The sequence below is a fragment of the Bradyrhizobium sp. P3_C3 genome, from assembly GCF_056402655.1.
This window is the reverse complement of the sequence record NZ_JBFUGY010000018.1, coordinates 1-55713: the sequence shown is the minus strand read 5'-3', so window position 1 is coordinate 55713 and position 55713 is coordinate 1. Positions and strand designations below refer to the sequence as shown.

Below are 55713 nucleotides of genomic sequence, written 5' to 3'. Positions count from 1 at the left end.
GAGCCGCGTCACGAAATCCTTCTCGGCGAGCCGGTCCTGGGTGGTCTCGAGGATCTTGCGGTTGGGCAGCACCGGGCGGCGCGCGTCCAGCACCATCGCGGCGGCAGACGGCACGTTCTCGAATTCGTAGGTGATGACGTCGACGTCGTTGGCGAACAACTCGAGCGCTTCGACGTCGGCATATTCGGCGCAGGTCGCGTTCAGCACGACGTCGAAGGCGGGCGAGTCCGGATCGGGCGAGAATACCTGGCAGCGCAGGCCGAGCCGCGCCGCAGCCATGGCGAGCATCCGCCCCAATTGTCCGCCGCCGAGGATTCCGATGGTGTCGCCGGGCTTCAGCTTCACCTGCTTTGCGTCAGTCACGCCTTGTCCTCCGGGCGCTCCGCAACCGCCTCGGTCTGTGCCTTGCGCCAGGCGGCGAGACGGTCGGCCAGGGCCGGGTCGGACAATGCGAGCACTGAAGCCGCAAGCAGCGCCGCGTTGATCGCGCCGGCCTTGCCGATGGCGAGGGTGCCGACCGGGATGCCCGCCGGCATCTGCACGATCGAATAGAGCGAATCGATGCCCTTGAGCGTCCTGGACTCGACGGGAACGCCGAACACGGGCAGTTCCGTCAGCGCCGCCGCCATGCCGGGCAGATGCGCAGCGCCGCCCGCGCCGGCGATGATGACCTTGTAGCCCGCCGCCTTGGCGCCCTTGGCGAATGCAAACAGCCGGTCGGGGGTGCGGTGTGCCGAAACGATGCGGGTATCGGCGGCAACGCCGAGCGCTGCGAGCGTGTCGGCGGCATGCCGCATCGTCTCCCAGTCCGACTGGCTTCCCATGATGATGGCGATCGGCGCGGTCATGACGTCAATTGTGCTCGGAAAACAGAAAGATAGGCCAGATTAACGGTTCCGGCCGGTGGCTCGCAAGGCGGTGGCAAGGAGAAGGGAATGCACTATCCTGTCTTGGTGAATCCCCGCAAGCCTTCATTGAGCAGGATGCCCATGAAGAAACCAAAAAGGGCGAGCGCTGCGAAGGCCAAAAAGGGCCGAAAGACCAGCGCCAGCCGCTCCAAAGCCGCCCCCAGGCGGCTGGCGAAGCGCTCGGCCAAGCCGGCGCGGCGCGGAGCGTCGGCCGCCGACGACACCAGGGCGACCATCCGCGGCTTGCGGAGCAAGCTCAAGGAGGCGGAGCGGCGGGTCGCGGAACTGGAAGCTGCGGCCGACACCGATTTCCTGCTCGAGATTCCGAACCGGCGCGGCTTCGAGCGCGAGCTCGCGCGCGCCATCGCCTACATGAAGCGCTACCGCGCCAGCGGCGCGCTGATCGTGCTCGACGTCGATCGCCTGAAGCCGATCAATGATTCCTTCGGCCATGCCGCCGGAGACGAGGTGCTCAAGGCGATTGCGGCCACCCTGACGCGGCAGGTCCGCGCCTCGGACGTGGTCGGCCGGCTTGGCGGCGACGAGTTCGCGCTGCTGCTCTGGAATCTCAGCGAGACCGACGCCAAGGCGAAGGCAGCGGCCTTCGAGCAGGCGATCGACGAATTGTCGTTTGCCTTTCGCGGTCAGCGCGTGACCGCGGGCGCCTCCGCAGGTGTCGCGCTGCTGGGGGCGCAGTCCGATGCAGGCCGCGCGCTGGAGGAGGCTGATGCCGCCATGTATGTGCGCAAGGCGCACCGGCGGCACGAGCCGCTGATCAGGCTGGTCAGCAACTAGGGCACGATCTTCGCGACAAATGCGGACCGCGTTGCGCGGAGATCATGCTCAAGCAACAACCCTTACAGCGTGGCCAGATCTTCCGGCACGTTGCCGAATTTACGCAGCAGCGTGGCGTCGCCGAATTCGCCGGTCATGGGATCGCCRCTGCGGCTGAACGCAACCGCGCCGATATGGCCGGCACCGTGCGCCAGGATCTCGGCGCGCCGCAACGCGGCCGCCGAGCTCTGGCATTCCTCCGCGGCGCCCGCGACAGGCGATCCGTCGGCATCGATCAGGAAGGGCATTGCAACGTAGTAGGTCACATCCGACATGGCGTTGCTCCGATGTTGAACTCAGGCGGCGCTGCTGTTGCTCCGCACCTTGCTGCGTGCGGTCTCGGGAATGCAGCCGGCTGAAATCGCCGCCTGTAATTCTTCCAGCTCTGCTTCCAGATATTCGTTGGCCATGATCAGCGCCTTGATGGTGCTACGCAGATTGCCGTCGCACATCGCGATCGCCTGGTCGCAGGCCTGTTCATAATGGCTGTTGTCGAGAAGGGCGGTTGCCGACATCTGCGTTGTCCTCGGGGGTTTCCTGGGCGTTTCCTGGGGCGTTGGGATGTCCAAATGTTCCTATTTTGTTCTTTTCGAGTCAAGCGGATTCGGATGCGGCGTGCTGCCACGAAAAGGGCCTCGCGGTTCAGGCGATGATGTCCGGCGTGATCTGGTCTTCGATGAACGCGATACGGTCGCGCAACAACAGCTTGCGCTTCTTCAACCGTTGTAACCGCAACAGGTCGGGGGCAGGCGATTGATGCATCGCATCGATCGCGGCGTCGAGATCTCGGTGTTCTTGCTGCAACCGGGTGAGCTCGGCTTCGAGCTCACGCTCGTCTTCATTGGTCATGTTCGCGGTGGCCGAAAACCCGATGGGCGTGAGATTCAAGGCTGTGGATGCCCTGTGGAAATTATCGTCCTTGCGCGCCGTGATCGCAAGCGATCTCGGGCCGCCGCTCACCGAACTCTCGCAAGATATTTCGACGATTCGTTGCGGCGTTGCGCAAGCACGTTGATATCATGGATTTTTCCAGCGTGGTTCCTTACTCACGATTCGTTACATATGAATTTTCAAAAATGACGCTGCGACGACGGATACATATCGACAGAACGAATCGGTGATGTACACTTGTTTGTCCGGATCGAATCCAAGGTTTCCCCCTACCGAGGAGGTTTCGAATGACAATTCAGGCACATCTGGTTGAATTGGAACGGAAGCACAAAACGCTCGAAAACGAATTGCACGAAGCTCTCGTGCACCTTTCAACAGACGACCTGCAAATTGTTGAGTTGAAGCGACGGAAGTTGATGGTCAAGGACCAGATCGAGCGTTTGAAGCACACCGGCGACACGCTCCACTAGTAACCCCTGTAACAGTGTAGAGTTGAACTTACCCTTTCATGCAGGGGTGAGAGCTGTTGCGCTCATCCCTGCATGAAGGTGCGCAGCGTGCAAAGTTATTTGCGCGGCGCTTGGAGCCTTTCCGCTCCGATGGAAAATCCCCTAGATGCCTGCGAGCTCAGCGACGTGATCCGCGATCGCGAGCGACGACGTCAGTCCCGGCGATTCGATGCCGAACAGGTTGATCAGGCCTTCGACGCCGTGATCGCGCGGGCCCTGCATCAGAAAATCCTGCGTGGCCACCGCCGGCGGCACGATCTTCGGGCGAATGCCTGAATAGCTCGGCATCAGCGCGCCGTCGGGCAGCGTCGGCCAGTATCTCCGGATCGCCGGATAGAAGCGTTCGGCGCGTGACGGATCGACCTCGTAATTGATCGTCTCGATCCACTCCACGTCGGGGCCGAAGCGTGCCTGCCCGGCCATGTCCAGTGTCAGATGCACGCCGAGCCCGCCTGGCTCGGGCACCGGATAGATCAGGTGCGAGAACGGTGCCCTGGCGTTGCAGCTGAAATAGTTTCCCTTGGCGAGATAGGCGGGTGGAATCCGGTCGATCGGCATGCCGTCGATGTGGCGTGCGACCGTTGTCGCCGAGAGCCCGGCGGCGTTGACGAGCAGGCCGCATTGCAGCGTCATCGGCGCTTCGCCGCCGGCCTCGATCTCGATCGCATCGCCGGCTGCCTTGGCGCGGATCAGCGGGGTGTGAAACGCGAAGGCCGCGCCGGCTGCCTCGGCCTCGCCGCGCAGCGAGAGCATGTAGGCGTGGCTGTCGATGATGCCGGTCGATGGCGAGAGCAGCGCGGCATCGCAGGCGAGCGCCGGCTCCAGCGCGCGCGCGGCCTCGCCGGTGAGCAGCTGCATGTCGAGCACGCCATTGGCCTCGGCATGCGCCTTGATCGATTGCAGCTTCTCGGTCTCCTTGGCGCTGGTCGCGACGATCAGCTTGCCGCAGTTCTTGTGCGGGATGCCGCGCTCGCCGCAGTAGCGGTACAGCTCATGCTTGCCGCTGACGCACATGCGCGCCATCCAGCTGCCGGCGCGGTAATAGATCCCGGCATGGATCACCTCGCTGTTGCGCGAGGAGGTGATGGTGCCGATGGCCTCGGCTTCCTCGAGCACGATCACCTCGCGCCCGGCCTGGGCAAGCTTTCGAGCCACCGCGAGCCCGACCACGCCCGCTCCGATGACGACGCAGTCGACCCTATCCATGGTTGTGCAGTGTGTCCATTGAAAGCATCGGTGGCATCAGGCCTGAGAACCACGGCACCGGGCCGTTTTCCATTAAGGAAGCATTTATCATGTCAGGGCAATTGCCGTATTTGGCGTCACATTTTTCTGTTGCGCGTACAGGCGTTTACCCGATCCAAACCCGTGAAGCCAGACAATCCGACGTTGAAAGCGCGGGTGGCTGATGGCTGAGAAGAACTGGCACGTGGGCAGCACGCTTCCGATTGCTGTGCAGGCCGTCGTGTGCCTGGGCAGCGCGGTCGCGCCTGCGCGCGCCTTTGCGCTCTCGGACAGCTTCGCGCCACCAGGCAAGCTCGATCCCAATTTGGTCTGGGAAGCGCTGATCGGCGGCATCGTCGTCTGTGCGTTCCTGGCCGCCATCGCGCTCTGGATCCATTCCTCGCTGCGCCGCACCAAGCGCTTGCAGCTGCGGCGCAACGCCTTCGTCTCCTCCGCCATGAACAATCTCAACCAGGGCGTGGTGATGACGGATGCGCAACGACGCATCATGTTCTGCAACGACCGCTATCTCGAGATCTACGGCCTGGCGCGCTCGGATCTGTGGACCGGGATGACCGGCTACGACATCCTCGAACTCAGGCGCAAGCGCGACGTCCTCGGCGGTGTCTCCGACGATGAGTTCTACGAGAAGGCGGCGAGCCCCAACGGCCTGATCACCGAACTGCCTGATGGCCGCGCCATCCTGGTGAAATATTTCGTGTTGCCGAACGGCGGCTCGGTCGCGACGCATCTGGACGTCAGCGATCAGCGCAAGCTGTCACGGCAGCTCGCCTCCACCAAGCAATTCCTGGAAACCGTGCTGGACCACGTGCCGGCCTGCGTCGCCGCGAAGAACATCGAGGACGGGCGTTACATCTTCGCCAACAGCGCCTATGAACGGTTCTGGGGGTTCTCGCGCGACCACGCCGTCGGCAAGAATGCGCGTGAGCTGTTCGCGCCCATCTCGGCGGCCAGCATCGAGGCGGCCGACAAGGCGGCACTGAATTCGCAGGACGGCCAGTTCCGCAATGAATTCGAGGTCGATCGCGCCGGTGAACGGCGCATGGTTGCCTCGATCCGGATCGTGGTCCGCGACGAGAGCAACAAGCCCGAATTCCTGATGCTCGTGTTCGAGGATATCACCGACCGCCGCTCGCTGTCGCAGGAGCTGGAGAGCACGAAGAAGTTCCTGGAGCTTGTGGTCGACAACATTCCGGTGGCGCTGATCGTGGAGCAGGTCAAGGACGGCCGCTACCTGCTCGCCAATCGCAGCGCGGAGACGATCCTCAACCGCCGGCGCGAGGAGGCCACGGGCCTGACGGCCTCCGACATCTTCAATCCCAAGGAAGCCAAGCTGATCATCGCGCGCGACGAGGCCGCGATCAAGAAGCGCGGGATGATTACCGAGGAGCACCCGATCTCCACCAAGGACGGCCTGCGGCTGTTCCTGACCCGGCGGGCGACCGTGCTCAGCGATGCCGGCGAGCCGCAATATCTGATCAAGACCCACGAAGACGTCACCGACCGCCGGCAGACAGAGTCGCGCATGGCGCACATGGCCTATCACGACGGCCTGACCGATCTGCCGAACCGCGCCGCCTTCCTCCAGGCGCTGACCCAGATGATCGAGGCCTGCGAAGGCACCAGTGAGGAGTTCGCCGTGCTCTGCCTCGACCTCGACGGCCTCAAGGAGGTCAACGACGTCTTCGGTCATGCGCTCGGCGACAAGCTGTTGATCGAGGTAGCCCAGCGGCTTCAGGATTCCGCGCGCGGCGGCGTGGTGGCGCGCCTGTCCGGCGACGAGTTCGGCCTGATCATCGACGGCAAGCAGCCGGAGGCGGGCCTTGCGCTGGCGCAGCAGCTCGGCGAGGCCGTTGCCCAGGAATTTCAGATCGACGGCCGGGCGGTCCGCGCCGGCGTCACCACCGGCATGTCGATCTTCCCGCATAATGGTGCCGACGGCGCATCGCTGCTGGCCAATGCCGGCGCGGCGCTGTTCCGCGCCAAGCAGAAGTCGCGCGGCACGATCGGCCTTTACCAGCCGGAGATGGACCAGCAGATCCGCGACCGCCGCGTGCTGCACCAGGACCTGTCGAAAGCGATCAAGAACGGCGAATTGTCGCTCGCGTTCCAGCCGCAGGGCATCGCGCGCCACAGCGTCGCCGAGAGCGAGATTATCGGCTTCGAAGCGCTGGCGCGCTGGCAGCATCCGGTGCGCGGCCAGGTCTCGCCGGCCGAGTTCATCCCGATCGCGGAGGAGAGCGGCCTGATCGTCGAGATGGGCGAGTGGATCCTGCGCGAGGCCTGCCGCGAGGCGGCGTCCTGGCCGAAGCCGCTCCAGGTCGCGGTCAATTTGTCGCCGGCGCAGTTCATGCACGGCGACGTGGTCGGGCTGGTCCATTCGATCCTGATCGAGACGGGCCTGGCACCCGGCCGGCTCGAGCTGGAAATCACCGAGGGCGTGCTGATCGAGGACTTTGACCGGGGTCTTGCATTGCTGCGCCGGCTGAAGGCGCTCGGCGTGCGCATCTCCATGGATGATTTCGGCAGCGGTTATTCTTCGCTGAGCTATCTCCAGGCGTTCCCGTTCGACAAGATCAAGATCGACCGCGCCTTCATCATGAATCTCGGTCGCAACCCGCAATCGGCGGCTATCGTCCGCGCCGTGATCGATCTCGGCCACGGCCTCGAAATGTCGATCATCGCCGAGGGCGTCGAGACCCTCGATCAGCTCGTCTTTCTTGCCAAGGAGGGCTGCGACGGCGTGCAGGGCTACCTGCTCGGCAAGCCGCTGCCGATCGGGAAATATGCCGGCCTCGTCGGCCGCGCCGAGACCATGGAGCTTGCGCTCAAGACCGGCTAGAGCGTTATCGAGCCAAGCGGATACCGGTTCGCGCAAAGAAAACGCGTCAAAACAAGAATCCAAAGCCTCGTTCCGATTTCATCGGAATGGAAATGGCTCTAGTGATGGCGGGCGCTAGCTCCCATTCGACGGCTTCATGGCGGATTACGACCTTGCGATCATCGGCGGCGGCCTGAACGGTGTCAGCCTCGCCCGCGATGCGGCCGGCCGCGGCCTGCGGGTCATTCTGCTGGAGCAGGGCGATCTCGGCGGCGCGGCGTCATCCGCGACGCCGCGGCTGATCCATGGCGATCTGTCGGTGCTGGAACGCCGCGGTTTTTGGCGGGTGCGCCGGGCTTTGGCCGAGCGCCGGACCTGGCTTGCCATCGCGCCGCATCTGGTCCGGCCGATGCGCTTCGTGATCCCGGCCCATTCCGAGGAGCGTCCACCCTGGCTGCTGCGCGCCGGCTTGTACCTCTATGACGGCCTCACCGGTCGGAGCGGCCTGCCTGCCGCGACCACCCTCGACATCACGCATCATCCGGTCGGCAACGCGCTGAAGCGCCCGTTCGGAACGGCTTTCGAATATTCGGACTGCGTCGTCGATGATTCCCGCCTGGTGGTGCTGACGGCGCTGGACGCCGCCGAACGCGGCGCTGCGATCCGGACCGGGGCGCGCTGTGTCCGCGCCGATCGAACCGACACATGGCGCCTCGCGGTGGTCGATCGTGGCCATCGCCGCGTGGTCACGGCCCGGGCGCTGGCCAATGCCACCGGCGGCTGGACGTCGATCGTCGCAGAGACCGTGCTGCGCCAGCCGCAGCCTGCCATGGCGGCCATGCAGATGAGCCAGATCATCGTGCCGCGGCTGTTCGAGTCCGATAACGTCTACGTCTTCCAGAACAGCGATGGGCGGCTGATCTTTGCGAGCCCCTTTGAGCGCAATTTCACGCTGATCGGCACGGTCACTCGTGATTTCACCGGTGATCCCGCGATCGTGGCGATGCCTGGGGCCGACGTCAGCTATCTCTGCGAGGCGGCCAGCCGCTATTTCCGCGAGCGCGTCGCGCCCACCGACGTGGTGCGCGCGGTCTCCGGCGTCAACCTGACGCTGGCGTCCGTGCGGCGGCGCGACGGGACGACGCTGTTCCACGCGCGCCGGCGCAAGGCGCCGCTGATCACGATGTTCGGCGGCGACGTCACCACCTCGCGCCTGCGCGCCGAGCGGGCCGTGACGAAGCTGACGCCGTTCTATCCGATGTCGCCGCCCTGGACCGCCAGCGCAGCGTTGCCCGGCGGAGACTTTGCCTGGGACCGTTTCGACACCGAAGTCGACCTCGCCCGCGACCGCTGGCGCTTCCTGTCGGAGCCGCAGGCCCAGCGTCTGGTCGCGGCCTACGGCTCACGCTTGCCGGCCGTGCTCGGCGAGGCGAAGACCCGCGACGAGCTCGGCCCCGCCTTCGGCCCCGAGCTGACCGGCGCCGAAGTGCGCTATCTGATGACCCGCGAATGGGCGCGTTTTCCCGAGGATATTCTGTGGCGCCGTTCCAAGCTCKGCCTGACGATGCCCGCGGCGGATCGCGACGCGCTGGCCATGTTCATGGCGAATGTGAGCTAGTGGCGTAGCCCGGATGGAGCGAAGCGCAATCCGGGAAAGTCTCACCACCGATGGACCGTCCCGGATTACGCTTGCGCTCCATCCGGGCTACGGGACTGCAGTGGAAGTTACCCCCCGAACCGGTTGAGCTGGGGACGATCGGCCGCTAGCGTGCGGCGGAATCGGGGTTGGCAGGGACCATGACGGACGAATTGCCCAAGATAGACGCCGGCGCGGATGCGCTTCCCGCGGCGGGGCAGCCGCTGCTGCGCATCGAGGGCGTCGCCAAGACGTTCGGGACGTTCCGGGCCGTGGACGGCGTGTCGCTCGACATCAAGGCCGGCGAGTTCTTTGCGCTGCTCGGGCCCAGCGGCTGCGGCAAGACCACGCTGCTGCGCATGCTCGCCGGGTTCGAGGCGCCGGACGAGGGACGCATCCTGCTCGGCGGCCGGGACATCGCGCAGGCGCTGCCGCATGAACGCCCGATCAACATGATGTTCCAGAACTACGCGCTGTTTCCGCATCTCTCCGTGCGTGACAACATCGCCTTCGGCCTGAAGCGGGCCGGCATGGCGCGTGCCGACATCGCCACGCGCGCGGCGGAAATGATTGCGCTGGTGAAGCTCGAGGGGCTGGAGAAACGCAGGCCCGACCAGCTCTCCGGCGGTCAGCGTCAGCGCGTGGCGCTGGCGCGTGCATTGGCGCGCCGGCCGCAGCTTCTGCTGCTCGACGAGCCGCTGGCCGCGCTGGACAAGAAGCTGCGCGAGAGCACGCAGGGCGAGCTGATGGAGCTGCAGCGCCGGCTCGGCATGACCTTCATCATCGTCACCCACGATCAGGAGGAAGCCATGACCATGGCGAGCCGGATCGGCGTGATGAAGGCCGGGAGGCTCGCCCAGGTCGCGAGCCCCCGTGAACTCTACGAAGCGCCGCGCTCGCGCTGGATCGCGGAGTTCGTCGGCGACATCAATCTGTTCGACGGCGAGTCCAAATTGCGCGACGGCCATCGTCTGATCATCGGCACGCGTGATGCGGGTGCGCTGGTGGTGGCCGAGCCGCGCGAAGGCGTCGGCGCGGGAAAATTGTCGGTCGCGATCCGCCCCGAGAAGGTCAAGCTGTCGCGTCGCGGCCCGGTGAGCGAGGCCGGTCGCGAGACGGCGATCAACAGCCTGGACGGCGTGGTCGCCGACATCTGTTATCTCGGCGGCACCACCACCTACAAGGTGAAGCTCGATACAGGCGGAATCGTGCAGGCGTCGGTCCCCAACAGCGCGCGCCTCGACGTCGACGCCTACAGCCTGAACCAGCGTGTCGTCGCCTGGTTCACGCCCGACGACTGCGTGGTGCTGCAATCATGAGCTCGCGCCGCATCTTCGCAAGGCCGGCGCGCTTTGCCGCGATCGCGCCCTACGTCTGGATGCTGCTGTTCTTCCTGGTGCCGTTCGGCTTCGTGCTCAAGATCAGCCTGTCGCAGACGGCGATCGCGCAGCCGCCCTACGAGCCGGTGTTCGACCTGATGGCGGGATGGGAGACGCTCAAGGCATCGTTCGCCGCGCTGTCGATCGACAATTTCAAGCTGCTCGCCTCAGACGACATCTACGTGTTCGCCTATGTGCGCAGCCTTACCGTCGCCGTCACCGCGACTGCACTGTTGCTCGTGATCGGCTATCCCATCGCCTACGGCATGGCGCGGTTGCCGAAGCGCCGGCAGGCGGTGGCGATGGTGCTGGTGATCGTGCCGTTCTGGACCTCGTTCCTGATCCGCATCTATGCCTGGATCAACATCCTCCAGCACGACGGCCTGCTGAACCAGATCCTGCTCGCGCTGCATCTGGTCAGCCAGCCGGTGGTGTGGCTCTCGACCGACACCGCGATGTATATCGGCATCGTCTATTCCTATCTGCCGTTCATGATCCTGCCGCTCTACGCCACGCTCGCGAAAATGGAGCCGGTGCTGGAGGAGGCGGCCTCTGATCTCGGCGCGCCGCCTTGGCAGGTGTTCTGGCTCGTGACCTTTCCGCTCTCGCTGCCCGGCGTCGGCGCGGGCGTGCTGCTGTGCTTCATCCCCATCGTGGGCGAGTTCGTGATCCCGGATCTTCTGGCCGGCTCCAATTCGCTGATGATCGGCCAGACCCTGTGGCTCGAATTCTTCACCAACAAGGACTGGCCGGTGGCTTCCGCTGCGGCGATCGTGCTGCTGGTGGTGCTGCTGGTGCCGCTGCTGCTGTACGAGCGGCTGCAGAAGCGGCAGCTGGAACAGGGGCGCTGAAGCGATGCGCAAGGTCTCCCGCCTGTCCCGCTTCAACATCGCCTCGCTCGCGCTGGGGCTGGCGTTCCTCTATCTGCCGATCCTCATCCTCGTCATCTACTCCTTCAATGCCTCGCGGCTGGTCACGGTGTGGGGCGGCTGGTCGCTGCGCTGGTACCACGAGTTCTTCAATGACCGCGCCATGATCGAGGCGGCCTGGATGAGCCTGCGGGTCGCGGTCTCCTCAGCGACCATCGCCACGCTGCTCGGCACGCTCGCAGCCGTTGCGCTGTCGCGCGGCGAGCGCTTTCGCGGCCGCACGCTGTTCTCGGGCATGCTCTACGCGCCGCTGGTGATGCCGGAGGTGATCACCGGATTGTCGCTGCTGCTGCTGTTCGTCGCGCTCAACGCCGAGCGCGGCTTCTGGACGGTGACGATCGCCCACACCACGCTGACGATGTGCTTCGTCGCGGTGGTCGTGCAGTCCCGCCTCGGCTCGCTCGACCGTTCGCTGGAGGAGGCGGCGATGGATCTCGGCTGCAACCCGGTTCGCGCCTTCGTCGCCGTGACGCTGCCGCTGATCGCTCCCGCGATCGTGGCGGGCTGGATGCTGGCCTTCACGCTGTCGCTCGATGATCTCGTGATCGCGAGCTTCACCACCGGCCCCGGCTCGGCGACGCTGCCGATCCGGATCTACTCGGAGGTGCGGCTTGGCGTGAAGCCCGAGATCAACGCGATCTGCACGCTGGTGATCGCCCTGATCGCGGTGGTCATCGTCATCGCCTCGCTTGCCTCGAAACTCTCGAGCTCGCAAGGCAAGAGCGCGGCGCCGCTGTAGGCGAGGAGCAATCATGACATTCGCCTACCAGGTCCTGATCCATACGCCGGTCTGGGTCTGGATGCTGCTCGCTTTTCTGGTGTGGCAGGGCGTTCAGGCGATGCAGCCGCGCACGACGCCGATCTGGCGCGCGCTGATCGTGCCGGTCGTGTTCATCGTCTGGGGGATTTCGCGGCTCGGCTTCGGCCACCAAGACAGCGTTTGGCCGCTGGTCGCATGGATCGCGGCCGCGCTGGTGCTGCTGCCGCTTGGCGTGCTGACGCCGCGCCCGTTCGACGTCGATCACATGACCGGGCAGATCATCCGTCCGGGCAGCCCATTTGGTCTGGTCCGCAACCTGATTGTCTTCGCCTCGCAATATGCGGTCGGCGTGATCTCGGCGATCGATGCGGGCGATCGCGCGCTGGCGATCGTCGCCGGCCGCGCCATCTCGGGCGCGACCGCCGGCTACTTCATCGGCTCGACGATCGCCCTGCTGGTCACGTATCGACGCAAGAGCGCGGAGAGATGATCAGCGTGACCGGGTTGCGCGTTTCGCGGCCTTGGTGCCCGTAGAACGCGACCGCGTCGCGGAGGCCGAGATGGGCCCCACGTATCGCGCGCGCACCGCGCCCTGCATCGCGGCACCGAGCTGCCGCAGCGCGAGGCTGTCGAGCGGAAACTCGAGCAGGATGTGGATCAGGCTCAGCGCCAGCAGGAAGGTGAAGCCGAAAGCGTAGTCGTAGAAGTACAGCGCGGTGGAGGCGGCGCTTGCGGCGGCCATCGCCGCCAGCCGCCGTTTGGGCACCTCAGTCCAGCGGATGACGTCGGCTTTGATGAACCAGTTGAGGTAGTGGTAGGTATAGACGAAAGCGAGCAGGCTCGTCAGCCGGGTGTCGAGGACGAGGCCGGGGACTCCGAACAGCCGGCCCAGCGCCGGACCGACATTGCCGAAATAGTCCTGTCCGACCCGGGCAAAGCTCGAGATCCTGATTTCGGCCGTTGGCGGCAGCAACAGGATCGTGGCGACCGCAAGCAGATAGACGATCACCAGCGCAGCCTGCACGCGGCTGCCCGACCGGTGCGCGCCGAGCACCATGAAGATCAGCGTGAACAGCGAGACGTGGATCAGGGTCGGAATCAGGATACCGATGACCGCAAGCGACGATCCGCTCGAATACATGATCGCGGACAGGGCGATCGCCACCATGAACAGCAGCATGCTCTCGATCGCGGAGGTGGTGGCTGCCAGCATGGCGCAGACGACCAGCGCGCCCCACATCGCAAAGCCGAACCACGAGGCGTTGTCGATCAGCACCGCGACCACAGCGATGATCGCGAGCATCGCCGCGATCCCGCGATGGGGTAGATAATAGCTGCGATCGTGCAGCCACGAGATCTCGGTRAAGTAGTGCGCCGGGCCGAGCACGACATAGGCCAGCAGCAGCAGCTCGAACGGCACCAGATAGGACGCCGCGAACGCCAGTAGCATCAGGCCGAGATGGATCGCGTCGTTGCCGCGCATGGTGACGTGCCCCGTGACAGGGCTGCGAGGTTAGAGCAGGCGTGGACAACCCGCAATTGTCCACGTCGTCGCTCGAACGCCCTGCTTGCGGCGACGCGATGCGTCCGGGAGCGATTTCGAGCGAAGTGGATACCGGTTCGCGTAAGGAAAACGCGTCAAAACAAGAATCGAGAGCCCCGTTCCGATTCCATCGGAACGAGGCTCTCGATTGTCAGGACTTCACCGCGCCTGCCGTGAGCCCGCCCACCATGTAGCGGCGGAAGGCGTAGTAGACCGCGGCCGGCGGCAGCGCGTAAATGAAGCCGGTGGTCATCAACAGCTCCCAAGGCGAATCGTCGGCAGCGAGGAAGTTGCCGAGCGCGACGGGGAGGGTGATCTCGCGGTCGTTGGACAGAAGCAGGAACGCGTAGAGATATTCGTTCCAGGCGAGCAGCACCGCATAGGTGCCGATCGCGACCAGCGAGGGCATCATCAGCGGCAGGTAGACCAGGCGGAAGATCTGGAGCGTCGTGGCGCCGTCCATCACCGCGGCTTCATCCAGCTCGACCGGCAGCTTGTCGGAGGCCTGCTTGAGCACCCAGATCGCGTAGGGGCTGGCGATCGTCACCATGGCCAGGATCAGCGACCAGTGATTGTTGAGCAGGCCGTAATTGCCCATGGTGCGGTACATCGGCACGGCGAGGAACGCCGCGGGGATGAAATAGGTGAAGAGCGCGAGGTTCAACACGGTGCGGCCGCCCGGCACCTTCAATCGCGAGATCGCGAACGCCGCGGCGGTGGCGATGAACAGCGTCAGCACGCCGACAGAGACTGCGATCACCGTCGAGTTCCAGAACTGGATGTAGAAGTCGCGCAGGAAGTAGTGCTGCTGCTTGAACACGATCTCGAAGTTGTGGAGCGTCGGGTGATCCGGCCACAGCTTGCCCGAGAACGCGTCCTCCTTCGGGGAGATCGCGAACAGGAACATGTGGTAGATCGGAATCATCGTCCACAGGAAGACGGGAATACCGATCAGCAGCAGCCGCGCTTCGACCGCGACGTCGCGCCAGGAAAATTCGCTTACGCCGGGAAGCTTCATCGCGACAACCGTTTCATCATAAAGTACACGAGCGGCAGGACGAACGGCATCGCGCAGACGATGGAGGCCATCGCGAGCGAGAGCTGGTCGAGCCGGAGATAGCGGATACCGAGCGTCGCCAGCACGTGCGTGAGGTCAGCCGGGCCACCGCCGGTGAGCAGATAGACGCTGTTGAAATCGCCGAGCGTCCAGATCATCGAGAGCAGCGTGCAGGTGATGTAGAGCGTCTGCATCGACGGCCAGGTGATGTAGCGGAATTTCTGCCACCAGCTCGCGCCATCGACCTCGGCGGCCTCGAACAGATCGTGCGCGATCGCAAGGCGTCCGGTGATCAGGATCAGCGTCCAGAACGGCAGTGATTTCCAGATGTGCACGCCGATGGCCATGCTCAGCGCCACGGCGGGGTCGTTCAGCCAGTTCGGGCCGTCATCGCCGGTGAGGGAGAAGATGAGGTGGTTGACCACGCCCCATTCGGGATTGAACATGAAGCGCACCGACAGGATGGTCGGGATCGACGGCACCGCCCAGGGCAGGATGAAGATCACCGAGAGCCATTTGATCCAGGTGCGCTGCTGCGCGAAGAAGCCGGACAGGAACAACGCGATCAGCATCTTGATGTTGATGCCGATGACCAGGAAGATCAGCGTGTTGACCGCGGCGCGCGCGAAGATCGGATCGTGAAACAGCGCGACATAATTCGACGGGGCCCGCGCCAGCCACAGCCCGTAGCAGACGGGATAGACGACGAAGGCGAGGAAGACGAGCAGATAGGGCGCGAGCAGCACGATGCCCCAGACCTGCGCCGGGGTCAGCCGCGACGACAAGGGCGGAGCGGGCATCGACTGATCGCCAGAGAGCGTAATCGCCATTCTTCAGGACTCTTTGAAAGGACTTCCGGCCGCACGAGGCGGCCGGTATTAGCGTTTCGCCTCTCCCCGCGCCAGCGGGGAGAGGAAGAAAGAAGATTTAGCCTGCAACCTGCTTGATGCGGACGATCAGCTCGTCGACGGCCTTGTCGACCGGGACCTTTTCGCTGACGACCCGGTTCATCGCCTTGGCCCAGACGTTCTCGTTGTTGAGGATCGTGAACTTCCAGTTCTTGGTGAAGTCGAACGCGGCGGTGCCGCCGGTGAACTGGGCGTAGACCGCCTTGCGGTGCTTGTCGGCCTGCCAGAACGGGCTGGCCTGGCTTTCCTTCGTCACCGGGAACCAGCGGCCGAGCGCGCCCTCGATATAGGGACGAACATTCTCTTCCTGGAGCAGGAAGCTGATGAACTGCTTGGCCTCGGCCTTGTTCTTGGCCGCGGTGAACACCAGCCCGGTCTTGACGTCGGAGCGGTAGCGGATGGTCGAACCGTCGGGCGCCTTCGGGAAGGACGCCGTGACGATGTCCTGCTCATAGGCCTTCTTGCCGGCGTCGCGTTGCTCCTGCGTGAGCGCCTGGTTCTGCGAGTCCTCGAACCACTTCGCCGCGATCGAGATCGTGAAGTTGTGGGTCATCACGATGGTCTTGTTGTGGAAGGCGACGTTGTTGTCGGGGTCCTTCCAGGTTGTGGAGGAGGGCGGCGTGCAGCCCTTGATATAGGTGTCGGTGTAATCCTTCAGCGCGCTGATCAGATTCTCACGCACCTTGGGATCGTCGACCAGGAGCTTGCCGTCGTCGTCGACCAGCTTGACGTGATAGGCGTCCATGAAGGTGTAGAACGACTGGAAGGCGTCGGTGGATTCAACGCCCATCGGCTGGCCGACGCCGTAGATGCGCTGGCCGGTGGCTTTACGGATACCCGGCTGCACCTTGTCGCACCAGAACGTCCAGTAGCCCGCCCAGTCGGTCGGGATGTCGGCGAGCTTGAAGCCGGCCTTCTCCAGCATGTCGTTCCAGATCTCGACATGCATGCTCTGCTGCTTCAGCGGGAAGCCGTAATAGGCCTTCTTCTTGGTGACGTCGTTATAGAGGATCGACGCGTCCAGCGTGTTCTGCACGAACCGGCCCTTGATCGGCTCCATGACGTCCGTGAGGTCCTCGAGCTTGCCCTCATAGGCCCACTTGCCCTGCGCCTGCACGTCGTAGGAATCGGAATAGGCGACATCGGGCACAGTGCCGGCATCGAGCGCGGCCACCGTCTTCGGAATCATGTCCTGGATCGCGTACTGCGACAATTCGACCTTGATGCCGGTCTTGGCTTCGAACTTCTTGATCGTCTCGATCAGTGCGTCGTCTTCGGACCGATAGAAGCCCTTGCCCCACCAGACCGTGATCGTCTTCTGCTGCGCAAAGGCGGGTGCAGTGGCCGCAAAAAGCCCAACCGCAGCGACCGCCAATGAAACTGCGCCAATAACCTTGGATCTCACGTTTTTCTCCCTCAAACGGCCGGTGTTTTTAACCGGTCGTATAAAACACTAGCGCATGGCCGTCAGCCGATCTAGCGGCATCTTGTCAGACCTAGGTCGTGGGGTGTCGGGCCAGCGGAGATGCTTAATCCGCGCATCGATCCAATCGCCGCATCAATTCGGCCGGATCAATTCGCGATGGTCCGGCAGCGCCGGACGATCGCCGTCCTCAGTTGGACTTCGCGTTTTCCTTGGCGTTCTCGGCCGTCGGCGAATCTGGCGGCGCAGGGTGCTTCTCGCCGGTGATGCGCCGCTTCAGGAGGTCCAGGAAGGGGGACGCCGCAGGTGACTGGCGGATCAGGCTTTCGGGGTCGGGGAAGATCAGCGGATCGTCCCAGGGACCCTGCACCATGAAGGGCAATTGAAAGCCGGACGTCGTGTTGAGGCTCGCCACGCCCTTCATGTCGTATTCGCGCGTCGGCACCGAGGCAGTGCCCGTCAGCGTGATCTTCGCAGCCGGCCCCTCGATGCGGATGTCCTCGGCAGTGGCGATCCCATCGGAGAACTTCACCGCGACGGTGAGGGTGTCATAAGGGGTCGAGCCGTTGCGGAAATTGCCGCCACCCGACAGCGGCCGCCGCTCCAGCCGCTTCAGGAGCTGCTCGGCGTTGAAGCCCGAGATCGCACCGTCGTGCCCGGTCACGGTGGCAGTGCCGTCGAGCGACTGCACGAGGCCGAACGGGCTGGAGCCGGAGGCCAGCAGCGAGACGTTGATGTTGCCGCGGCCGGACAGCTTGTTGAGGCCGAACAATTCGGAGGCGCAGGCCTGAAGATCGACATCGGTGAACTGGAATTGCGCCTTGACGTCGGCGACGGTGTCGGAGCGCGCGATCCCGAACGAGCCCTTGGCGATGCCGCCATAGACCTGGGCTTCGCCGACCGATAGCGCCAGCGTGCCGTTGCGCAGATTGGCGCCGATCGCGGTGCGGCCGAGTTTCGACGTCCCGACTGTCAGCCTTGCTGCCGACAGGCGCATGTCGAGGTCGGTGGTCGAAAGCCCGTTGAGATCGAACAGCTGCCTGTTCCAGTCGCGGGCGCCGCTGGCGAGCAGGCGGAAGGTCGAGATATAAGGTGTGAAGTCGAGCGCGTCGGCGGCAAGCGTCGCTTGCAGCGTCTGCCGGCCGTTATTGGCGTAGGTCATCACGCCCTCGGCAGTGTTGCCGTCGAGCTCGACATTGACGTTGGTGAGCGCGATCGAGGCGCCGACGACATTGGCGCGCGCCTTCAGCGCGAAGCGGCCGAAGCCGCCGCTGCCGGGCTGCGGCTGACCGGTCCAGCGCAGCGCGTTGCGCAAGGACGGGCTGTCGATGGTGAGCGTGCCTTCCATCATCGGGCTGGTGCGGTTGGCGACGCTGCCGTCGAAGGCAAGCTTGAGCGGGGCGCTGGCGATCCGCGCCTTCAGCCCGGAGCGGTCGCCGGAGAGGGCGGCGACGAAATCGGCGAAGCTGATCGAGCCGTCGACGCGCTCGCCGCGCCAGTCGAATTGTCCGGTCGCGGCGAAGGACCGCGAGATCGAGGGCCAGGCCAGCGACAGGTCGATGTCCTCGAACTTCTCGGCGGCGTGGGTGGTGGCGTCCTCGTAATTGAGCACACCGTCCTGGATCCTGATCTCGGAGAACGACACCTGGTTCTCGGCGCCCGGCTTCATGGTGCGCGCAATGGTCTGGATGAAGGGCGTCCAGTTGCTTTCGCCATCCTGCTTCAGGCTGACATGGATGCGCGGCCGCAGCAGGGTCAGGTCGGCGATCTCGAACCGCTGCAGCAGCAGCGGCAGCAGCCGGAGATTGGCGGTGAGCACGTCGACATGGAGCGCGGGATCGCTGGTGCCGCCGCCCTTCAGGCCGACGTCATGGAAGGAAATGTAGCTCGCCGGCAGCAGCGAAATGTCGATGCTGCCTGCCACGCTGAGCTCGAGCCCGGTGACGTCGCGGATCTGCGTTTCCACCGCCTTGCGCAGCGCGTCGCGGTTGATGAGCCAGGAGGTCGCGATCAGGGCGATCAGCGCGAGGCCGAGCAGCGCCGCGATCGGCGTCCCGAGGCGCTTCATTCCTTGGGCCATGGTCAATGGCATGTCCTGATCGGGTTGGTCGCGGGAGCCAGAAGGGCGGACCGGAAACCTGCGTGCCCACGCCCAACCCCCGCAACTTGATGGGTTTTCTTGTCGCTTTCAAGGCCGCGGACGGGTCTGCCCACGGCGTGGGCAGCTTCTATCACCGGAGGACGGAACGGAGAACCCCGTATCATTGACGGCTTTGGACGATTTCGCCTAATAATCGCCGCCAATGAGGCGCGACGCCTGCCAGCCGAAGGTTCACCCGAAGGTTATTTGCATGAACAAGGTCTATCCCGACGCCAAGTCGGCTCTCGAAGGCGTTCTGAAAGACAACATGATGATCATGTCGGGCGGCTTCGGCCTCTGCGGCATCGCCGAGGAGCTGTCGGACGCAATCCGCGAGTCCGGCGTCAAGGGCCTGACGGTCGTCTCCAACAATGCCGGCGTCGACGGTATCGGCCTCAGCCGCCTGCTCGAAACCCGCCAGATCAAGAAGATGATCTCGTCCTATGTCGGCGAGAACAAGCTGTTCGCCCAGCAATTCCTGGCTGGCGAGCTGGAACTCGAATTCAATCCGCAGGGCACGCTGGCCGAGCGCATCCGCGCCGGCGGCGCCGGTATCCCGGCCTTCTACACCAAGACCGGTGTCGGCACGCTGATCGCCGAAGGCAAGGAAGTGAAGGAGTTCGACGGCGAGAAGTACCTGATGGAGCGCGGCCTGTTCGCCGACCTCGCCATCGTCCACGCCTGGAAGGGCGACACCGCCGGCAACCTCATCTACCGCAAGACCGCGCGCAACTTTAATCCGATGATGGCGACCGCCGCCAAGATCACGGTGGCCGAGGTCGAGCATCTGGTTCCGGCCGGTGAACTCAATCCCGACCATATCCACACGCCCGGCATCTTCGTGAAGCGCATCGTCGAGGTCGGCACGGCCAAGAAGCGCATCGAATTCCGCAACACCCGCCCGCGCACCGCCGCTTAAGCGTCAGGAGACTCACATGGCCTGGACCCGTGAACAGATGGCTGCGCGCGCCGCCAAGGAACTACGTGACGGCTACTACGTCAATCTCGGCATCGGCATCCCGACGCTGGTCTCGAACTTCATCCCCGATGGGGTCGATGTCAGCCTCCAGAGCGAGAACGGCATGCTCGGCATGGGCCCGTTCCCCTATGAGGACGAGGTGGATGCCGACCTCATCAATGCCGGCAAGCAGACCGTGAGCGAGCTACCCTCGACCTCGTATTTCTCGAGCGCGGATTCCTTCGGGATGATCCGCGGCGGCCACATGGACCTGTCGATCCTTGGCGCCATGCAGGTGGCCCAGAACGGCGATCTCGCCAACTGGATGATCCCCGGCAAGATGGTCAAGGGCATGGGCGGCGCGATGGATCTCGTCGCCGGCGTCAAGCGCGTCGTCGTCGTGATGGAGCATTCGGCCAAGGACGGCTCGAAGCTGCTGAAGAAGTGCAACCTGCCGCTGACCGGCGAGCGCGTGGTCGACATGGTCGTCACCGATCTCGCGGTCTTCACCATCGACAAGCACGGCGACGGCGGCATGGCGCTGATCGAGCTCGCCGACGGCGTCTCGTTCGACGAGGTCAAGGCCAAGACCGAAGCCGAATTCCGCGTCGCGCTGAAGAATACGTAAGGTCGTCGCAACGGGGGCGCGCATGACGATACGGTCTGCGCGTCCCGAAGACGCCGATTTCATCGCACAGACCATCCTGTCGTCGCAGCGCGGCTATCGGCCGCGCGGCTGGTTCGACGTCGCGCTCGGCTGGCCCCAGGCACAGTGCCGCGATTTCATCGCGCGCATCACGACCGCACACGCGGTGTCGATGTGGCATGTCTCGCAATTCCTGATCGCCGAGATCGATGGCAAGCCTGCTGCCGCGTTGTGCGCACTGCCGGCGGCCGGCACGGGACCTGCGGCCTGGCGAGCCATCGAGGAGGTCGGTGCCGCGACCGGGCTTGCCGCGCCGGAGCTGGAAGCCATCCGTCGCCGCGGCACCTACACGCGCGCCTGCTGGGTTCAGGGCGGCGAGGGCGACTGGATGATCGAGCACGTCGCGACCGATCCCGCCTATGGCGGTCGCGGCCTCGTGCAGGCGTTGCTTGCGCGCGCACTGGATAAGGGACGAGCGGCCGGATTTGCCCGCGCGACGATATCGTTCCTGATCGGCAATCAGCCGGCCGAACGCGCCTACGCCAAGGCTGGATTTGTCTTCGCCGAAGAGAAGCGCGATCCCGCGTTCGAGGCGATCATCGGCGCGCCCGGATTTCGCATGTTTGCGCGAGCGATGTGATGCGCCGTAGCCCGGATGGAGCGTAGCGAAATCCGGGGTGCTCGTGGATGGTCCGATCCCGGATTGCGCTGCGCTCCATCCGGGCTACTCGGCGATACTACGACCGCGCCGCCCACACCTTGCCCCACCGCGCCGACACGCTTGCGACCCACGACGGCTCCTCGCGCACCAGGCGGAAGCCGAGATTGGCGGGCGGCACGCCCTGTGCGCAACCGCCGGCGCGGGCGTCGCGGATGAAGTCGGTGACGTAGGCGCGGTGCGCACCCTCGGCGACGCGCACGCCGCAATTCACGGTCGGGCGGCCGGCATTGCCGGCTGCGTCGATCCGCGAGCGCACGAAGCAGGTCGAGGTCCATTCCCAGACATTGCCGGCGAGATCTTCGATTCCATGCTCGTTCGCGCCGAACTTGCCGAACGGATAGGCCGTCGTGTCGGAGAGGTCGCGCTCGGATTCACGCTCGTAGCGGCTGAGCCAGCGCTTTGAAGGATCGTCTGCGTCCACAGGCGCGCCGTCGTCCCTGAACCGGGAGCCGGCTGCAAAGGCCCATTCCGCGTCGCTCGGCAGGCGATAGGTGTGGCCGGTCTTGCGCGACAGCCAGCCCGCATAGGCCTGCGCATCGTGCCAGCTCACCTGGACCGCGGGACGATCAGGCGCAATCGCGACGCCGCGATCGAGCGCACGGCACGCGCTATCCCGCACGCAAAGCTGGTAGTCGGATGACGAGACCTGGTGCCGCATGATCTGCAGCGGCCGGTTGAAGCGCATCGCGCGCAGCGGCACTTCGGCCTGCAGCCCCGCGCGGGTGAAATCGCCGGCCTCGCGATAGGAAAGACTACCCGGCGCGACCCTGACGATCGCAGGCTCCGTCGCCGTGCCATGGACCGCCATGTCCGAGACCAGCGGCGCCACGGCGATCGGCCCTGCGAGCCCTGCGGCGCAGGCGAGCAGCAGTTTCAGCTTGAATGCGATCAGCATGGTCGTCCCCCGAAGAAGGAAGGGGCCGGCGATGACCGGCCCCCTGTCGCGTCTAGTTGGTGTTGGGAGCCGGTATCTCCGCGGGCGCCTTCACCTGGGTCATCAGATCGTCGTTCCACTTGCCTTCGACCTTGAAGTGCGCGGTGGCGCCGAGGTCGGCGGCCTCGATCAGATTATGCGTGACATAGGCGTAGATGCCGGGCTGCAGGAACTTGTAGAGCGCCGCTCCCGCCGAGCCGCCGCGGATGAACCAGGTCTCGAGGCCCGTCTCCGGCGCGTTGGAGAATTTTCCGGTCTCCCAGACATAGTCGCCGTGGCCGCCGATCAGGTGCGGACGGCTGTCGCGATTGGCCTGCGAATGCACGATCAGCACGTTCTCGCCGACCTTGGCCGTCAGCGCGTTCTTGCCGGTGAGCGCGCCGACCTTGCCGTTGAACACGACGTGGGAGGGGATCAGCTTCTTCATCACCTCTTCGGTCTCGGTGAAGGCTTCGCCCGGCGAATCATAGGACTTGAAGTTGCCCTTCTCGTCGCGCGGCACATACATATCCTGCTCGCCGACATAATAGACCTTGTCGTATTTCAGCGCGTGGCCCTTGCCGTCGTTCAGTCCGTCGCGCGGCAGCACCATCACCGCGCCGTTCATGCCGGAGACGACATGCCAGGGGATCACCGGGCCGCCCGGGGCGCAGTGATAGACGAACACGCCGGTCCGCGTTGCCTTCCAGCGCAGCACGACCTGCTCGCCGGGATTGACCAGCGTGAGCTCAGCGCCGCCGAGGGCGCCGGTCGCGGAGTGGAAGTCGATGTTGTGCGGCATGGTGTTGGTCGCGGGATTGACCAGCGTCACCTCGACATAGTCGCCTTCATGCACGACCATCAGCGGGCCCGGCATCGAGCCGTTGAAGGTCATGGCCTGGAACGTGGTGCCCTTGTCGTCGATGACGACCTTCTTCTCCTCGATGTTGAGCTTGAACTCGATGATCTTGGGCCCCTGCGTCGTGGCCTGCTCGTGCGCGTGCACGAAGGGCGGTGCGACCAGCTCGACCATCTGCCGCGGCAGCTTGAGATCGCCGGCGGCGAACGTGGGTGTCGCGAGCATCAGGGCGGTCGCGGCGGCGCTGATCAATGCGGCTCTGCGGGTGAACATCGGAAGCATCCTTCATCTGAAAGGGTTTTGATGACGGATGCAGTCTGCGCCTGTTACGGCAAGAGTGTTTGCGCTGCGACAAGCTTTTGCCGAATTCGCCTCCGGTAAATCCTTAGGAGGTTTGCCGAAGCGCGTATCGGCAGTGCGAAGCACGCGGCGTCGCGTGATATCAGTCGCGCAAGCGGCAAATCGTTCGCATGTTCAACTATGCGCGATTGTGAATCTATGGTTGTCGATCAGAGAAGCTGGATCGCAATCCAGACCGTGCCCCAGACCGCGAGCGACAGCGCGGCAAAGATGGCGGCGGTGATCGCCAGCACCCGCACGAGATAACCTGCGCCGACGGAGGGTGCTGCGGGGACGGGACGAAAATCGTCGAAGCGCGGGATATGACCGCGAACGCCGGTGAGCCAGAGAACGAGATCGAGCGCTAGCGACGCCATGGCCTATCTCCAGTGAGTCATGATTGAACGTCATCATGGCTCCGATCCGGTGCTCGGACTTTGAGCGAGCGCAAGGTGGACCGCCCGAAAACGGGGCATCCAATGCCATCCGGGATTTGCCGCGCCACCGCGCGGCATCGATTTACGAATGGGTAAGATATGAGGACCGATCTCGCAGCGAGCTACGGCGAAGAGAGATTGCCGCGGTACACGAGCTATCCGACCGCGCCGCATTTTTCGCCGGCGGTCGGCCCGGATACTTATGCCGAATGGCTCGCCGGGCTCCCGGCAGGCGCCAGCGCGTCACTTTATTTGCACGTGCCGTTCTGCCGCGAGATGTGCTGGTATTGCGGCTGCCATACCCAGATCGTCCGCCGCGACGGGCTCATCGCCGCCTATCAGCGGACCCTGCGCAGCGAGATCGCGCAGGTGTCTGAGACTATCGGCCGCCGGATCAAGGTCGAGCACATCCATTTCGGCGGCGGCACGCCGACCATCATGGCGCCGGAGGCTTTTGCCGAGTTGATGGCGGCGATGCGCCATTCGTTCTTCGTGCTGCCCTCGGCCGAGATCGCGGTCGAGATCGATCCCCGCACATTGACTGCCGAGATGGTGGAGGCCATGCGGCTCTCCGGCGTCAACCGCGCGAGCCTGGGCGTGCAGAGCTTCGATCCGGTCGTGCAGCGTGCGATCAATCGCGTGCAGAGCTATGAGCAGACGGCTTCCGTCGTCGATAGGCTGCATCGCGCCGGCATCAACGGGATCAACTTCGACCTCATCTACGGGCTGCCGCACCAGACCGTCGCGTCCTGCCTGGACACCGTTCGGCGCAGCCTCGAGCTCGGGCCCGATCGTTTCTCGGTGTTCGGCTATGCGCACGTGCCTGACTTCAAGAAGCACCAGCGCATGATCAACGAGGCCGTGCTGCCCGACGGCCTCGCGCGTCATGACCAGGCCTGCGCGATCGCCAATGCGTTGAAGGAGGCCGGCTACGTCCAGATCGGGCTCGACCATTTCGCGCGCCCCGACGACGCCATGGCCGTGGCCTTCGAGGAACGGACGCTGCGGCGCAATTTCCAGGGCTACACCACCGACAAGGGCGAAGTCCTGCTTGGTTTCGGCGCGAGCGCGATCGGGCATCTGCCGCAGGGCTACGTGCAGAACCAGGTGCAGATCGGCGCCTACGCCCAGAGCGTCGCCGCCGGCCGCCTCGCCACCGCGAAGGGCTACGGGCTCACCGACGACGACCGGCTGCGCGCCGACATCATCGAGCGCATCATGTGCGAGTTCAGCGCCGATCTCGGCGACATCTGTGCGCGACATGGTGCGGAGCCCGAAGCGATGCTGCAATCGGCCGCGCGCCTGAAGCCGCTGATCTCGGACGGCATCGTCAGGCTCGACGGCGACCGTCTCGCGGTCGCGAGCGACTCGCGCTTCCTGGTGCGCAGTGTTGCAGCGGCGTTCGATGCGCATCTGGACCCGGCGAAGCAGTTGCACAGCAGGGCGGTGTAGTTCACGTCTCCCCGTAAGAACGGGGAGACGAAGAAGCAACCACCAGCTTGCGCTTCAACAAAGAAGCTCGGACCCACCCCGCTATCGTCACTTCGGAACGGAGTTGTCCATGCCCTTCCGATCCGACGATCTGGTCGATGACATCATGCGTGCGGCGCCGCACACGATCCGCGTGTTCCTCGCCTTCAGGATGGCTTGCGTCGGCTGTCCGATCGCGACCTTCCATACCGTGGAAGACGCCTGCCGCGAGCATGGCATCGATCGCGACAAATTCCTCGCTGCGCTGTGCGAATGCGTGCCGGCGTGAGGCGGGTTGGAGTTCGCACGGGTCGCGTGCGGATTCCCGGGTGAGGGCGGGCTTGCGCCGTAAGCGGAAGCGCCCCTCACCCCTATCTTACGCAGAATTGCCGTCCGCCGTGCGCTCCGCCAGCACGACGATCTTGTGCGGATCGCGCAGGATGATGCGCTGGCGGCCGCTCTCGACGAGGCCCTGGCTCTCCCAGCCGCTCAGGATGCGGCTGACGGTGTGCAGCGTGGTGCCCGTCATCTGCGCGATGTCCTGTCGGCTGATCGGGAAGTCGATCTCGATGCCGTGGTCGAGTTTCTTGCCGGACTGTTTTGCGAGCCGCAGCAGCGCATGTGCGACGCGCTGCTCGACCTGCTGGGTCGACATTTCCAGGATGCGGGTGTGGCTCTCCTGCAGCCGCGCGCCGACGGTTTGCAGCGTGTTGGCGGCAATCGCCGGAAACCGCTCGATCAGCCGCGGCCAAGCCGAATTCGGCCAGATCAGCACCACGCTGTCGTCGACCGCCATTGCGGTCGCCGGATAGTGCGCGGCTCCAATCGCCATCGCGAGCCCGAAGGTCTCGCCGGGGGCGACGTAGCGCACCACGATCTGCTCGCCGGTCGGGGTGGTCTTGGCCGCGCGGACGTGGCCGTGCAGCAGCAGGAAGAAGGATTGCGCGTCGGCGCCCTGTTCGAAAATGGCGGTGTTCCTGGGGTACCGCGCCGAGCGGGCCTCGCGCAGGATTTCCTCGAGGTCCTCCGGCTTGACGCCTGAAAACAGCGGCAAATGCGCAACCAGCGATGTGTCGACCTTGGCCATTCTGCCTCCTTGGCATCAGGGAGTGTGATGGCACCTGTATTCGTCAGGCAGTTTGCGATAGCGCAAAACGGGCCCGCCGAACGGCAGTATTTTTCCAAATGACGATCCAAGTGACCGTCCGAATTCACAGGAGTTGCCCCCATGGCTGGCGCCCGATCCCGTAACTTTGAGGGCTGGCCGCTGTTTGCGAACAGCTTTCGGCCGTTTTTCCTGCTCGCCGCGATCCAGGCGGGGCTGTCGATCCTGGCCTGGCTGCCGATGTTCTATGGCGAACTCTCCGTCAGTTCCGCGTTCGCGCCGCGCGACTGGCACGTCCACGAAATGCTCTATGGCTTCCTGCCGGCGGTGATCACGGGATTCCTGTTCACGGCGATCCCGAACTGGACCGGGCGGCTGCCGATCCAGGGAACGTCGCTGGGCGCGCTGCTGGCCGTGTGGCTGGCCGGGCGTTTTGCAGTGACCCTGTCCGCCGATATCGGTTGGGCGTTCGCGCTCGTCGTCGATGCCGCCTTCCTGGCATTGGTCGTTGCTGCGGCCACGCGCGAGATCATCGCGGGCGGCAATTGGCGCAATCTGCCGGTGGTGGTGCTCGTGCTGGTGCTGCTCGCCGGTAACGTCGCCTTCCATCTCGAAGCGCACTTCGAGGGCGCGGCCGATGTCAGCATCCGCGTCGGCATCGGTGTGGTCGTGCTGCTGATCTCGCTGATCGGTGGCCGCATCATCCCGAGCTTCACCCGCAACTGGCTGGTCAAGTTCAATCCCGGCCGCCTGCCGGTGCCGTTCGGGCGCTTCGACGGCGCGGTGATCGGATTGAGCGCGCTCGCGCTGATCGCATGGATCGTGGCGCCGCTGAACATGATCACCGGCGCGGTGATGGCGCTCGTCGGTGTGCTTCATTTGGTGCGGTTCGCACGCTGGGCCGGCGATCGCACCACGCGCGAGAGGCTGCTGCTGATCCTGCATGTCGGTTATGTCTTCGTGCCGCTGGGCTTCCTGCTGCATGCCCTGGCTGTCTTCGGCGCGCTGCCGCCGAGCGCGGGCATTCACGCCTGGATGGCTGGCGCGGCCGGAACCATGACGCTCGCGGTGATGACGCGCGCGAGCCTCGGGCATACCGGACAGGCGCTGACGGCCTCGCCCGCGACGCAGGGGATTTACGCTGCGATCATCGTCGCGGCGCTGGCGCGGGTCGCTGCCGTGATGTTGCCTGCGCATGGCGATGTCCTGCTGCACATCGCCGCCTGCGGATGGGTGGTCGCGTTCCTCGGCTTCGCGATCGCGTTCGGGCCGCTGCTCGCCGGCAGCCCCCGGCGCGCCCTTGCCATCATGGGCGTGCCCGCTCCGGCACGCTGAGCCTAGGCCGCGGACGCCGAGGGAACGCCAGCGCGCTTGGCCAGCGGCCGCACGCCTTTGCGCCATGCGGTGATGGTGCAGCCGAAGCGGCCACGGAACCAGCGCGCCATCGCGCTCTGCGCGGAGAAGCCGAGCTGGGTGGCGATATCGGCCAGCGGCCGGCCGGGGTCGTCGATCAGCTGGGTCACGAGATCGGCGCGTTGCGCGTCGAGGATCGCCGAGAAGCTGGTGCCTGATGCGGCGAGGTGCCGATGGATGGTACGACGGGTGCAGGCGAGATGCTCGGCCACGCGCTCGACCGTGCAGTCGCCGCTTGCGAGCAGGATGCGTACCACCTCGTCGACCTTCTCCTCCCAGCTTGCCGGCCGCGTCTCGATCGCCTCGATCCGTTTGCGCAGATAGCTCGCGATCAGCGGATGCGCGCTCGGGATCCGCCGCTCCATGTCATGCGCCGACAACAGGATCGCATCGTCATCGGCATTGAAGGTGACGCGGCAACCGAAGAAGTCGCGGTAGCGCTTACGGTCGTGTGGCGGCGGATAATGCAGATGCACCTCGAGCGGCCGCCAGTCGCTGCTGAACAGCGACTGGATGATGCGGTGGACGCTGCCGAGCGCCATGTCGATCGACTGGCGCGGTGCGGTCGGCTGCCGGCCGCGCAGATGCAGTGCGACCGTCACGGTCTGCTTGTCGCGCGTGACCTCAAGCTTCATGCCGTCGTGATGAACGTGGATGAAGCGCGAGAACGCTTCGATGGCCTCACTGACGGTCGCCTGTTCACGCACGATCAGGCCGACCGCGCCGAAATTGGTCAGCCCGCCGCGCTCGGCGAGCCGCAAGCCGAAATCTTCGGCACCCGACGCCTCTGCCGACAATTCGAGCAGCCGGCGCAGGCTGGTCACGGCAATGGGGGTATCGGGCTTGTCGAGCACGGCCAGCGGCAGCCTGACCTTGCGCATCATCTGTTTCGGGTCGAGTCCGACCGACCGGGCGACATCCGGGTAGTAGCTCAAGCCTGCGCTGCGAATGAGGTCGGTCATGCGACCCGTTCCTGCCAGCCATTCCCGCAGATGTCCCGAAATGTAAAGTTTCTGTCCCGATCCGTCAAATCCGGGAACAGGATGGAACATACATAAGGGAAACCGAAGCACGGGCGTGAATGCCGTGCGTATGACGACGCGGCGCGACGAAGCCCCGCTGCCGTCTCGGGCCATTTGACCAAGACATTGCTGGATCGGGATGATGCCGGGAAACATGCTTTCCAAGGGTGAGGTATTCGTCATTGAAACTGACGCGGCCTCCCGCGAACAACTTTCAATGGCGCTTCAACAGAGTGCCTATGACGTGATCTGCTTTGCCGACGGCGCGTCGCTGCTGTCGGAAGCAAAGGCGCGGATGCCGGCCTGCGTGCTGCTGGAGATGCCGCCGGATCGTTCCGCCCTCGACGTGCTCAAGCGCCTGCGCGAGGAGAACTGCATGGCGCCGGTCCTGGTGACCTCGGCGAACGGCAGCATCGCCATGGCGGTCGACGCGATCAAGAGCGGCGCGGCCGACTTCATCGAGAAGCCGTTCCGCACCCACGACGTCGTCGGCCGGATCGATGCCGCCATCGACGAGTTCGCGCAGCCGGGTTCAAACCGGCAACGCTGGCTGCCCGGCTGCGAGCCCCTGACCGGGCGCGAAGTCGATGTGCTTGAGCACCTTGCTGCCGGCCTGACCAACAAGGAGATCGCCCGGCGCATACATCTGAGCGCGCGCACGGTCGAAGGCTACCGCGCAGGCATCCTGAAGAAGGCCGGCGCCCGCAACGTGACCGATCTGCTCCGCCGCATCTTCGGCCAGGGTTCGCCCACCCCGGTTTAGGGACCTGAGTTTAATGGCTTCGCCACGGGACGATGACACGTTCCGCAGCCTTGGTGCCGCCGCGGCGCCGCCCCACGGAAACCCCAATCGAACCAGTTCCTTCGCTGCCGCGTCCAACCATGTTGGCGAGGCATTTGATCGCATGCGTCCGGCTGGCGGCGCGGCGATACGGCAGGAGGGACTTTATGCGCATCACCGCAAGATGTTTGGCAACGACGAGCCTGGTTCTGGTGACCATGGCGGCCGCGTCGCCATCATGGGCCGCCGACGTGGACGCCACATCGGCCATCGACACCGTCACGGTCTATCCGGACGGCGCCACCGTCACCCGTATCATCGCGCTGGACCTCGCCTCCGGCGACAGCACGCTGGTCACCAAGGACTTTCCGCTTTCGCTCGATCCGTCCTCCCTCCGGGTCGAGGGCGAGGCGGGCGCAAAACTTACCATTGGGACCATCGACGCACGGCCGCCGCGCGCGGCGCCTCCCGTCAACCTGCCCGAGCTCGACAAGCGCATCGAAGCGTTGAAGGATCAGCGCGCCGATCTGCAAGGCGACATCGACGCGGCCACCGCCCGGCGCAAATTCGCGCAGCACTTTGCGGAGGCTTCTCCCGCCGGCCTTGGCGAGAAGGGCGAGGCTCGGCCGATCACCGAATGGCGCGCAGCCTTTACCGCGGTCGCCGAGGAGATCGCGACCGCCGATACCGCGATCCGCGACGCCACGCGAAAGCAGCGCGAGATCGATCGGCAGCTCGCGCAACTTGAAGCGGAGCGTTCGGCCAAGCCGCCGAGCAAGCTTGAGGTTCGCATCGATGTCGCTTCCGCCGCCGCGACGAGGGCGACGCTGCGGGTGACTTATGCGGTCCGCAATGCGCGCTGGCTGCCGCTGTATGACGCCCGGCTCGACACCGGTGCCAAGGACCGCAAGCCGCAGCTCGAACTGGTTCGCCGCGCCGAGGTGACACAGTCGACCGGCGAAGACTGGTCGAATGTCAGCCTCGGTGTTTCCACCGTTCGCGTCAGCCGCGGCGGCAGCGCGCCGGAGCTGAATTCGCTGGTTGTGAGGTATCCGCAACTGCCGAAGCCGCTGGCCTTGGGCGCGGCGTCGGACATGGCGATGCCCGCGCAGCCGATGACGCGGCAGGCGCAATCTCCTGCGATGGCGAAAGCGGCGGAGCCCGAGCTGCGTGAGCGCGCGGATGAGCAGCAGGCCAACGCCGAGATCGGCGATTTCCAGGCCGTGTATCAGATCAGCGGCCGCGTCAGTCTCGGTGCCAATGAGGGCGCCAAGAGCCTGCTCATCTCCTCCATGACCGTGACGCCTGACCTCGCCATCCGCGCCGCCCCGGTCGCGGATCCCACCGCTTACCTCGAGGCGTCATTCAAGCTTGCCGAGGATACCAATCTGCTGCCCGGCAAGTCGCGATCTTCCGCGACGGCACGTTCGTCGGTCGCAGCAAATTCTCGACCGCCGCGCGGAACGACGCGATCCGGCTCGGCTTCGGCGCCGACGACAAGATCAAGATCGAGCGCACCGTCATCAGGCAGAACGAAGGCACGGCCGGCGTGATCGCGTCCTCCAAGACCGACACGCGTTCGTTCCGCACCGTCGTTCGCAACGGGCACGACTTCCCGATCCGCATCGCGATCGAGGATCAGCTTCCGGTCAGCGAGAACGAGGATATTGGCGTCGAGATGCTGTCCTCGACCACGCCGCCCACCACCACCAATCTGCGCGACAAGCGCGGCGTGCTGGAATGGGCGTTCGACGCAAAACCCGGCGAGATCAAGGAGATCAAGTTCGCCTGGCGCGTCCGCTGGCCCAAGGACAAGGGCATGGTGATCGTGCCGGCGGGTTAGGAGCCTGAGGCGTGACGCCCTTTTACCTCGCCCCGCTTGCGGGGAGAGGTCGGATTGCATCGAAGATGCAATCCGGGTGAGGGGGACTCTCCGCGAATTCAACTTTCACCGTCCCCGCGGAGACTCCCCCTCACCCCAACCCTCTCCCCGCAAGCGGGGCGAGGGAGCGCAGCTTCACCGCGGCGGCAGTTCGGCTCGCGCCGCCGCGCGCATCGACTGCGGCAGCACGTAAGGCACGCCGTCGTCGGCCTGATGGACGACGGCGTCGATCTCGAAGATGTCGCGAATGGTCTCGCGCGTGACGATTTCCGCGCGCGGGCCGTCGGCGGCGAGCCTGCCGCCGTTCAGGACGATGAGCCGGTCGGCGAAGCGGATCGCGAGGTTGAGGTCGTGCAGGATCGCGATGACAGCGGTGCCGCCTGTGGCGCGGCGGCGCGCGGCTTCGACGAGGTCGATCTGGTGGCGCAGGTCGAGGCTCGATGTCGGCTCGTCCAGCAGCAGGAGCCCCGGCCCATGCTCGGCCTCGCCGCAGGCGAGCTGCACCAGCACGCGGGCGAAATGGGTGCGCTGCTGCTCGCCGCCCGATAGCGTCGGCAATTGCCGTTCGCGGAAATGTGCGAGGCCAACCTCGTCGAGCGCGGCGTCGACGAGCGACACGGCATCGCGCAGGCTGCGGTCGCCCGCGCCCATCAGCACGATCTCCTCGACCGTGAAGGGGAAGGTGACGTTGATGTGCTGGGACAGCATCGCACGGCGCGCGGCGAGCTCGCGCGGTGTATAGCTCGTTATGTCGCGTTGCTTCAGCCGTACCTCGCCGTCGCTCGGGCGGAGATCGCCGGAGAGCAGCCGCAGCAGCGTCGACTTGCCGGCGCCGTTCGGGCCGATGATCGCGACCATCTCGCCGGCTTCAACCGACAGACCGACCCCATCGAGCAGCGTGGCGCGGCCGGCGCGCTTGCTGAGAGATCGCGCCTCGATCACGGCGCTCATAGCGAGGCGAGCCCGCGCTGGCGCAGCAGGATGCCGAGGAAGACAGGCGCGCCGACCGCTGCCGTCAAGATGCCGATCGGCATCTCCGCGGGCGCCACGATCGTGCGCGCCAGCGTGTCGGCGCCGACCATCAGGATCGCGCCGAGCAGCACCGAGGCCGGCAGCAGCAGGCGATGCGCAGGTCCAATAACGAGACGGAGCAGATGCGGCACGACGATGCCGACGAAGCCGATGACGCCACTGATCGACACCGCGACCCCTGTCATGGCGGAGACCATGACGATCGAGATCCGCTTGAGGCGCTCGACATCGACGCCGCCGTGAAACGCGTCGACCTCGCCGAGCACCAGCAGGTCGAGGCCGCGGGCAATATACGCGCAGGCGCCGAGCCCGATGATGAGGATCGGCGCGAGCACGGCGGCCTTGGTCCAGGTCGCGCCGCTCATCGAGCCCAGCAGCCAGAATGTAATGTCGCGAAGCTGGCGGTCGTCGGCGATGAACACCAGAAGCCCGATGCCGGCATTGGTGATGGCAGTGATGGCGACGCCGGCAAGCAGGAAGATCGCGATCGAGGTCCGCCCGGCGCGGCTGGATATGCCGTAAAGGATCGCGGTGGTGACCAGCGATCCCGCGAAGGCCGCGAGCGGCAACAGCTCGGTCTGAAGGAAGCGCAATGTCTCGCCGAAGCGCGAGTCGGTGAAGACGATCGCGCTTGCCGCCGCCAGCGCGCCGCCGCTGGAGACGCCGACCAGCGCGGGATCGGCGAGCGGGTTGCGAAACAGTCCTTGCATGATGGCGCCGGCTGCGGCGAGCAAGCCGCCGACCATCGCGGTCGCCGCGATCCGGGGAATCCGGATCGACCACAGCACGAGCTGGTCGCGCGCCGTCATGGCATCGGCGGTGGTGTTGCCTGCGAGACCGAGCGCAGCAGGCAGCCGGGAGAGGGGAATGCCGGCTGCGCCCACGGTCAGCGCGACGATGGCGGTGGCGGCGAGGATTACCAAGAGGAGGGGAATGGCAATCGACGTAAATCGCCGTCCTGAGCCCGCGCGCCGCGGGGTCCGCGAGTCCGTCCCGATCGCCACGCTCATTGCCGGCAGTTCGCCGCCGACAGAGCCGACGTGAATGCGCCGCCCTCGGCCAATGCCGGATAGAGCTTGACGGAGAGATCACGGGCCGCCGCGGCCGTGCGCGGGCCGAAGCCGAGCAGATAGAGCCCGTCCATCGTGATGAAACTCTTGTTGGCCGCGACCGGCGTCAAGGCAAAGCCGGGATGGGCGTAGACCGCGTCGGCCTGCAGTGAATCCTTGCCGCGCTCGATCGACAGCACGACGTCGGGTTTTGCCGCGACGATCGCCTCGTCGCCGATGTTCTTGTAGCCGTCGTAATCCTCGACCGCGTTGGTGGCGCCCGCGAGCTGGATGATCTCGTCGGCGGCGGTCTTGTGACCGGCGACCATCGCCCGTCCGTTCAGGAGCGACATCACGAACATCACGCGGACCGGCTTCGTGACCTTGGCACGCAGTGCGCGCAGCTGCGCAAGATCCGTAGCCACTGCGGTGCTCAGGCATTCGGCGCGCGCATCGACGCCCATGGCATGGCCGACCAGCTTGATCTTCTCGATCAGGCCTTCCTCGGAGAAGGTCTCGGGCACCAGCACCAGCGGCACCTTCGCCGTCTCCAGGAGGTCCATGGTCTCGCGCGGGCCCGATCCCTGGATCGCCAGGATCAGGGTCGGGTTGAGGCCCAGCACGCCCTCGGCCGAAATCTGTCGCATGTAGCCGACATTGGGTTTGTCGTGCAGCGCCGCCGCCGGATACAGGCTCGTGGTGTCGACGCCAACCAGGCGGCTCTCCAGCCCGAGCGCATAGAGGATCTCGGTAATGGCGCCGCCGATCGAGACCGTGCGGGCGAAGTCGGCAACGGCGACATCGCGATTGCGCGCATCATGCACCGTGATACCGGCGGCGTGCGCGGTCGAGGCGAGCGCGATGGTGCCGGTGAGCAGGAGATTTGCGAGGGTGCGACAAAATGTCATTGCAGGTTACTTCGTCAGGATCAGCTTGTTCTGCGAGGTCAGGCGAAGGCGATAGGCGTCCTCGCCATGCGCGATGATGATCTCGCGCTCCGCCGCAAACAGCTCGCGGCTGTCGATCCGGCTCCCTCGCATAATGAGAGTTCTCGTTGTTGCAGAAGGACTTTGTGCATGCCCCGCCGCATCGCCGTTGCTGTCTCCTGATCTTGCCGACATGATGAGTGTGATGCGCTTTCAAAATCTTGCTGTGCTGTTTGTTTGTATAAGCGGCACCAAGCGCATTCCAACGGCGGCAATTTACAATCGATATAAACTGCGGCCTCGTGACATTGACCGTCAGAGTGCGGCCACGTAACCAAATGTAACAATGCGGGCCGGGGGGCCTGCACCAGAGAATAGCCAGCCAGTCGCTCGCCGCGCGAGCGCACGCCAGCCAAACAAGACATATCATGATTGGGTTGGGTGTATGGCTGACGGGGCTAGGTATTCGCGCGCGCTGATTTTGGGTGCGTCGGTGGTTTCAATTGCGGCGGTGTCGCCGGTGAGCAGCTTTGCGCAGACCGCGGATCAAACCGCGCAATCATCCAAGCCGGTGAAACCCAAACAGGCAAAACGCAAGCCGCCCAAGCCACAGGCCGATCAGCAGCAGGCCAATTCCAGCGTGTGGGATGCGCGCGCGCAGGCGATCGTCGGCGTCCAGGCGCTCGACACCATCACGGCCGCGGCGTCCAAGACCGAAGAGCGCGCGGTCGATGCGCTCGCACCGGTCAGCGTCGTGACGTCGTCGCAGATCCAAAGTCGCCAGGCCAGCACGGTCGGCGATCTCATCTATAATGTGCCCGGCGTATGGGTTCAGAACCGCGGCGACGAGCCGTCAACCTCGATCAATATCCGCGGCTTGCAGGATTTCGGCCGCGTCGCCGTCGTCGTCGACGGTGCGCGGCAGAATTATCAGCGCACGGGCCATTTCGCCAACGGCTCGTTCTTCCTCAACCCCGAGCTGATCAGCGGCATCGACATCGTTCGTGGTCCGACCGCCAACATCTACGGCTCCGGTGCGATCGGCGGCGTGGCGTCGTTCCGCACCAAGGATATCGAGGACGTCGTGCGTGCCGGCGAGCGCTGGGGCGTCGACGTCAAGACCATCCTTGGCAGCAACTACGGACGCGCGCTTGGTTCAGCCTTCGGCGGTGTTCACGTCAATCCGAATGTGGATGTGTTCGCGGGCGGCACCTATTCGACGCAGGAGAGCTACAAAGACGGCACCGGCTTCGAGGTCGCCAACACCGGCAACCGGCTCACCAGCGGCATCGCAAAACTGACGGTGCGCCCGGCCGACGGGCACGAGATCAAGCTCGGCACCATCTTCCAGGAGGACATCTACAGCGTGGGTCAGCCGCCGCGCCGTGCCGGCGATCCCAACTCGACCAATGCGAACGGCGCCAACAACCTGAGCGGCACGTCGATCTACAGGTCCGACGTCAAGAACTACACCACGACGCTCGGCTGGAAATATTCGCAGCCGGATGACCAGTGGTTCGACTGGGATGCGAAGGTCTACTGGAATCGCACCGAGAACGACCAGGTTAAGACCGCGCATACCAGCACGACGCCGTCGGTCTTCTGCGGCGGCGTGCCCGGCAATGCCGTGTCCGGCTGTATCGGCAGCAACCGTGGATATCTGCTCGATACGGTCGGCGTCGACGTGTACAACACCACGCGCTTCGATACCGGCAGCTGGCGTCACGCGGTGACCTACGGACTGGACGCTTTCCAGGACAAGGTGTCGACGCAGGACAGGACCGGCACTTCGGAAGTGACGACGCCTGGCGGTCAGCGCACGGTGTCCGGCGGTTTTGTGCAGTGGAAGGCCAATTACACCTCCATGCTCGAGGTGATCGGCGCGCTTCGTTACGACAATTATCAGCTCTCCTCGGCATCCTCGTCGTCCGGCGGCGACCGTTTGTCGCCGAAGATCACCGTAGGGCTCGTTCCCACGGCGGTCGTGACGCCCTATGTCAGCTACGCCGAAGGTTATCGCGCGCCGTCGATCACGGAAACGCTGGTCAGCGGTCCGCATTCGGGTGCGACGGTCAACGACTCGTTCTTCCGCTGCCCGTCGGGCACGCCGGGTCCGGGCGCGGATTCGACCTTCTGCTTCGTCCCGAATCCGAACCTGCGGCCCGAGGTCGGCAAGAACAAGGAGATCGGCTTCAACATCAAGAAGAACGATCTGTTCACGGCGGGCGATACGCTGCGCGGCAAGATCAACGTGTTCCGCAACGACATCTCCGACTTCATCGATCAGGTGGCCTATGGAAATCCGCTGGTGGTCCCCACCGGCCCGCCGCCGGCGCCCTCCATCACCGTGCTTCCGTTCCTGCAATATCAGAACGTCGCGTCCGCCCGCATCCAGGGTCTCGAGGCCGAGGCGATGTACGACGCGAACACCTGGTTCTTCGGCCTCTCCGGCTCTTACCAGAACGGCAAAAACCTCCAGACGGGATTTGGCCTGTACAGCGTTCCGCCGCAGAAGGTCACGACGACCGCCGGCGTGCGGTTGCTGGACCGGACCCTGATCCTCTCGGTGATGTGGACGTCGGTGATCGCGAACACCGACATCCCGCCGACCTATACGCCGGCGACGTCGTACGATCTCGTCAACCTCTACGCCCAGTATCAGCCGCGGCCCGATCTCACGCTCAACTTCTCGGTCGAAAATCTTCTCAACCAGTACTACCGGCCCTACGCCATTCCGGTCGGCAGCACGGGCGATACGCAAAACGACGTGAAATGGGCGAGCGCCGGCCCCGGGCTCGTGGTCAAGGGAGGCCTGAAGTACCACTTCGGCGGCATCTAAGGAGTACGCCGACGACAGCAAACGGGACGCCGTATTGACCGCCAGAGCCACGCTGATGTCCCAGCGTGGCTTCGGCACGTTCTAAAACATCCGCTCGGCATTTGCCGATCAACAAGACTGACAGGAGAAAAATCTGATGTTCATCGCCATGAATCGTTTCCAGGTGAAGCTCGGCTCGGAAGCTGCTTTCGAGACCGTCTGGCGCACCCGCGAATCCTATCTCGGCAGCATGGCCGGCTTCGTCGAATTCCACCTGCTGAAGGGGCCGGCGCTCGAGGACCACACGCTGTATTCCTCGCACACGGTTTGGGTCGACAAGGCAGCGTTCGAGGCCTGGACGCGGTCGGACGAATTCCGCCGCGCCCACGCGCGCGCCGACAACAAGACCGGCGAAAGCCTCTATCTCGGCCATCCCAAGTTCGAAGGGTTCGAGGTCATCATGACCGAGCGCAAGACGAACGCGGCCGCCTAGATCGCGGCGGGTCAGGAAAGGGAGCCGGACATGCTGAGCGCCGATCTCGCCGATCTCAAGGCGCATATGGCTGACAATCCCGGTGCGGTGATCGAGGACGTTGCGCGCGAGCGCAAGGTCACTCCGCGCGCGGTGATCGAGGCGCTGCCGTCGTCGATGGTCCGCGTTGGTGGCGGCGAGCATTTCGCCGCCGCCATGCAGGACATCGCCGCGTGGGGCGAGGTCACGCTCATCGTGCACACGGACGACGCGATCTTCGAGTTCACGGGCGCGGTCCCGGCGGGCGAGGTCGGCCGCGGCTATTTCAACCTGATGCAGCCGAAGGGATTGCACGGCCACCTCCGCCACGAGCGCTGCGCGGCCTTGGCCTTCGTCGAGCGTCCCTTCATGGGCAAGACCTCGGCCTTCGTCGCCTTCGTCAATGTCGACGGCGGCATCATGTTCAAGGTCTTCGTCGGCCGCGACGAGACCCGGGCGCTGCGGGCGGATCAGCTCGTGCGGTTCCGTCAGCTGGCGGACCGGATCGCGGCGCAGGGCGTGGCATAATTTCCTTCTGCCTATCGGGAGATCAGGATGCAGAGCAATTTTAGGCTTCGGCTTGTGATCCTAACAATTGGGCTGGTGCTCGCGCCGGCCCCGGCCTTCGCGATCGACGAAGCGCTGTTGCCGCGCAATCTGTCGCCCTGGGGCATGTTCCTCGGTGCCGACATCATCGTGAAGGTGGTGATGGTGGGGCTCGCCGTCGCCTCGCTGGTGACGTGGACAGTGTGGCTCGCCAAGACCATCGAGCTGCGCCGCAAGAGCGCGCTCGCCGTGCAGCGGACGCGTGCGCTCGAGGGCAGGATGAAGCTGGCGGAGGCGGCGGAGCGGACCGGCGACGCGCATGATGCGGTCGCCCAGCTCATCCAGTCCTGCGCCAAGGAGGCGGAGCTCTCCGGCGGCATTGTCGATGACGGCCTCCAGGAGCGCGTGGCGCTGCGGCTGGAACGGGTCGAGGCCGCGATGTCCAGGCAGATCGCGCGCGGCACCGGCGTGCTCGCGACCATCGGCGCCACCGCGCCGTTCGTCGGGCTGTTCGGCACGGTCTGGGGCATCATGAACTCCTTCATCGGCATCTCCGAGAGCCACACCACGAGCCTTGCGGTGGTCGCGCCCGGTATCGCCGAGGCGCTGCTTGCGACAGCGCTCGGACTCGTCGCGGCTATTCCGGCGGTGGTGATCTACAACCAGCTCGTCCGCGGCATCGCCAATTACCGCGCGCTGCTTGGCGACGCCTCGGCGCAGCTCATGCTGCTGGTCAGCCGGCAGCGCGACCACAGAGAGTTCCGCCTGGCGCGGGCGGCGGAGTAGGCCATGGCTGCGAAGCTCGGCGCACGCGGGGGATCGCCGCTGAGGCGCGGCGACCCCGGCGATCTCGACGTCACCCATGAGATCAACGTCACGCCGTTCATCGACGTGATGCTGGTGCTGCTGATCATCTTCATGGTGGCCGCCCCGCTCGCCACCGTCGACATCGGCGTCGAGCTGCCGGCCACCGCCGCCGAGCCGGCGCCGCGGCCGGACAAGCCCACCTTCGTGACGGTGAAGCCGGATCTCACCGTCGCCGTCGGCGAGGAGACAATGGCACGCGAAGGCCTCGTCACGGCGCTCGATGCGGCCACCAAGGGCCGCAAGGACGAGCGCATCTATCTGCGCGCCGACAAGGCTGTCTCTTATGGCGACCTGATGGAGGTGATGAACACCTTGCGCAATGGCGGCTATCTCAAGGTCGCCCTGGTCGGCCTCGACGGACGCAGCTGATGTCGGCGAGCGCTTTTGCCCTGCATCAACCGCTCGGCGAGCGCGAAACGGCGCGTTGGGGCGTTTCGGCCGCGGTGATCGTGGCGTTGCATGTCATCGCTGCGGTGATCGCGATGAATTGGGTGCGGTCGCAACCGGAGCAGGGCGTCACCCTGCCGGCGATCATGGTCGATATGGCGCCGATCACGTCGGCGCCGCAGGCGACGCCGGACGACGTCGTGCCGGGGCCGGTGATGAAGGAGGCCGATGCCTCACCGCCGGAGCCGATGCAGCGGCAGGCGGTCGAGGAGACCATCGCGCCGACACCGCCGCAGGAGAAGCCCGACGTGGTGGCGCCGCCGGAGCAGAAGCTCGAGCCGACACCGGACAAGCCGGAGCCCGCGAAAATCGTGCCGCAGGAAAAGCCGGCGCCCGAAAAGCCGAAAGTAGTTCGTCCGGAGGCAAAGAAGCCGTCGGAGGCGCGCCCCGCGCCTCGCACCAGCGCGCCGCCGCGCGCCGAGCGGGAGGCGCCTGCAGCGTCCGCCATGAGCGCGGGCGCGGTCGCATCGCTGGTTGCGAGTTACAATCAGCGCGTCCGTGCGCATCTGATGCGCCTTCACTCCTATCCGTCGGGCGGCAACGGTCAACGCGGGCTGGTCCGGGTGAGTTTCACGATCGGCCGTAACGGCCAGGTCACGTCCAGCCGCATCGCTTCGTCCGGCGTTGCCGCGTTCGATGCCAAGGCCACGTCGATGATCCACCAGGCCTCGCCGTTCCCGCCGATCCCGGCGGAGATCAAGAACAGCTCGATGAGCTTTACCGTTCCGGTGGACTTTATCGTGCGGTAAGCTTGCTCTCTCACTCCCTCTCCCCGTTCCTACGGGGAGAGGGAGTGGTGAGGGGCTGTCTCCGCGCACTCATCGAGAGTGCGGGAATGGAGTTCTATCCTCGTCATTGCGAGCGCAGCGAAGCAATCCAGACTGCCTCTGCGGAGAGACTCTGGATTGCTTCGCTGCGCTCGCAATGACGGAGGGTGAGGCGCCACTGTCGGTTCCTTCCCTCTCCCCGTGAGAACGGGGAGAGGGAAGAGAGTTCGGCTTACTTCGCCTTCAGGAAATCCGCGACCTCGAGCAGCATGAACTCGTCGTCGTCGGCCTTGTTGGGATCGCGGCTGGACGAGAACGGCAGGTTGTTGTCGTTGCCGACGATGATGTGGGTGTCGTCGACGCGATCGACGTTCTCGATGGTGAAGAACGGGAAGGTGTAGACGCCGTCATTGAGCGGCTTGCGGGCCTTCTTGTCGGGGTCCTGGATCTTCATCAGGTCGATATAGCCGATCTTGCGCACGGGCTTGCCGACATTGGCGTCGGTCAGCTCGATCTTGTAGACGCGCTTGAACTTGGCGATGTCAGGGAAGCAGTTCTCGCCGCGGGTGCCTTGCGGGCAGGCCTTGTCGGCCGTGCCTTCGCCGTTGTCGCGCTCGATGATAAGGCCGGAGGCCTGATCGATCATGTTGAAGTCGCCGATGGCGTTGCCGTTCTGCTCGAACACATATTGCCAGTAGCGGCCGGTGAATTTTTCGGCGGCGACGTCGAATTCGAGGATGCGGGAGGCTTCCTTGCCGTCGACCTTCTCCCAGTCCTTCTTGTCGGCGTCCCAGATCGGGCCCTCGAGCAGGCCGTAGAGGAACTTGCCGTCCTTCGAGGACGCAAAGCCTTCATAGCCCTTGGAGCGGCGCAGGTTGACATTGGTGTAGGTCGCGCCCGGCGCGCCCGGCGTCGCCACGGCCCAGTTGTCCGGCGAGCGCACTGGCTTGCCGTCGGCAACCGTCTCGAACACGCCGAGGATCTTGCCGGTCTTGTCGGCCTTCAGGATATAGGGGCCGAACTCGTCGCCGATCCAGAAGGTGTCGCCGATGATCTGGAAGCCCTCGGTGTCGAAGTCGGAGCCGGTGAGGTAGCGCTTCTGGGTGTCCTCATGGACGATGCGGAACGGCACCTTCTTGTCGGGATCGTGCAGGAAGATCGTTTCCTGGCGCTCGATCTTGCCGCTCGCCCAATCCATCTTGTAGCGGTTCAGGTACAGCATCGAATCCGGCGAGTTGGCGCGCGCGCCCATGCCGTTGTCGGTGATGACCCAGTAGCTGCCGTCGGGCATGTGCTTGATGCCGGAATGGCCCTGGAGCGGCTGGCCCTTGAACGGCAGCGACACGCCGGTCGCACGCTCATAGGACTTGCCCATCACGGTGCCGAGCGCGTCGACGCGCTTGCCGGTGGTGTATTTGCCCGAGGTCTTGAGATCGGCAGGCGCGTCGGCCGGCGCGTCGATGAAGGTCGCGGCCGGCATCACCACGTGGCCGGCGAGCTTCGCCGGGAATTCACCCTCGTTCTGTGCAAGCGCGGTGCTCGCGGTGAGAATGATCGTTGCGACGGAGGCAAGAAAAGTCGCGCGCATGTGCGTCTCCTGTTAGCGGACGACGCCTTATGCGGATCGCATGTTGCAGTTTTGTGAAAGCGGGCCAAACGCCGCAGCAGCCGGCTACTCCCTTACCTCGGTCGCCGCATCGCTGCGTGTCACACGCCTTCATAGACCAGCCGGGTGAAAAAGCCGGGGTCGATGACGAACTGGCCAAATTTCGCATCGAACGCGGCCGTCGGCTTGGCGGCAACGGCCTCGTCGCGCGTCTTTCCCTGCTTCTTGAGATTGCCGACATTATCCCGGATTGCGACCAGCATGTCGCGGAATTCCTGGAGCTCCGCCTTGTTGCTGACGGGCTTGCCATGACCGGGAATGATGATGGTGTCGCTTTTGGCCGCGGCGAGATTGGCGTCGGACGCCGCAATCATGCCGTCGATGCTGCCGCCGGTCGAATAGTCGATGAATGGATAGATGCCGTTCCAGAACGTATCGCCGACATGCAGAACGTTGGCTTCGGCGAACATCACCGAAATATCGCTGTCGGTATGCGCGGGCCCGTAATATTTCAGAGCGATCGATGCGCCGTTGAGCTTGAGCTGATGCTCTTTGGTAAAAACCTGTGCCGGGACGGCGCTGGCCGGTAGGGCGAGGAAATTGTAGTCCCAATCCTCGACCCGCTGAACGACGGAAAGGTGCTTGCGGGTATTTTCGTGCGCGAGAATCTTGGCGCCTGCCGCATGCAGCCATTCGTTACCGTCAGCGTGGTCGAAGTGCCAGTGCGTATTGATCAGATGCGCGATTGGTTCGTTGCCGAGTTCGGTCAGCGCCTTGCTGAGCTGAGGGCGTGAGACGCCGATGCCGGCATCGACCAGAAGCTTGCCGTCAGGTCCCGTGAGGACGGCGATGTTGCCGCCGGATCCTTCGAGCACGCTGACATTGTTGCGCAGCTTGTAGGTCGTGATGGGAGAGGTTGCCGCGCTGTCCTTGATCAGGCTGACGAGGCCGCGGGCTTCTGCGTAGGCCTGTCGAGGGCTAAGCCATCCCGCCGTGGCGGCGAACGTAGCGCCGACGCAGCACAGGCAAAAGCCGCGTCGAGACATTGAATGGAGCTTTGGCGATCCCATGCGATGCTCGCTTTCTGGAGCGAGTATCGACTGCGCCCGCGGTCGCCCCGCCGCTGGCGGGGCAAGGTGCGACCAAGGACGAAAGCAGTCTACCACGATTGCACGATCCGCGACGGTTGCGCGCCGTAGCCCGTTACTCCTTGACCGCGCCGGTCAGCGAGGAGACGTAATAATCCACGAACAGCGAATAGAAGATCGCAACCGGCAGCGAGCCGAGCAGCGATCCCGCCATCAGCGCGCCCCACTGGTAGACGTCGCCGGTGACGAGCTCGGTCAGGATCGCGACCGGCACGGTCTTGTTGGCGCCGCTCTGGATGAAGGCGAGCGCGTAGATGAACTCGTTCCAGGACAGCGTGAAGGAGAAGATGCCGGCCGAGATCAGCCCGGGCACCGCCAGCGGCAGCGTGATCCGGCGGAGGATCTGGAGCCGCGTCGCGCCGTCGACCAGCGCGCATTCCTCGAGCTCGTAGGGGATCGACTTGAAATAGCCGATCAGGAGCCAGGTGCAGAACGGCACCAGGAAGGTCGGATAGACCAGGATCAGCGCCATCGGTGAGTCGAACAGGCCGAACTGCACCACGACGGTGGCGAGCGGGATGAACAGGATCGACGGCGGCACGAGATAGGCGAGATAGATGCCGAGGCCGACATAGGGACTGCCGCGGAAGCGCAGCCGCTCGATCGCATAGGCGGCGAGCGTGCTCGCGATCAGCGACAGCGTGGTCGACCCGATCGCAACGATCATCGTTGTCCACAGCCAGCGCGGATAGGCGGTGTCGAACAGCAGGTGCTTGACGTGCGCCAGCGTCGGCGAAGTGATCCAGAACGGGTTGTGATCCTTAAAATTCATCAGCTCTGCGTTCGGCTTGAACGACGTGATCGCCATCCAGTAGAACGGAAACAGCAGGATCAGCACGAAGCAGCCGAGTGGCAGGTAGATCATCATCAGCCGCCGCAGCCCGGAATCCCAAGCCATGGTGTCGGGCGGTGTGTTGGCGACGGCGGCCGGCTGCGCGACAGTATCAGTCATTGGCCTCTCCCTGCTGCCATTTGCGGCGCGCCAGGCCGAAATATGAGAACAGCGTCGCGAACACCAGGAACGGGATCATCGACACCGCGATCGCGGCACCTTCGCCGAGCTCGCCGCCGGCAATGCCGCGCTGGAACGCGAGCGTCGCCAGCAAATGGGTCGAGTTCACCGGGCCGCCGCGGGTGATGGCGTAGACGAGCTGGAAGTCCGTGAAGGTGAAGATGATCGAGAAGGTCATGACGATGGCGAGGATCGGCATCATCATCGGGAAGGTGATGTAGCGGAAGCGCTGCCAGGCGCTGGCGCCGTCGAGCATCGCGGCCTCGTAGAGCGAGGGCGAAATGGTCTGCAGGCCCGCGAGCAGCGAGATCGCGACGAAGGGAATGCCGCGCCAGATATTCGCCGCGATTAGCGAGAAGCGCGCTGGCCAGGGCGCGCCGAGGAAGTCGATGTTGGTGGTGCGCCAATGCAGCACGTCGACCAGCAAATAGGAGATGATCGAGAATTGCGGATCGTAGATCCACCAGAACGCCAGCGCCGAGAGCACCGTCGGCACGATCCAGGGCAGCAGCACGATGGCGCGGAGCAGGCTCTTGAACGGAAAATGGTTGTTGAGCAGCAGCGCGAGCCAGAAGCCGAGCGCGAACTTTCCGAAGGTCGCGACCGCCGTATAGAACACGCTGTAGAACACCGCGCCCCACCAGAGGGGATCGGTGAGCAGATACTGGAAATTCTCAAGGCCCACGAAGACGCCACGTCGGCCGATCGTGGTGTCGGTAAAGGCGAGCCAGATGCCGAGACCGAGCGGATAGGTCAGAAACACCGCGAGGAGCCCGATCGCGGGTGCCAGGCACATCACGATCAGGAACGGCTTGTAGTCGAACAATCGCACCAGCCAGGATTGCTGCCGGTGCGCCAGTACGGGGGAGGAGAGGGTGGTCACGGACATCGGGTCGTTGTCCTGTTTTAGGCTGTTACCACACCGCCATTGCGAGCGATGCGACTTGTCCGCCGTAGCTTTGGCGAAGGCAGAAGCAATCCAGTCTGTCTCCGCAGTTGCAGTCTGGATTGCTTCGTCGCGTCGCTCCTCGCAATGACGGCCGCGTTGTCGTCGGCCGCTACCTCTGTCTGCGGAAGTACCGCTTGCAGCGCTGTTCCGCTTCCGCAGCCGCGGCTTCGGGCGTCGCCGCACCGGTCGCGACCGAGGCGAACATCTGCACCGTCACATAGTCCGCGCGAACAGCTCCGGTGGCGGTCGAAATCGGACCCTTGTAGCCGGCGTAATACGTGCTGTTCATGGTGTCCCTGAAGATCGCGACCTTGGGATCGCCCTTCCACACCGCCGCATCGGCGTAGGCCGCAAGCGGTTGCGACCAGTAACCGCTGTTGGCGTTGAGCCACGGCTCGTACTGGTCCTTCTCCAGCATGAACTGCAGGAAGGCCTTCGCCGCGTTCGGATACTGGCTGTGCTTGAACACCATGGCGTTCAGCGTCAGTCCCGACATCGGCGAGATCGGTGCAAGGCCCTTCGGCAGCAGCTGATGTTCGGAATCCTCGGCGATCGCCGCGGTCGCCGGATCGTTCTTCAGGGAGAAATACAGCGAGACGCCGTTCGCCGTCAGCCCGATTTCCTGCGAGGAATAGGCGCGATTGTTGCTGACGTCGTTCCAGGACGGCGTACCGGCGATGAAGGTCGGGTAGAGCTCCTTCACGAAATTCAGCGCCGCGATGGTCTCCTTGCTGTTGATGGTGACATTGCCTTCCTCATCCAGCAGCGAGGCATTGTGCGACCACATCATCCAGTCCGCAAAGCCGTTGCCGTCGCCGACGGCATTGCCCAGCGCAAAGCCAGCGGGCTTGCCGGCCTTCTGCAGCTTCTTGCAGAGGTCCAGGAGCCCGGCATGATCGTCCGGCGCCTTGTCGAACCCGACGGATTTGAGGATGGATTTGCGATAGATCAGGGGACCGGCGGTGGCCCCGAACGGGAGCCCGATCCAGGTATCGCTCTTGGCCTTCTTGCCGTAGGCCTTCGCAAGGTTCTGCCAGCCGCCATACTTCTTGCCGAGATAGTCGGCGACGTCGGTCAGCTCGATCAGCTTGTCGACATAGATGTGCGGCGCGTCGGAGAAGCCGATGATGATGTCGGGGCCGGCGCCGGAATTTGAGGTCACCGCGGTCTGCTGGTTGATGTCCTCCCAGCCGACGAAATCGACCTTGACCTCGACCCCGGTCTCCTTGGTGAATTTAGCCGCGTTGGCACGGAACACGTCTTCGTCGGCCTGGACGAAGCGCACCGGCCGCAGCATGCGCAGGGACGCGCCTTTCTCGATCGGCAGTTTCGGTGCGGGGACGTCCGCGGCCTTGATTGCGGATTGAGCGTGCGCTGCAACACCGGTTGCCGCGAGCGCCGTAGCGGACAGGCCCAGAGCCAAGGCATCACGACGGGTGATGTCGTTCCTCATCAGTTCCTCCCTATGATGTCTCCCTTCCCGGCGTTGATCGCCGGTGAAGGGCCGTTCCGATTCCCGGCGCGTCTTGCGGCCGGCCGCCTAGCTGTTCGGGCCGCGATCCATGCTGACGGGCTGCCAGCGGCGGAGCGCGGTGTTCTGCAGCACCGACGGATTGACGCAGCTTACCGGCCACATGCCCTGAAGCACCAGTGACAATTCGTAGCCCACGCGGCGCTTGCGCGCCTCGTCGAACCGTGCCGAGGCCGAGGCGACATGGGCGGTCAGCGTCACGTTCTCCATGCTGAGGATGGGATTGTTGTGCGAGGGCGGCTCCTTCTCCAACACGTCGAGGGCGGCGTGCGCAATCCAGCCCTCCTGGAGCGCCTTGATCAGGCTTTCCTCGTCCACGGTGGCGCCGCGGCCGGTATTGATGAAGACCGAGCCTTTCTTCATCTGCCGGAAGTGCTTCTCGGTGAGCATGTGATGCACCTCGGGCCTCGCCGGGGCGTGCATCGAGACGAAATCCGACTGCGACAGCACCTCGTTCAGCGTCGCCGGGATCACGCCATGGTCGTACATCAGCGTTTCCTGGATGAAGGGATCGTAGGCCATCATGCGCAGGCCGAACGGGGCGGCGCGCTTCGCAACTGCACGCGCGACGCGGCCGAACGAGACGAAGCCGAGCGTCTGGCCCATCAGCCGCGGGATCTTCAACAGCGCTGGCCGGCCCTCGGCCCAGCGCCCATCGCGCACCATCCTGTCCTGCTCGACCAGGCGGCGGAAGCCGGCGAGCAGCAGCATCATGGCGTGGTCGGCGACCTCCTCGATGAAGGTGTCGGGGATGTTGGTGACGGGAATGCCGCGGGCGGTCGCGGCCTTCACGTCGACGCTGTCGACGCCGACAGAGCCGAGCGTGATGACCTTGCAGCTCTCCAGCGCGTCGATGATGGTCTTGGAGATCGGGATGCCCTTGGCATAGATGGCATCGGCGTTTTTCGCGGCGGCGATGAATTCGGCCTCATTGGCCGGCGCCTCGATGATCTCGGCATYGATCGGATCGAGCGCCTCACGCTCATAGGAATAGTCGCTGCCTGCGACCGTGAAGCTCGCGCCCTTCGGCGTCACCACCCTGTATTTCGGCATTTCCTGCTCCCGATTTGGTCTGTCGGTTCTTGTTGTGACCCGCACCTTGTGGGCGGGCCTTTGCGTCTTTTACGCGAAATCGGAGCGGTCGCGTACAATCGTCGGTTGCCGCTGCGGCGATTTATTCGACTGTTTCGGCCTTTCGTCCGGGCTTCTACGGAGCCGCCCGTAACAGGTTGATAAGAGGTCACACACTAAAAGTTGAATCAAATTTATCGATTCCCTTGCGCGCCCGTATCCCATTATTGCCGGAGCTGTCCCGTGAAGTTGAGCAATCTGAAGATCGCCCCGAAGCTCGGTATCCTCGTCGGCGTCACCCTGTTCGGCCTTTGCCTCTCCGGTCTTCTCGCCGGCTATCTGATGAAGCGCGAGATGGTGAATGCGCGCATCGACCAGGCCAAGTCGATCGTCGACCTGGGTCGCAACTACGCCGCGGCGCTGAAGAAACGCGTCGATGCCGGCGAGCTGACCAAGGATGCGGCGCTGGCCGACCTTCGCCGTTACGGCAACGCGATGACCTACGACAACGGCTCGGGCTATTTGTTCGGCACGTCCTATGACGGCATCACCCAGCTCGCGCCCGATCCGAAGCAGATCGGCACCAACCGCATGGATGTCGTGACCAACGGCCGCAAGCTCTCCGTCGAGCTGATGGACGGCGTCAAGGCCAACGGCTCGATCCTGCTCTATTATGATTACGTGAAGCCCGGCCAGGAGACGCCGATCAGCAAGATCGGTTACGCCGTCGCGGTGCCCGGCTTCGACATGTATCTCGGCACCGGCGCCTATCTCAGCGACATCGACGCCAAGATGGGCCCGGTCTACTGGCTGCTAGGTCTTGCCATGCTCGGCATCGTCATCGTCGCCGGCGGCGTTGCCTGGCTGATCAGCCGCGGCATCAGCCGCCCGCTGGAGCTGCTCGGCGCCCGCATGAAGGATCTCGCCGACGGCAAGCTCGAGGGTGAGATTCCCGGGGGTGGTCGCGGCGACGAGGTCGGCGCGATGGCCTCGACCGTCCAGATCTTCAAGGACAACGCGGTCCGCATCCGCGGCCTCGAGAAGACCGAGGCCGATGCCAAGGAGCGTGCCGCGGCGGAACGTCGCAGCGCGATGGAGGGCATCGCCAGCGATTTCGAACGCAGCGTCAACGGCATCGTCCGCTCGGTCTCCTCGGCCGCCGCCGGCATGCAGAGCACGGCGCAGTCGATGACCGCGACGGCCAGCGACGCCTCGTCGCGTGCGGCGACGGTCGGCGCCGCCTCGCAAAAAGCCTCCGGCAATGTCGGCACGGTTGCCGCAGCCGCCGAAGAATTGTCGAGCTCGGTTGCGGAAATCTCCCGCCAGGTCACGCGCTCGACCGAAGTCGCGAGCCGGGCCGTCAGCGATGCCGAGCGCACCAACGCCACCGTGCAGGTGCTCTCGACCGGCGCCGAGAAGATCGGCGAGGTCGTCAAGCTGATCCACTCGATTGCGGCGCAGACCAACCTGCTTGCGCTCAACGCCACCATCGAAGCGGCGCGCGCCGGCGAGTCCGGCCGCGGCTTCGCGGTGGTGGCCTCCGAGGTCAAGGCGCTGGCGAACCAGACCGCGAAGGCGACCGAGGAAATCTCCGCGCAAGTGGCGGCGATGCAGACCTCGACCAGCGACGCGGTCACGGCGATCTCCGGCATCACCCAGACCATCGCCGAGATGAGCGAGATCACCGCCGGCATTTCCGCCTCGATCGAGCAGCAGGGCGAAGCGACCCGCGAGATCGCCCGCAACATCCAGTCGGTCGCGGCCGGCTCAAACGAGATCAACGCCAATATCGGCAGCGTCACCTCGGCCGCGGAAGCGACCGGCTCTGCCGCCACCGACGTGCTCACCAACGCCCGCGAGCTGGACAGCCAGTCCGGCGCGCTGCGCAGCGCCGTCGACGGCTTCCTCGCCAAGGTCCGCGCGGCGTAAAGCCGAACGCACGGAATTCGTAGGGTGGGCAAAGGCGCGCAAGCGCCGTGCCCACCTTTTTTCTTTTTCAACTTTTCGGCCGTCATGCCCCGCGAAGGTGGGGCATCCAGTACGCCGCGGCCCATCGGGTCAATCACCAACGTCTCGGAATACTGGATCGCCCGCCCCAGTGCGCAATTGCGCACAAGGCGGGCGATGACACCTTCCTAGACCCCCTACTGCTTCTCGATCTTCGCGTTCGTGATCAGCTTCTCCCACAGCACCAGCTGCTCGTTCACGAAAGTGCCGAGCTGCTCCGGCGTGCCGGAGAAGGCGTCCATGCCGAGCGTGGCGAGCTGGGCCTTGATCTCCGGCTTCTCGACGATCTTCCTGATCTCGGCGTTAAGTCTGGTCACGATCTCCTTGGGCATGCCGGCGGGGCCGAAATAGCCCTGCCACGACGAGATGTCGAAATCCGGCACGCCGGCCTCCTGCATCGAGGGCAGGTTCGGCACCAGCGGCGAGCGGTCCTTGGTGGTGACGGCGAGCGCGCGCAGTGYGTTGCCGTTGACGTGGGGCAGGCCGGTCAGGATGTCGACGAACATCATCGAGACGCGGCCGCCCATGACGTCGTTGAGCGCCGGCGGCGAGCTCTTGTAGGGCACGTGCAGGAGGTCGAGCCCGGCATTGTGCGCAAAGGTCGCACCCGACACGATCGCCGAGGACGAGCCCGACGCGTAGCTCAGCTTGCCCGGATTGGCCTTGCCGTAGGCGACGAGCTCGCCGACGGTCTTGGCCGGCACCTCCGGGTGAATCACCAGCATGAAGGGCAGGTCGCCGGTCCGCGCGATCGGGGTGAAGTCCTTGACGGGGTCGTAGGTCAGGCTCTTGAGCAGATAGGGATTGGCCGAATGCGTGGTGTTGGTCGTCACCAGCAGCGTGTAGCCGTCGGGGGCGGCGCGCGCCACAAAGGTCGCGGCGATCATGCCGTTGGCGCCGGCCTTGTTCTCGATCACGATGCCGACGCCGAGCGCCTGCGACAAATGCTGCGAGATCAGCCGCGTCGTGGTGTCGGTGCCGCTGCCGGCCGCGAACGGCAGCACCAGCGTGATGTTGCGGCTCGGATAATTGTCGGCCTGCGCGGCGGATGCGGCGGCGAGACAAAGTGCGGCTGCGCCGGCAGCGCGCAGAGCGCGGATCAGTGATGACAGCATGTCTGGACGTTCCCTCTTTTTCGTTGGCGGGGAACCTAGCTTCTCTTCGCAAAAATCGGAAGACGGGAGTTTGTCACCCACCTCGCGGAATTACTTCACCGCAGAACCCTGGCGAGAGGCGAACACGACGCCGGCGAGCACGAGCGCATAGCCGATCAGATGAAACGGCTGGAGCTTTTCGCCGAGCAGCAGGATCGCCATCGCCGAACCGAACACCGGGACCAGATGGAAGAACGGCGCCGCGCGGTTCGGGCCGATCAGCGCCACGCCGCGGTTGAAGAAGAGATAGGCCAGCGTCGAGGGAAAGATCAGGATGTAACCCAGCGTCGCCAGCGTCACCCCGTCGAGTTGCAGGACGCGGCCGCTTAGGGCTTCCCAGATCGCGGCGGGCAGCAGCATCGTCGCGCCACAGAAGGTGGTGAAGGAGAGAAAGGAGAGCTGGTGGATCTTCGGCCGGCGCGGGATGAAGGCGGAGTAGAGCCCGAACGCCACCAGCGAAGAGGCGAACATGATGTCGCCCCTGTTGAAGCTGATGCTCGCGAGCGCGGCGAGATCGCCGCGCAGGATGATGATCAGCACGCCGAGAAGCGAGATCGCGATGCCGGCGAGCTGCGCACCCGTCAACCGCACGCCGAACAGCACCAGCGACCACAGCGCCACGAACAGCGGTCCGGCCGACTGGATCAGCAGTGCGTTCAGCGCCTCCGTGTATTGCATCGCCCAGTACGAGATCGCGTTGTTGAAGGCAAAGCCGACCAGCGACAGGAACAGCATCAGCGGCAGGCTCTTGCGCAAATTCGGCCAGTCGCGCTTCAGATGCGGCCAGGCGAACGGCAACAGGATCAGGAACACGCCGAACCAGCGGATCGTGGTCACCGTCAGCGGCGGCACATGCGCGCCGACATGGCGCGCGAGCACGATGTTGCCGGCCCAGAACAGCGAGCTCAGGCTGAGCAGCAGGTAAGGCTGGTTGTTGAGCCAACTGGCCGGATTCGAGGCCTTTGGCGCGGGCGAAGCAATCGTCATTGGCGTTGGATGCGACCTTGCGCCGGATTCTTGTTGTGACACAAGTCTCGCGGCCGCAAGGCTACAATGCAGGCATGGCTTGAGGAGGTGTCATTGGCGGTTAATATGTTGAACATCGAGGGCCTGGAGCGGCTCGATGCAAATGCGCCGGTGGTGATGCTGAACCTGATGCGTTTTCACCAGCGCTCGCGCGATGGCGACGGTTCGGGCTGGGACGCATATCTTCGTTACAGTGCGATCACGGTGCCCATGATCAGGGCACGCGGCGGCACGCTGCTGTGGACCGGCGAAGCGAAGGCGGTCGCGCTCGGCCCGCATGATGGCAACGACTGGGATTTCGTCGCGCTGGTCTATTACCCAACGGTTGCGGCTTTCATCGACATGATGACGTCGGAGGCTTACGAGACGCAGGCCGACCCGCATCGCGTCAACGGCTGCGCCGAGCACGTGATCATCGCGACGAGCGAAGCGTACAGCAAGTTCAGGATGAGTTCACACCGAGATTCGTAGGGTGGGCAAAGGCGCGCTCTTCGCGCGCCGTGCCCACCATCCTTCCCGTTTCAACTGGCATGGTGGGCACGCTTCGCTTTGCCCACCCTACGATGTTGAGTTACGTCGCCTGCTTCCTTGACGCCACGAACACGCCGGCCAGCACCAGCGCGAAGCCGATGAAGTGGAACGCCTGCGGGTGTTCGCCGAGGAAGGCCATCGCCATGATCGAGCCGAACACCGGCACGACATGAAAGAACGGCGCGGCGCGGTTGGCGCCGATCAGGCGCACGCCGCGATTGAAGCAGAGATAGGCGAGCGTCGACGGGAACACCGCGACATAGAACAGCGTCAGCAGGTTCGGCCCGTCGAGCTTCATCACCGGACGCGCGGACAGCTCCCAGATCTCGAGCGGGATGAGACAGGCGGCGCCGGCGCCGAAGGTGAAGGCGAGGAACGACAGGCCGTGCATCGGCGGCCGCTTCAGGGTCAGCACCGAATACAGCGCGAAGATGATCAGCGCGACAATGAAGATGAGGTCGCCCTTGTTGAACGCGATGTTCGACAGCGTGGTGAAATCGCCATGCAGCAGGATCGTCAGCACGCCGCACATCGAGAGAGCCACGCCGAACGCCTGTGCCGCGGTGAGGCGGACGCCGAGGATGGCCAGCGACCACAGCGCCACGACCAGCGGCGCGGCCGACTGGAGCAGCAGCGTGTTGAGTGCCTGGGTATGTTCCAGCGCCCAGTATTGCAGCGTGTTGAAGGCGCCGATGCCGGTGATCGACAGCACGATCATCAGGCCGAGCCTGCTGCGGATCGCGGGCCAGTCCTGGGCGAGATGTTTCCAGGCGAACGGCAGCACCAGCAGGAAGGCGAAGGTCCAGCGCAGGAACGACAGTGTCACCGGCGGGATGTGCCCGGCGGCGAGCCGCCCGACCACGGCATTGCCGGCCCAGCACATCGCGGTGATGCTGAGCAGGAGATATGGCTGGTTGGCGATCCAGCTGTGACTGGATGATTCGGTGCTCGTGGTCTGGCCGGTGGCGGACATCGTGGTTGTTATGGCCCCCGCGTGGAGTACGCCGAGGCACCGGCCCGGCAAGGTCGGGCCGGCTGACAGCCCGGCATGCCCAAAGACACGGAAATCGAAGTGGCATCAACGGGGGGCGGACGCATCGCGACCATGCAGCGGCGGATCAGCCTCGCGCTTTGGCCGAAGCTTACGAAATGGCCATGGAAGGCTTCTGGATTTTACGGGGATATCAAAGGGTTAAAGTGCGTCTTGAGCCCCGAAAAAGCCCCGTTCTTGCTTGCCTAGAGAGGCTGCTTCCTTTATCCGGTTGGCTGCCTCGCGTGCGAACGGCTCCGGCCGTCAGCTGGGCTGGCGCATCTAAAATCTTCAGAGGATTACCCGCGAATGGCCAACGTTGTCGTCGTCGGAGCCCAGTGGGGCGACGAAGGGAAGGGCAAGATCGTCGACTGGTTGTCGGAGCAGGCGGACATCGTCGTCCGCTTCCAGGGCGGTCATAACGCCGGCCACACGCTGGTCATCAACGGCAAGACCTACAAGCTCGCGCTGCTGCCCTCCGGTGTGCTGCGCGACCAGAAGCTGTCGGTGATCGGCAACGGCGTGGTGTTCGATCCGCAGGCCTTCCTCGACGAGGTCACCAAGCTGCGCTCGCAGGGCGTCGCGATCTCTCCGGACAATCTGCGCGTCGCCGAGAACGTCACCCTGATCCTGCCGCTGCACCGCGAGCTCGACGCGCACCGCGAATCCGCCAATGCGGCAACCGCGATCGGCACCACCCGCCGCGGCATTGGACCTGCCTATGAAGACAAGGTCGGCCGCCGCGCCATCCGCCTGATGGACCTCGCCGATCTCGACACCCTCCCGCACAAGATCGACCGGCTGCTGGCGCATCACAACGCGCTGCGCCGCGGCCTCAACCTGCCGGAGTTTGACGGCAAGGTGATCCTGAAGGAATTGACCGCGCTCGCGCCTGAGCTACTGCCTTACGCCGAGACGGTGTGGCGGCTGCTCGACATCAAGCGGCGCGAAGGCAAGCGCATGCTGTTCGAGGGCGCGCAAGGCGCGCTGCTCGACGTCGACCACGGCACCTATCCCTACGTCACCTCGTCCAACACGGTGGCGGCGCAGGCCGCGACCGGCTCGGGCCTCGGCCCCGGTGCGGTCGGCTACGTGCTCGGCCTGTGCAAGGCCTATACGACCCGCGTCGGCCAGGGCCCGTTCCCGACCGAGCAGGACAACGAGACCGGCCGCAAGATCGGCGAGCGTGGCCGCGAGTTCGGCACCAACACCGGCCGTCCGCGCCGCTGCGGCTGGTTCGACGCCGTGCTGGTCCGCCAGGCGGTCCGGACCTGCGGCATCAACGGCCTGGCGCTGACCAAGCTCGACATCCTCGACGGCTTCGACACGATCGAGGTCTGCACCGGCTACAAGCTCGACGGCAAGGAGATCGACCACTTCCCGGCCGGCGAGGGCGCCCAGGCCCGGGTCGAGCCGATCTACGAGACCATCGAGGGCTGGAAGGAGCCGACCGCCAATGCCCGTTCCTGGGCGGACCTGCCGGCCCAGGCCATCAAATATGTCCGCCGGATCGAGGAATTGGTGGGGTGCCCGGTCGCCCTGCTTTCCACCAGCCCGGAACGCGAGGATACTATTCTGGTGCAAAATCCGTTTGAGGCTTAACGATATCTTACCGGGACGTGCGCTAGTTGAGTTGAAATGGCTGATTACTATCCGCTGATCGCCCGCGCTATTTCCGCCCTGGACCCCAACGCTCCCGGCGAAAGCCGTCGCGCGCTCTACGAGCGTGCGCGCACGGCCCTGATCGCGCAGCTCCGCAGCGTGCAGCCGCCGCTCTCCGAATCCGAGATCACCCGCGAACGGCTGTCGCTGGAAGAGGCCGTCCGCAAGGTCGAATCGGAGGCCGCCCAGCGCGCCCGGGAGGCCTCGCGCCCCGGTCCCGGTGGCGGCGCCCGCAGCAGCGGCAGCGGAGACGCCTTCCGCCGGGCCAGCACCCGCGCCGCCGAGGGCACCCCGCCGCCGTCYCAGCCGACCGCTCCACGCACCCGTCCGGCTCCACCGCCGCCGCGTGCCGACCGCCCGTCCTTCAATGTCGATGAGCAGGGCGACGCCCCGCGTGCGCCGCGGGCCCCGCGTTTCGACGCGCCGCGCCAGCCGGGCCCCCCGGCGCCGCGGGCCCCGCGTTTCGACGCGCCGCGCCAGCCGGGCCCCCCGGC

Annotated in this window: 53 protein-coding genes and 2 pseudogenes (1 of these 55 only partly in view); 26 read left to right on the top strand and 29 right to left on the bottom strand. The window is 65.0% G+C overall.

From position 1 onward, the window contains the following. Together AC1DW2_RS21385 and purE are read right to left on the bottom strand one after the other, a co-directional pair. On the bottom strand, nucleotides 1-363 hold the 5' portion of the coding sequence (locus tag AC1DW2_RS21385; RefSeq protein WP_063981125.1) for a 5-(carboxyamino)imidazole ribonucleotide synthase. 744 nt of this gene lie to the left of the window's left edge; 363 of the gene's 1107 nt are visible here — the first part of the coding sequence; it begins with the start codon at nucleotides 361-363; the stop codon falls past the left edge of the window. Next, nucleotides 360-848: a 5-(carboxyamino)imidazole ribonucleotide mutase gene (gene purE / locus AC1DW2_RS21380; RefSeq protein WP_354120079.1), complete on the bottom strand. Its 489-nt coding sequence runs from the start codon at nucleotides 846-848 to the stop codon at nucleotides 360-362. The genes AC1DW2_RS21385 and purE overlap by 4 nt, the downstream gene beginning before the upstream one ends. A gap of 141 nt (nucleotides 849-989) precedes the next feature. Between purE and AC1DW2_RS21375 the strand changes: the two genes are divergently transcribed. Further along, the gene (locus AC1DW2_RS21375) at nucleotides 990-1703 is read left to right on the top strand and encodes a GGDEF domain-containing protein (protein ID WP_477007141.1); all 714 of its coding nucleotides are present in this window, start codon (nucleotides 990-992) and stop codon (nucleotides 1701-1703) included. Between the two features lie 62 nt (nucleotides 1704-1765). Here the strand turns inward: AC1DW2_RS21375 and AC1DW2_RS21370 are convergent, their stop codons facing one another. From AC1DW2_RS21370 to AC1DW2_RS21360, 3 genes are all read right to left on the bottom strand, one after another. Next, nucleotides 1766-2017 (bottom strand): hypothetical protein, encoded by a 252-nt coding sequence (locus tag AC1DW2_RS21370; protein WP_063981128.1) that lies wholly within the window; start codon nucleotides 2015-2017, stop codon nucleotides 1766-1768. Between the two features lie 21 nt (nucleotides 2018-2038). Continuing rightward, entirely contained in the window at nucleotides 2039-2257 is a 219-nt protein-coding gene (locus AC1DW2_RS21365; RefSeq protein WP_014492449.1) for a hypothetical protein, read from the bottom strand. A gap of 127 nt (nucleotides 2258-2384) precedes the next feature. Continuing rightward, nucleotides 2385-2591 carry a YdcH family protein gene (locus tag AC1DW2_RS21360; RefSeq protein WP_063986093.1) on the bottom strand — a complete coding sequence of 69 codons (207 nt, stop codon included), beginning with the start codon at nucleotides 2589-2591 and terminating at the stop codon, nucleotides 2385-2387. A gap of 329 nt (nucleotides 2592-2920) precedes the next feature. Here AC1DW2_RS21360 and AC1DW2_RS21355 point away from each other — a divergent pair, with 329 nt between their 5' ends. Continuing rightward, the gene (locus AC1DW2_RS21355; protein ID WP_008131172.1) at nucleotides 2921-3103 is read left to right on the top strand and encodes a YdcH family protein; all 183 of its coding nucleotides are present in this window, start codon (nucleotides 2921-2923) and stop codon (nucleotides 3101-3103) included. Between the two features lie 141 nt (nucleotides 3104-3244). Here the strand turns inward: AC1DW2_RS21355 and AC1DW2_RS21350 are convergent, their stop codons facing one another. Further along, nucleotides 3245-4348 carry an NAD(P)/FAD-dependent oxidoreductase gene (locus tag AC1DW2_RS21350; protein ID WP_354120080.1) on the bottom strand — a complete coding sequence of 368 codons (1104 nt, stop codon included), beginning with the start codon at nucleotides 4346-4348 and terminating at the stop codon, nucleotides 3245-3247. Between the two features lie 202 nt (nucleotides 4349-4550). On the opposite strand from AC1DW2_RS21350, the gene AC1DW2_RS21345 reads away from it, so the two are divergent. The 6 genes from AC1DW2_RS21345 (at nucleotide 4551) to AC1DW2_RS21320 (ending at nucleotide 12402) form a co-directional block, all read left to right on the top strand. After that, nucleotides 4551-7229, top strand: a complete 2679-nt coding sequence (locus tag AC1DW2_RS21345; protein WP_477007140.1) for a sensor domain-containing protein — start codon at nucleotides 4551-4553, stop codon at nucleotides 7227-7229. A gap of 136 nt (nucleotides 7230-7365) precedes the next feature. Beyond that, a complete protein-coding gene (locus tag AC1DW2_RS21340; protein WP_477007139.1) occupies nucleotides 7366-8826 on the top strand; it encodes a glycerol-3-phosphate dehydrogenase in 1461 nt (486 codons plus the stop codon). A gap of 179 nt (nucleotides 8827-9005) precedes the next feature. Continuing rightward, nucleotides 9006-10163 carry an ABC transporter ATP-binding protein gene (locus AC1DW2_RS21335; protein ID WP_477007138.1) on the top strand — a complete coding sequence of 386 codons (1158 nt, stop codon included), beginning with the start codon at nucleotides 9006-9008 and terminating at the stop codon, nucleotides 10161-10163. Then, nucleotides 10160-11074, top strand: a complete 915-nt coding sequence (locus AC1DW2_RS21330) for an ABC transporter permease (protein ID WP_477007137.1) — start codon at nucleotides 10160-10162, stop codon at nucleotides 11072-11074. The genes AC1DW2_RS21335 and AC1DW2_RS21330 overlap by 4 nt, the downstream gene beginning before the upstream one ends. Before the next feature lie 4 nt (nucleotides 11075-11078). Then, nucleotides 11079-11891: an ABC transporter permease gene (locus AC1DW2_RS21325; protein WP_477007136.1), complete on the top strand. Its 813-nt coding sequence runs from the start codon at nucleotides 11079-11081 to the stop codon at nucleotides 11889-11891. A 13-nt stretch (nucleotides 11892-11904) separates the two neighbouring features. Next, a complete protein-coding gene (locus AC1DW2_RS21320) occupies nucleotides 11905-12402 on the top strand; it encodes a DUF6622 family protein (RefSeq protein WP_477007135.1) in 498 nt (165 codons plus the stop codon). Here AC1DW2_RS21320 and AC1DW2_RS21315 read toward each other — a convergent pair whose 3' ends face one another. The 5 genes from AC1DW2_RS21315 to AC1DW2_RS21295 all read right to left on the bottom strand — a co-directional run bounded on the left by AC1DW2_RS21315 (nucleotide 12403) and on the right by AC1DW2_RS21295 (nucleotide 18923). Then, a complete protein-coding gene (locus AC1DW2_RS21315) occupies nucleotides 12403-13395 on the bottom strand; it encodes a hypothetical protein (protein ID WP_477007134.1) in 993 nt (330 codons plus the stop codon). 211 nt (nucleotides 13396-13606) lie between these two features. Further along, nucleotides 13607-14473, bottom strand: coding sequence for a carbohydrate ABC transporter permease (locus tag AC1DW2_RS21310; protein WP_166344389.1), 867 nt, complete (start codon nucleotides 14471-14473; stop codon nucleotides 13607-13609). Next, on the bottom strand, nucleotides 14470-15342 hold the full coding sequence (locus tag AC1DW2_RS21305; RefSeq protein WP_028151661.1) for a carbohydrate ABC transporter permease: 873 nt from the start codon (nucleotides 15340-15342) through the stop codon (nucleotides 14470-14472). The genes AC1DW2_RS21310 and AC1DW2_RS21305 overlap by 4 nt, the downstream gene beginning before the upstream one ends. 97 nt (nucleotides 15343-15439) lie before the next feature. Further along, on the bottom strand, nucleotides 15440-16825 hold the full coding sequence (locus AC1DW2_RS21300) for an ABC transporter substrate-binding protein (RefSeq protein WP_071909773.1): 1386 nt from the start codon (nucleotides 16823-16825) through the stop codon (nucleotides 15440-15442). Between the two features lie 208 nt (nucleotides 16826-17033). Next, on the bottom strand, nucleotides 17034-18923 hold the full coding sequence (locus AC1DW2_RS21295) for an AsmA family protein (RefSeq protein WP_166353372.1): 1890 nt from the start codon (nucleotides 18921-18923) through the stop codon (nucleotides 17034-17036). A 271-nt stretch (nucleotides 18924-19194) separates the two neighbouring features. On the opposite strand from AC1DW2_RS21295, the gene AC1DW2_RS21290 reads away from it, so the two are divergent. Genes AC1DW2_RS21290 through AC1DW2_RS21280 form a run of 3 tightly spaced genes read left to right on the top strand, consistent with a single transcriptional unit; the run spans nucleotide 19195 to nucleotide 21227 of the window. Continuing rightward, the gene (locus AC1DW2_RS21290; RefSeq protein ID WP_028151658.1) at nucleotides 19195-19902 is read left to right on the top strand and encodes a CoA transferase subunit A; all 708 of its coding nucleotides are present in this window, start codon (nucleotides 19195-19197) and stop codon (nucleotides 19900-19902) included. Between the two features lie 16 nt (nucleotides 19903-19918). Further along, entirely contained in the window at nucleotides 19919-20569 is a 651-nt protein-coding gene (locus AC1DW2_RS21285) for a 3-oxoacid CoA-transferase subunit B (protein WP_477007133.1), read from the top strand. A gap of 22 nt (nucleotides 20570-20591) precedes the next feature. Beyond that, nucleotides 20592-21227 carry a GNAT family N-acetyltransferase gene (locus AC1DW2_RS21280; protein ID WP_477007132.1) on the top strand — a complete coding sequence of 212 codons (636 nt, stop codon included), beginning with the start codon at nucleotides 20592-20594 and terminating at the stop codon, nucleotides 21225-21227. A gap of 97 nt (nucleotides 21228-21324) precedes the next feature. Here the strand turns inward: AC1DW2_RS21280 and AC1DW2_RS21275 are convergent, their stop codons facing one another. The 3 genes from AC1DW2_RS21275 to AC1DW2_RS21265 form a co-directional block, all read right to left on the bottom strand. Continuing rightward, nucleotides 21325-22203, bottom strand: coding sequence for a formylglycine-generating enzyme family protein (locus tag AC1DW2_RS21275; protein WP_477007131.1), 879 nt, complete (start codon nucleotides 22201-22203; stop codon nucleotides 21325-21327). 52 nt (nucleotides 22204-22255) lie between these two features. Next, entirely contained in the window at nucleotides 22256-23353 is a 1098-nt protein-coding gene (gene nirK / locus AC1DW2_RS21270) for a copper-containing nitrite reductase (protein WP_477007130.1), read from the bottom strand. Nucleotides 23354-23589: 236 nt separating this feature from the next. After that, entirely contained in the window at nucleotides 23590-23796 is a 207-nt protein-coding gene (locus AC1DW2_RS21265) for a hypothetical protein (protein ID WP_085400783.1), read from the bottom strand. Nucleotides 23797-23955: 159 nt separating this feature from the next. Here AC1DW2_RS21265 and hemN point away from each other — a divergent pair, with 159 nt between their 5' ends. Both hemN and AC1DW2_RS21255 read left to right on the top strand, forming a co-directional pair. Then, nucleotides 23956-25308: an oxygen-independent coproporphyrinogen III oxidase gene (gene hemN / locus AC1DW2_RS21260; protein WP_477007129.1), complete on the top strand. Its 1353-nt coding sequence runs from the start codon at nucleotides 23956-23958 to the stop codon at nucleotides 25306-25308. A 109-nt stretch (nucleotides 25309-25417) separates the two neighbouring features. After that, nucleotides 25418-25615 (top strand): DUF1858 domain-containing protein, encoded by a 198-nt coding sequence (locus tag AC1DW2_RS21255; RefSeq protein ID WP_014492467.1) that lies wholly within the window; start codon nucleotides 25418-25420, stop codon nucleotides 25613-25615. Nucleotides 25616-25702: 87 nt separating this feature from the next. On the opposite strand, the gene AC1DW2_RS21250 is transcribed toward AC1DW2_RS21255, so the two are convergent. Next, nucleotides 25703-26413, bottom strand: a complete 711-nt coding sequence (locus AC1DW2_RS21250; protein ID WP_039153608.1) for a Crp/Fnr family transcriptional regulator — start codon at nucleotides 26411-26413, stop codon at nucleotides 25703-25705. 141 nt (nucleotides 26414-26554) lie between these two features. Here AC1DW2_RS21250 and AC1DW2_RS21245 point away from each other — a divergent pair, with 141 nt between their 5' ends. Continuing rightward, nucleotides 26555-27766 carry an NnrS family protein gene (locus tag AC1DW2_RS21245; RefSeq protein WP_477007128.1) on the top strand — a complete coding sequence of 404 codons (1212 nt, stop codon included), beginning with the start codon at nucleotides 26555-26557 and terminating at the stop codon, nucleotides 27764-27766. Nucleotides 27767-27768: 2 nt separating this feature from the next. Here the strand turns inward: AC1DW2_RS21245 and AC1DW2_RS21240 are convergent, their stop codons facing one another. Then, the gene (locus tag AC1DW2_RS21240; RefSeq protein ID WP_477007127.1) at nucleotides 27769-28806 is read right to left on the bottom strand and encodes an AraC family transcriptional regulator; all 1038 of its coding nucleotides are present in this window, start codon (nucleotides 28804-28806) and stop codon (nucleotides 27769-27771) included. A gap of 202 nt (nucleotides 28807-29008) precedes the next feature. Between AC1DW2_RS21240 and AC1DW2_RS21235 the strand changes: the two genes are divergently transcribed. Further along, nucleotides 29009-29629, top strand: a complete 621-nt coding sequence (locus AC1DW2_RS21235) for a response regulator transcription factor (protein ID WP_071917156.1) — start codon at nucleotides 29009-29011, stop codon at nucleotides 29627-29629. A 185-nt stretch (nucleotides 29630-29814) separates the two neighbouring features. Next, nucleotides 29815-31490 (top strand): annotated as a pseudogene (locus tag AC1DW2_RS21230) (mucoidy inhibitor MuiA family protein). Nucleotides 31491-31664: 174 nt separating this feature from the next. Here the strand turns inward: AC1DW2_RS21230 and AC1DW2_RS21225 are convergent. The 4 genes from AC1DW2_RS21225 to AC1DW2_RS21210 are packed head-to-tail and all read right to left on the bottom strand — an operon-like array spanning nucleotide 31665 to nucleotide 34731. Then, nucleotides 31665-32480, bottom strand: a complete 816-nt coding sequence (locus AC1DW2_RS21225) for a heme ABC transporter ATP-binding protein (RefSeq protein ID WP_477007126.1) — start codon at nucleotides 32478-32480, stop codon at nucleotides 31665-31667. Continuing rightward, nucleotides 32477-33571, bottom strand: a complete 1095-nt coding sequence (locus AC1DW2_RS21220; protein ID WP_477007125.1) for a FecCD family ABC transporter permease — start codon at nucleotides 33569-33571, stop codon at nucleotides 32477-32479. Before AC1DW2_RS21220 ends, AC1DW2_RS21225 begins: the two co-directional genes overlap by 4 nt. Next, nucleotides 33568-34518, bottom strand: coding sequence for a heme/hemin ABC transporter substrate-binding protein (locus tag AC1DW2_RS21215; protein WP_063981150.1), 951 nt, complete (start codon nucleotides 34516-34518; stop codon nucleotides 33568-33570). The genes AC1DW2_RS21220 and AC1DW2_RS21215 overlap by 4 nt, the downstream gene beginning before the upstream one ends. Nucleotides 34519-34524: 6 nt before the next feature. After that, nucleotides 34525-34731 (bottom strand): hemin uptake protein HemP, encoded by a 207-nt coding sequence (locus tag AC1DW2_RS21210; protein ID WP_028161015.1) that lies wholly within the window; start codon nucleotides 34729-34731, stop codon nucleotides 34525-34527. 250 nt (nucleotides 34732-34981) lie between these two features. On the opposite strand from AC1DW2_RS21210, the gene AC1DW2_RS21205 reads away from it, so the two are divergent. The 6 genes from AC1DW2_RS21205 (at nucleotide 34982) to AC1DW2_RS21180 (ending at nucleotide 40474) form a co-directional block, all read left to right on the top strand. Further along, complete coding sequence (locus tag AC1DW2_RS21205; protein WP_477007124.1) at nucleotides 34982-37375, top strand: TonB-dependent hemoglobin/transferrin/lactoferrin family receptor; 2394 nt, start codon at nucleotides 34982-34984, stop codon at nucleotides 37373-37375. 136 nt (nucleotides 37376-37511) lie between these two features. Beyond that, nucleotides 37512-37847, top strand: a complete 336-nt coding sequence (gene hmuQ / locus AC1DW2_RS21200; RefSeq protein ID WP_063981154.1) for a heme-degrading protein HmuQ — start codon at nucleotides 37512-37514, stop codon at nucleotides 37845-37847. A 30-nt stretch (nucleotides 37848-37877) separates the two neighbouring features. Further along, nucleotides 37878-38393, top strand: coding sequence for a heme utilization cystosolic carrier protein HutX (gene hutX, locus AC1DW2_RS21195; RefSeq protein WP_477007123.1), 516 nt, complete (start codon nucleotides 37878-37880; stop codon nucleotides 38391-38393). 27 nt (nucleotides 38394-38420) lie between these two features. Beyond that, a complete protein-coding gene (exbB, locus tag AC1DW2_RS21190; RefSeq protein WP_477007122.1) occupies nucleotides 38421-39197 on the top strand; it encodes a tonB-system energizer ExbB in 777 nt (258 codons plus the stop codon). Between the two features lie 3 nt (nucleotides 39198-39200). Continuing rightward, entirely contained in the window at nucleotides 39201-39647 is a 447-nt protein-coding gene (exbD, locus tag AC1DW2_RS21185; protein ID WP_063981157.1) for a TonB system transport protein ExbD, read from the top strand. Next, entirely contained in the window at nucleotides 39647-40474 is an 828-nt protein-coding gene (locus AC1DW2_RS21180) for a TonB family protein (protein ID WP_477007121.1), read from the top strand. The genes exbD and AC1DW2_RS21180 overlap by 1 nt, the downstream gene beginning before the upstream one ends. A gap of 250 nt (nucleotides 40475-40724) precedes the next feature. Here the strand turns inward: AC1DW2_RS21180 and AC1DW2_RS21175 are convergent, their stop codons facing one another. From AC1DW2_RS21175 to AC1DW2_RS21150, 6 genes are all read right to left on the bottom strand, one after another. Beyond that, nucleotides 40725-42080, bottom strand: coding sequence for an esterase-like activity of phytase family protein (locus AC1DW2_RS21175; RefSeq protein ID WP_477007120.1), 1356 nt, complete (start codon nucleotides 42078-42080; stop codon nucleotides 40725-40727). Nucleotides 42081-42199: 119 nt separating this feature from the next. Next, nucleotides 42200-43168, bottom strand: a complete 969-nt coding sequence (locus AC1DW2_RS21170; RefSeq protein ID WP_166344357.1) for an MBL fold metallo-hydrolase — start codon at nucleotides 43166-43168, stop codon at nucleotides 42200-42202. 133 nt (nucleotides 43169-43301) lie between these two features. Continuing rightward, complete coding sequence (locus AC1DW2_RS21165) at nucleotides 43302-44198, bottom strand: carbohydrate ABC transporter permease (protein WP_028151054.1); 897 nt, start codon at nucleotides 44196-44198, stop codon at nucleotides 43302-43304. Then, nucleotides 44191-45147: a carbohydrate ABC transporter permease gene (locus AC1DW2_RS21160; RefSeq protein ID WP_071909793.1), complete on the bottom strand. Its 957-nt coding sequence runs from the start codon at nucleotides 45145-45147 to the stop codon at nucleotides 44191-44193. The genes AC1DW2_RS21165 and AC1DW2_RS21160 overlap by 8 nt, the downstream gene beginning before the upstream one ends. A 169-nt stretch (nucleotides 45148-45316) precedes the next feature. After that, nucleotides 45317-46660, bottom strand: a complete 1344-nt coding sequence (locus AC1DW2_RS21155) for an ABC transporter substrate-binding protein (RefSeq protein WP_135216984.1) — start codon at nucleotides 46658-46660, stop codon at nucleotides 45317-45319. 87 nt (nucleotides 46661-46747) lie between these two features. Beyond that, on the bottom strand, nucleotides 46748-47791 hold the full coding sequence (locus AC1DW2_RS21150) for a C-terminal binding protein (RefSeq protein ID WP_477007119.1): 1044 nt from the start codon (nucleotides 47789-47791) through the stop codon (nucleotides 46748-46750). Nucleotides 47792-48052: 261 nt separating this feature from the next. Here AC1DW2_RS21150 and AC1DW2_RS21145 point away from each other — a divergent pair, with 261 nt between their 5' ends. Then, entirely contained in the window at nucleotides 48053-49738 is a 1686-nt protein-coding gene (locus tag AC1DW2_RS21145; RefSeq protein WP_477007118.1) for a methyl-accepting chemotaxis protein, read from the top strand. A 215-nt stretch (nucleotides 49739-49953) separates the two neighbouring features. Here the strand turns inward: AC1DW2_RS21145 and AC1DW2_RS21140 are convergent, their stop codons facing one another. Together AC1DW2_RS21140 and AC1DW2_RS21135 are read right to left on the bottom strand one after the other, a co-directional pair. After that, nucleotides 49954-50931, bottom strand: coding sequence for a Bug family tripartite tricarboxylate transporter substrate binding protein (locus AC1DW2_RS21140; protein WP_477007117.1), 978 nt, complete (start codon nucleotides 50929-50931; stop codon nucleotides 49954-49956). Nucleotides 50932-51021: 90 nt separating this feature from the next. After that, complete coding sequence (locus AC1DW2_RS21135) at nucleotides 51022-51957, bottom strand: DMT family transporter (RefSeq protein ID WP_167768318.1); 936 nt, start codon at nucleotides 51955-51957, stop codon at nucleotides 51022-51024. A 105-nt stretch (nucleotides 51958-52062) separates the two neighbouring features. On the opposite strand from AC1DW2_RS21135, the gene AC1DW2_RS21130 reads away from it, so the two are divergent. Further along, a complete protein-coding gene (locus tag AC1DW2_RS21130; RefSeq protein ID WP_477007153.1) occupies nucleotides 52063-52467 on the top strand; it encodes a DUF1330 domain-containing protein in 405 nt (134 codons plus the stop codon). A 100-nt stretch (nucleotides 52468-52567) separates the two neighbouring features. On the opposite strand, the gene AC1DW2_RS21125 is transcribed toward AC1DW2_RS21130, so the two are convergent. Continuing rightward, the gene (locus tag AC1DW2_RS21125; RefSeq protein WP_477007116.1) at nucleotides 52568-53500 is read right to left on the bottom strand and encodes a DMT family transporter; all 933 of its coding nucleotides are present in this window, start codon (nucleotides 53498-53500) and stop codon (nucleotides 52568-52570) included. Nucleotides 53501-53866: 366 nt separating this feature from the next. On the opposite strand from AC1DW2_RS21125, the gene AC1DW2_RS21120 reads away from it, so the two are divergent. Beyond that, nucleotides 53867-55159 (top strand): adenylosuccinate synthase, encoded by a 1293-nt coding sequence (locus tag AC1DW2_RS21120; RefSeq protein WP_085398944.1) that lies wholly within the window; start codon nucleotides 53867-53869, stop codon nucleotides 55157-55159. Nucleotides 55160-55195: 36 nt separating this feature from the next. Continuing rightward, nucleotides 55196-55713 (top strand): annotated as a pseudogene (locus AC1DW2_RS21115) (hypothetical protein); the annotation flags it as partial.

Bases quoted from the DNA above. Each gene is read 5' to 3' on its own strand.
- purE (WP_354120079.1), bottom strand. From the start codon at position 848: ATGACCGCGCCGATCGCCATCATCATGGGAAGCCAGTCGGACTGGGAG.
- AC1DW2_RS21375 (WP_477007141.1), top strand. From the start codon at position 990: ATGAAGAAACCAAAAAGGGCGAGCGCTGCGAAGGCCAAAAAGGGCCGA.
- AC1DW2_RS21365 (WP_014492449.1), bottom strand. From the start codon at position 2,257: ATGTCGGCAACCGCCCTTCTCGACAACAGCCATTATGAACAGGCCTGC.
- AC1DW2_RS21360 (WP_063986093.1), bottom strand. From the start codon at position 2,591: ATGACCAATGAAGACGAGCGTGAGCTCGAAGCCGAGCTCACCCGGTTG.
- AC1DW2_RS21355 (WP_008131172.1), top strand. From the start codon at position 2,921: ATGACAATTCAGGCACATCTGGTTGAATTGGAACGGAAGCACAAAACG.
- AC1DW2_RS21350 (WP_354120080.1), bottom strand. From the start codon at position 4,348: ATGGATAGGGTCGACTGCGTCGTCATCGGAGCGGGCGTGGTCGGGCTC.
- AC1DW2_RS21345 (WP_477007140.1), top strand. From the start codon at position 4,551: ATGGCTGAGAAGAACTGGCACGTGGGCAGCACGCTTCCGATTGCTGTG.
- AC1DW2_RS21335 (WP_477007138.1), top strand. From the start codon at position 9,006: ATGACGGACGAATTGCCCAAGATAGACGCCGGCGCGGATGCGCTTCCC.
- AC1DW2_RS21330 (WP_477007137.1), top strand. From the start codon at position 10,160: ATGAGCTCGCGCCGCATCTTCGCAAGGCCGGCGCGCTTTGCCGCGATC.
- AC1DW2_RS21325 (WP_477007136.1), top strand. From the start codon at position 11,079: ATGCGCAAGGTCTCCCGCCTGTCCCGCTTCAACATCGCCTCGCTCGCG.
- AC1DW2_RS21320 (WP_477007135.1), top strand. From the start codon at position 11,905: ATGACATTCGCCTACCAGGTCCTGATCCATACGCCGGTCTGGGTCTGG.
- AC1DW2_RS21310 (WP_166344389.1), bottom strand. From the start codon at position 14,473: ATGAAGCTTCCCGGCGTAAGCGAATTTTCCTGGCGCGACGTCGCGGTC.
- AC1DW2_RS21305 (WP_028151661.1), bottom strand. From the start codon at position 15,342: ATGGCGATTACGCTCTCTGGCGATCAGTCGATGCCCGCTCCGCCCTTG.
- AC1DW2_RS21295 (WP_166353372.1), bottom strand. From the start codon at position 18,923: ATGGCCCAAGGAATGAAGCGCCTCGGGACGCCGATCGCGGCGCTGCTC.
- AC1DW2_RS21290 (WP_028151658.1), top strand. From the start codon at position 19,195: ATGAACAAGGTCTATCCCGACGCCAAGTCGGCTCTCGAAGGCGTTCTG.
- AC1DW2_RS21285 (WP_477007133.1), top strand. From the start codon at position 19,919: ATGGCCTGGACCCGTGAACAGATGGCTGCGCGCGCCGCCAAGGAACTA.
- AC1DW2_RS21280 (WP_477007132.1), top strand. From the start codon at position 20,592: ATGACGATACGGTCTGCGCGTCCCGAAGACGCCGATTTCATCGCACAG.
- AC1DW2_RS21275 (WP_477007131.1), bottom strand. From the start codon at position 22,203: ATGCTGATCGCATTCAAGCTGAAACTGCTGCTCGCCTGCGCCGCAGGG.
- nirK (WP_477007130.1), bottom strand. From the start codon at position 23,353: ATGTTCACCCGCAGAGCCGCATTGATCAGCGCCGCCGCGACCGCCCTG.
- AC1DW2_RS21265 (WP_085400783.1), bottom strand. From the start codon at position 23,796: ATGGCGTCGCTAGCGCTCGATCTCGTTCTCTGGCTCACCGGCGTTCGC.
- hemN (WP_477007129.1), top strand. From the start codon at position 23,956: ATGAGGACCGATCTCGCAGCGAGCTACGGCGAAGAGAGATTGCCGCGG.
- AC1DW2_RS21255 (WP_014492467.1), top strand. From the start codon at position 25,418: ATGCCCTTCCGATCCGACGATCTGGTCGATGACATCATGCGTGCGGCG.
- AC1DW2_RS21250 (WP_039153608.1), bottom strand. From the start codon at position 26,413: ATGGCCAAGGTCGACACATCGCTGGTTGCGCATTTGCCGCTGTTTTCA.
- AC1DW2_RS21245 (WP_477007128.1), top strand. From the start codon at position 26,555: ATGGCTGGCGCCCGATCCCGTAACTTTGAGGGCTGGCCGCTGTTTGCG.
- AC1DW2_RS21240 (WP_477007127.1), bottom strand. From the start codon at position 28,806: ATGACCGACCTCATTCGCAGCGCAGGCTTGAGCTACTACCCGGATGTC.
- AC1DW2_RS21235 (WP_071917156.1), top strand. From the start codon at position 29,009: ATGCCGGGAAACATGCTTTCCAAGGGTGAGGTATTCGTCATTGAAACT.
- AC1DW2_RS21225 (WP_477007126.1), bottom strand. From the start codon at position 32,480: ATGAGCGCCGTGATCGAGGCGCGATCTCTCAGCAAGCGCGCCGGCCGC.
- AC1DW2_RS21220 (WP_477007125.1), bottom strand. From the start codon at position 33,571: ATGAGCGTGGCGATCGGGACGGACTCGCGGACCCCGCGGCGCGCGGGC.
- AC1DW2_RS21215 (WP_063981150.1), bottom strand. From the start codon at position 34,518: ATGACATTTTGTCGCACCCTCGCAAATCTCCTGCTCACCGGCACCATC.
- AC1DW2_RS21210 (WP_028161015.1), bottom strand. From the start codon at position 34,731: ATGTCGGCAAGATCAGGAGACAGCAACGGCGATGCGGCGGGGCATGCA.
- AC1DW2_RS21205 (WP_477007124.1), top strand. From the start codon at position 34,982: ATGGCTGACGGGGCTAGGTATTCGCGCGCGCTGATTTTGGGTGCGTCG.
- hmuQ (WP_063981154.1), top strand. From the start codon at position 37,512: ATGTTCATCGCCATGAATCGTTTCCAGGTGAAGCTCGGCTCGGAAGCT.
- hutX (WP_477007123.1), top strand. From the start codon at position 37,878: ATGCTGAGCGCCGATCTCGCCGATCTCAAGGCGCATATGGCTGACAAT.
- exbB (WP_477007122.1), top strand. From the start codon at position 38,421: ATGCAGAGCAATTTTAGGCTTCGGCTTGTGATCCTAACAATTGGGCTG.
- exbD (WP_063981157.1), top strand. From the start codon at position 39,201: ATGGCTGCGAAGCTCGGCGCACGCGGGGGATCGCCGCTGAGGCGCGGC.
- AC1DW2_RS21180 (WP_477007121.1), top strand. From the start codon at position 39,647: ATGTCGGCGAGCGCTTTTGCCCTGCATCAACCGCTCGGCGAGCGCGAA.
- AC1DW2_RS21175 (WP_477007120.1), bottom strand. From the start codon at position 42,080: ATGCGCGCGACTTTTCTTGCCTCCGTCGCAACGATCATTCTCACCGCG.
- AC1DW2_RS21170 (WP_166344357.1), bottom strand. From the start codon at position 43,168: ATGGGATCGCCAAAGCTCCATTCAATGTCTCGACGCGGCTTTTGCCTG.
- AC1DW2_RS21165 (WP_028151054.1), bottom strand. From the start codon at position 44,198: ATGACTGATACTGTCGCGCAGCCGGCCGCCGTCGCCAACACACCGCCC.
- AC1DW2_RS21160 (WP_071909793.1), bottom strand. From the start codon at position 45,147: ATGTCCGTGACCACCCTCTCCTCCCCCGTACTGGCGCACCGGCAGCAA.
- AC1DW2_RS21155 (WP_135216984.1), bottom strand. From the start codon at position 46,660: ATGAGGAACGACATCACCCGTCGTGATGCCTTGGCTCTGGGCCTGTCC.
- AC1DW2_RS21135 (WP_167768318.1), bottom strand. From the start codon at position 51,957: ATGACGATTGCTTCGCCCGCGCCAAAGGCCTCGAATCCGGCCAGTTGG.
- AC1DW2_RS21130 (WP_477007153.1), top strand. From the start codon at position 52,063: ATGTTGAACATCGAGGGCCTGGAGCGGCTCGATGCAAATGCGCCGGTG.
- AC1DW2_RS21125 (WP_477007116.1), bottom strand. From the start codon at position 53,500: ATGTCCGCCACCGGCCAGACCACGAGCACCGAATCATCCAGTCACAGC.
- AC1DW2_RS21120 (WP_085398944.1), top strand. From the start codon at position 53,867: ATGGCCAACGTTGTCGTCGTCGGAGCCCAGTGGGGCGACGAAGGGAAG.